Origin of the sequence: Pseudomonas sp. GM25, from assembly GCF_000282255.1 — a bacterium.
GTDB lineage: Bacteria > Pseudomonadota > Gammaproteobacteria > Pseudomonadales > Pseudomonadaceae > Aquipseudomonas > Aquipseudomonas aphyarum.
Map to the genome: position 1 here is coordinate 1 of NZ_AKJQ01000038.1, position 57,671 is coordinate 57,671.

The window sequence follows — 57,671 nt, forward strand, 5'->3', positions numbered from 1 at the left end:
CGTGGGAATGCCTCAAGGGACGCTCCGCGTTCCAGCTCTGGAAGGGACGCGGAGCGTCCCGGGCTGCATTCCCACGCGGAGCGTGGGAACGATCATAGAGGTTTAACGCCCGCCGCCGAGATCGACAAAAGTCCCCGTCGCATACGAAGCCTTATCCGACAACAACCAGACAATCGCCTCCGCCACCTCATCCGGCCGCCCGCCCCGGGCCATCGGGATTGCCGACTCCAGCTTGCTGACCCGATCCGGGTCGCCGCTCAACGCGTGGAAATCGGTATAGATGTAACCCGGACGCACCGCATTCACCCGAATCCCCTCGCCCGCCACTTCCTTGGACAGACCGATAGTGAACGTATCCAGCGCGCCTTTGGACGCTGCGTAATCGACGTACTCATTGGGCGAGCCCAACCGCGCGGCGACCGAAGAGACGTTGACGATGCTCCCGCCCTGCCCGCCGTGTTTGGGCGACATGCGCAGGATCGCGTGCTTGGCGCAGAGGATCGGCGCCAGCACGTTGGTTTTCATGATTTTGAGAATGCGGAATTCGGACATTTCGTCGACCCGGGATTTTTGCCCCACGGTGCCGGCGTTGTTCACCAGGGCGGTGACCCGGCCCAATTCGCTGTCGACCCGGTTGAACAACGCGATCACTTCGTCTTCGATACTGACGTCGGCGCGGACGGCGATGGCCGTTGCGCCGCGTTCACGCACCTGGTCGAGCACGTGGTGAGCGGCCTGTTCGTCCGTCTGGTAATTGATGCAGATCCGGTAGCCTTGCTCGGCAGCCAACAACGCAGTGGCGGCGCCGATTCCACGACCGCCGCCGGTGATCACAATGACTTTATCCATGCTGGCCTTTCCCCCGATGCACACGTAACAGTCGGGGCAAGAATAACCGTCATTGCAGGGTTTTGCATGACCTGCGATTAGCGGCTCAGCTCACCGCCAATGGTTTGCCGCGCACGATGTCCTGCAGGAAGCGATCCGCCGGCATCGGGTGACCGAGCAGATAACCTTGCAGCGAATCGCAGCCCAGTTGCGTCAGGAAATCCTGCTGCGAATCGGTCTCCACACCTTCAGCCACGATGCGCAGGCCCAACGCCTGACCGAGGGCGACGATCGCCGAGACGATGGCCGCGTCATCGCTGTCGTGCTCCAGATCGCGGACGAAACCGCGATCGATCTTCAGCTCGTTGGCCGGCAGACGCTTGAGGTACATCAGGCTCGAATAACCCGTGCCGAAGTCGTCGATGGACAGGTCGACGCCCATGTCGGACAGTTCCTGCAACACCGTCATGCTCGCGTCGGCGTCGCTCATGGCGGTGGTTTCGGTGATTTCCAGGGTCAGGCTGTTGGCCGGCAAATGGTGAGTCGCCAAGGCTTTGGCCACGCTGCGCACCAGTCCTGAGTGGCAGAACTGCAACGCCGACAGGTTCACCGCAATCCGCCAATCGGTGTAACCCAGCACATACCACTCGCGCATCTGCCGGCAGGCCTCGTTGAGCACCCACTCGCCAATCGGAATGATCAGCCCGGTCTTCTCCGCCAGGTCGATAAACTTGTCCGGCATCAGCATGCCTTGGGTCGGATGTTCCCAGCGCAACAGCGCCTCGGCGCCGACCGGACGACCGTCAGCCGCATGGAATTTGGGTTGGTAATGCAGGCTGAACTCACCGTGTTCCAGTGCAGCGCGCAAGTCCTGCAGCAGTTGCAGTTGCTTGCGCGCGTTGCTGTTCATCGAGGCGTCGAAGAAGCTGTAGCCGTTCTTGCCGCCGCCCTTGGCGTGGTACATCGCGGCGTCGGCGTTCATCAGCAGTTCCTGGGCGTTCTGGCCATTACCCGGATACAGGGCGATGCCGACGCTGGCGGAAATCTGCAGTTCATGTTCGGCGACCCGGAACGACTGCGCGATCAAGCCGACCTGACGCGCCGCCAGGCCCAGTGCATCGTTGGGCTCGGTCAGGCGCACCAGCAAGACAAATTCATCGCCGCCGATTCGCGCCAGCGTATCCAGACTGCGCAAATCTTCACGCAGGCGTATCGCCACTTCGCGCAGTAACTGGTCGCCCATGTGGTGACCGAAAGCGTCGTTGACCGGCTTGAAGCCGTCCAGATCGATGAACATCAACGCAAAACAGCCGCCCTGCTCGTTGACCTTTTTCATCGCCTGATTGATCCGGTCGTCCAGCAGCATGCGGTTCGGCAGACCGGTCAGCGTGTCGTGCAAAGCCAGTTGGGTGAGTTCGCGGTTGGCCACGGTCAACGAATGGGCCAGATCAGCCGTGCGGGCTTCGAGGCGGGCGTCGAGAATCGAGGTCAGCAGCGCTATGGCCAGCACCGCCAGCGTGGTGATCAGCACCAGATTGTCGAGGCCGTTGCCGTTCAGGCCGCTGAGTGCCGCACCGCAGAAACTGCCGTCTGGAAACCGCGCCGCCGCCATGCCGGTGTAGTGCATGCCGACAATCGCCACGCCCATGACAATCGCCGCCCCGGCACGGAACAACCGCACGTAAGGCGACTGCTGACGCAGACGAAAGGCGATCCACAACGCTGCCGCCGACGCGCCGACGGCGATCAACAGCGAGGCGCCGAACAGTGTCGGATCGTAGTCGATGCCCGGCTGCATGCGCATCGCGGCCATGCCGGTGTAATGCATGGCGCTGATGCCGGCGCCCATGATCAGCGCGCCAAAGGCCAGTTGCCAGGCCGGCAGTTTCGGCTGGCTGACCAGCCACAGGGCAAAACCGCAGGACAACACAGCGATCAGCAATGAGAGCGCCGTGATTGAGATGTCGTAACCGAGGCTGATCGGCAGCTTGAACGCCAGCATGCCAATGAAGTGCATCGACCAGACGCCGATGCCCATGGCAAACGCCCCGCCGGCCGTCCATAAATGCACGGCGCGGCCCTTGGCAGTGGCAATGCGCCCGGTGAGATCGAGCGCGGTGTAGGAAGCGAGGATCGCCACACACAGCGAAATGAAAACCAGCGTGAAGGAATAGCTACCGATGAGCATGAGAATTCTCGTGACCACCCCGCCGTACTGCGTCCGTTCTCAGCGGGGCCAAATGCGCCGATTGTACTGATTGCACAGAAGAACGCACTGACAAAGTAATCAAATGGCCATCAACCCGATGAAACGCTTGTTTGATCGTCTGACAAGGCTCTAGCCCGGCACTCGGGATTGATCATCTTTGCGGTGTGAGTGCCTGGACTCGAGCATTTATGGAACGCCTCGAGCATTCTCGGAATGCAGATGCCGTGTGCATTTTTAACCCCATGCAATCCCCCGGAGCTGAGACCGTTTATCGGAACACCCCTCCTACCTGTAAGTTCTGACAGTTGTGCGCGGTCGTCACTGGATATCTGATAACTCATCGGCCCATTACTCGCCCAAAGAGGGATCTATCCATGTCTAACTCAACTCCGCCCTCACAATCCATTTTCCTGTATCCAGCACGGATTACACTTGCGACCGCTCCCATTATCGGGGCTGACTACGGTGTACTTCGGGCTATCTACGATTTGATGCCCATGGGCTGCGAGGTAGTGGTTGATGCTTTTTTGGGGCAACAGGGAGGTGAAGTCGTTCAGTTAAACCTGAACGGCCAGACCAATATCGCCCGTGCCACGACTCAGGGAACCAGTGATTCGGTCAAACTTTACATTCCCCATGGCCTGCTGATTCCAGGCATCGTCAATCGAATGACCTACACCGTGATGCGCGGAAGTTCAAATCAGGGAACCTCTGAGCCACCTGTAGAAATCATTTATAACAAGGAGGGACCCGGTGAGCAGGACGTCACACCCGGCGACGGTGCAAATTCTTCTTTGAAGCTGCTGCTGCCGAAAGAGATCACGGACGGTGTCGGTCCGGGATTCACCGAAGCCATCGTGTGTGTGGAATATGCATGGTGCCGTGCGTATGACCGTATTCGGCTCAATTGTAATGGCCATGATGTATTTCACACGGTCACTGAAAATCAGGCCCCGCCCCCACCCGCTCATGGTTCAGCCACTCCCACCCGGATCTGCTTCAAAGTCACCAGCGCCGATTTGAAAGACGATCCTGAGTTCAATTTTTCCTTTACGGTAAAAGATCAACCCGGAAATGGTCCGGATTCTGATGCACCATGGTCGGCCGTCGAGAAAGTAGTTGTAGATCAGGCGGGCACACTGCTGGCAGCGCTTATCCCTCGAGAAATCCTCAATGATACGAGCGATGACAAAACCAACATCAGTTTGAAGAAACTGGGAGCCAACCCGCTATCTCTGATCATTTTGACGCAACACCAACGTTTCGAGGCGGGTGACACAATCAAAGCGAAATACATCACCAGATTACCTGGCCTGCCGGATGAAATAACCGATGCAACTGGCATTGTGGAAGAGGATGAACTGGGGCAGAAAAAGGCCTGCGTACTCAAGATCCCAAACGAGAAAATCATCCCCAAAAGCACTGCACTGATGTCCTACGAGTTGTTCAGAAATAACGTTTCGCAGGGGACTTCCAGAATCGCATCGGCAGTTGTCGAAGCCTTTGTTCCGCTGTCCGTTGACACTTCACTACTTCGGCTGAACGGGTTAAAGGTCGTAAACTCTTACCTGGGGACACCGAATGGTGTTGACGCAATTGATACCACCGCAACACGACTCCCGGTTGGCGGTGTTGAACCGTACACGTTCGAATCAACCTCCAATGCGTTTCAAGCAGCGGCTGATGGCAAGGTGACTGCCGTGTGGAATGGTACAGGCGAGATCGTCATACGTGACAAGGTTGGCAGTGAAGTCAGATACTCCGTGCATGCTGAGAATATCCATGCACTCCGTGTCTTCCATGGCGGATACCCGTGGACTTACCCGAAATATTCGGCTTGGATCAATCAGAATGGACATTTTGGGCTGACCGCCAACTTACGTGCAGTATTGCAACGGTGCTATTCATACCCATGGATCAAATGGGATCAACCTCAGCATCCCGAAGCCTGGACAGGCGCCGCTGCGGGCGAAGTTTACAATGACACGTCGAAAACTTTTTATACCGCGGACATTAACTCAAGCAAGGACTATGGGCTGGGTTTTTATAAAGTGCCTGCGATACCGGATACGGGATCGATGGGTGCGATGGGCATCGAGGAGCAAGATCAGGACATGTCGATTATTCAAGCACCTTTGCCAGAGTAAGCCTCAAGATCAGAGGAGTAACCCAAGCAGCGGTAGACCAATCTTCAATGGTCTACCGCAAAAGGCAGGGTGCCTGCTACATCCTGATAACAGCCCTGAGGGAGGTCAGATCACTGCACGCTATTCGCCGGGGTTTCCAGCTGCCCGTCCCAGCCACCGCCCAGCGCCGCGATCAACTGCACGCTGGCAATCAGGCGGCTCTGCAGGATATTCAGGACAGTGCGTTCATTGCTCAGCGCCGTCGCCTGCACCACCACCACATCCAGATAAGCAATCACCCCGGCCTTGTACTGGTTTTCGGTCAGGCGCAACGAATCCCGCGCCGCGTCGAGGGCTTCCTGACGCACGGCCGCTTCGTCCTCGTACACCTTTAACTGCACCAGATAGTTTTCCACTTCGCGGAAGCCGTCGAGCACGGTCTGGCGGTATTTGGCCACAGTCTGGTCGTACACCGCTTCGGTGCGGTCGACTTCGGCCGAGCGGATGCCGCCGTCGAACAGCGGCAGGGTCATTTTCGGCCCGACCGACCAGAAGCGGTTCGGCAGGCTGATCAGGTTCTGCGAGGTACTGCTGCTGTAGCCGCCGCTCATGCTCAGGCTGAAATCCGGGTAGTACGCGGCCTTGGCCACGCCGATGTTGGCGTTGGCAGCGATCACCGAGCGTTCGGCCGAGGCGATGTCCGGACGGCGCTCGAGCAACTGCGACGGCAGGCTCAGCGGGATCTGCGGCAGCTTGGGAATGTCCTGGGTTTCGGCAATGTTGAATTCGGCGGGAGGCTGGCCGGTCAGTACCGCGATGGCGTTTTCGAACTGCGCCCGTTGCCAGATCAGATCCACCAGATCGCCCTGGGTGGTTTTCAGCTGGGTCTGCGCCTGCGCCACCGCGTCCCGCCCGGAAACCCCGGCGTTGTACTGGTTCATGGTCATTTTCAGCGAGCGCTCGTAAGCCGCCACCGTCGATTCCAGCAAGCGTTTCTGCTGATCGATCACCCGCAATTGCAGGTAGTTCTGCACCAGCTCCGACTGCTGGCTCAGACGCATCGCCGCCAGATCGGCGTAGCTCGCCTGAGCGCTGGCTTCATTGGCTTCGAGGCCACGGCGCAATTTGCCCCAGACATCGGCTTCCCAACTCACGCCCAGTTGCGCGTTGTAAGTGTCACGAATACCGCTGGAGGAACTGCTCAGGCTCGAACTGCTGCTGCCTGTGCCTTGGCTGGAGCGAGTCTTGCCGGCGCTCAGATCGACGCTCGGATAAAACGCTCCGCGCGCGCTGCGCACCAAGGCCTGGGCCTGACGGTACTGTGCTTCGGACTGGGCGACCGTCTGGTTGGAACTGTTGAGTTTCTCGATCAGCTCGTTGAGCTGGCGGTCGCCATACAGCTCCCACCAGGCGCCGCGTGCCAGGGAATCGCTCGGGTTGGCCTGACGCCAGCCTTCGGCTTCCTTGTACTGGGCTATTTCGGCGGTCTGCGGGCGCTGGTAGTCCGGGCCGACGGCACAGGCACTGAGCATCGCCACGCACAGCGACAGGCTCAGCAGACGCGAGCCGCGAACGGTAGCCAGATTGATAAGCGAACGGTCAGTCATAGCGGAGTTTCCAGAGCGGCATCGGTGCGCACGCCACGCCATTTGTTGAAACGATGGCGCAGCTTGTCGAGATAGAGGTAAACCACAGGCGTGGTGTAAAGGGTCAGCACCTGGCTGAAGACCAGCCCGCCGATGATGGTCAGGCCCAGCGGCTGGCGCATTTCCGCGCCTTCGGCCCGGCTCAGCAGCAACGGCAAGGCGCCGAGGATCGCCGCCAGCGTGGTCATCAGGATCGGCCGCAAGCGTTGCAGACAGGCGCTGCGGATCGATTCCAGCGGCGCCATGCCTTGGTGACGCTCCAGTTGCAGCGCCAGGTCGATCATCAGGATCGCGTTCTTCTTCACCACGCCAATCAGCAGGAACAGCCCGAGCAGAGAGATCAGGCTGAACTCGCCGCCCAGCACGTAGATCGACAGCAACGCGCCGACCCCGGCAGACGGCAGCGTCGACAGGATCGTCAGCGGGTGAATGTAGCTTTCATACAGCACGCCCAGCACCAGATACACCGCCAGCAGTGCGCCAAGGATCATGAACGGCTGGCTCTTCTGGGTGGCGGCGAACGCATCGGCGGTGCCGGCCATTTTCACGATCACGTCTTCCGGCAGACCGAGCCTGGCAATCGCCCGCTCGATGGCGGCACTGCCCTGCTCCACCGTCACGCCTTCGGCCATGTCGAAGGAAATGCTCTCGGAGGCGAACTGGCCTTCGTGGCTGACCCGGTCGTCCTCCAGGCTGTTTTCATAATGAGCGAAGGTCGACAGCGGAATCCGCGCACCGTCGGCGGTGATCACCTGAACCTGCTTGAGCGTCACCGGGTCCTGGGCGTATTTCGGATTGACCTCCATCACCACCTGATACTGGTTGAGGCTGTCGTAGATCGTGGAAATCTGCCGCTGGCTGTAGGCGTTGTTGAGCACCGCCGTGACCATTTCCATGTCCACGCCCAGGCGTTTGGCCTGATCGCGGTCGACGATCAGCGTCACCTGCTGCGCACCCGCGCCTTCGCGGGCGTCGATCGCGGTCAACTCGGGCAGGGCCCGCAGCGCGGTGACCACTTTCGGGTACCACTCGCGCAAGGCGCCCAGATCACCACTTTGCAGGATGTAGCTGTACTGCGAAGTGGTCTGCTCGCGACCGCCGCCGAATTGCAGATCCTGGTCGGCCATCAGCATCAACTGCGCACCGGCCACCTTGGGCATTTCCTTGCGCAGGCGCTCGATGACTTTCTGCGCCGACAGATTGCGCTCCTTGATCGGTTTCAGGCGTACCAGCATGAAAGCGTTGTTGGTGCCGTTGGTGCCACCGATGAACCCGGCCACACTCTCGACCGCTTCGTCCTTGAGCACGGCACGGCGGAAGACTTCCATTTTCGGCTGCATCACGCTGAACGACAGACCGTCGTCACCGCGCACGAAACCGATCAACTGGCCGGTGTCCTGCTGCGGCATGAAGGTTTTCGGCACCACCACATAGAGAGCGACGTTCACCCCGACGGTGATGATCAGGCTCAGCAACGTCAGGCGACGGTGGCGCAACACCCAGTCGAGGCTGGTGGCGTACTTGCCGACCATCCAGTCGTTGGTGCGGCGGCTCCAGCGTTGCAGGCGGTTTTCCTCGCCCGGTGTATGAGGTTTGAGCCAGCGGGCGCAGAGCATCGGGGTCAGCGTCAGGGAAACCACCAGCGACACCACGATGGCCGCGGCCAGGGTGATGGAAAACTCGCGGAACAGACTTTCGATGATCCCGCCCATGAACAGGATCGACAGGAACACCGCCACCAGCGAGACGTTCATCGACAGCAAGGTGAACCCGACTTCCTTGGCCCCGAGGTACGCGGCCTTCATCGGTTTGACGCCTTCGTCGATGTGCCGGGAAATGTTCTCCAGCACCACGATGGCGTCGTCCACCACCAGCCCGGTGGCGAGAATCAGCGCCATCAGCGACAGGTTGTTCAGCGAGAAGCCGTAGAGGTACATCACCGCAAAGGTGCCGACCAGCGACACCGGCACCGCCAACGTCGGAATCAGGGACGCGCGGAAATTACCGAGGAACAGGAACACCACCAGAATCACCAGCGCCACGGCGATCAGCAGGGTCATTTCCGCTTCGTGCAGGGTGGCTTTGATCACCGGTGAGCGATCCATCGCCAGGTTCAGTTTGACGCTGGCCGGCAGCACCGCCTGCAACGCCGGCAACTGCGCCTTGATTTCGTTGACCGTCTCAATGATGTTGGCACCGGCCTGGCGGTTGATCACCAGCAACACTGCCGCGTCGTCGTTGAAGAAACCGCTGTTGTAGCGATCTTCCACGCCGTCGCTGACCTTGGCCACGTCCTTCAGGCGCAAGGCTGCGCCGCCGTTGTAGTGGATGATCAGCGATTCGTAGTCCTTGGCTTTCTCCAACTGATCGTTGGCCTGGATCTGCCACAGACGCTGGTCGTCCTCGACCGAACCCTTGGGCCGGCGCACGTTGGCTTCGGCAATGGTCTTGCGCACATCGTCAAGCGCCACGCCGTACTGGTTCAGCGCCTGGGGTTCGAGTTCAATGCGCACCGCTGGCAACGAGCTGCCGCCGATCTGCACTTCGCCGACGCCCTGCACCTGGGACAGGCTCTGGGACAGGATGGTCGATGCCAGGTCATAGAGCTGGCCTTTTTCCAGCACATCCGAGGTCAGCGACAGCACCATGATCGGTGCCTGAGACGGGTTGACCTTCTTGTAGGTCGGCATGCTGCGCATCCCGCTCGGCAGCAGGTTGCGCGAGGCGTTGATCGCCGCTTGCACTTCCCGCGCCGCGCCGTTGATGTCGCGGTCGAGGTCGAACTGCAGAATCACCCGGGTCGAGCCCTGGCTGGAACGGCTGCTCATGGTGTTGACGCCGGCGATAGCGCCGAACGAACGCTCCAGCGGCGTGGCCACGGTGGACGCCATGACTTCCGGGCTGGCGCCGGGCAGGCTGGCCTGCACCACGATCACCGGGAAGTCCATTTGCGGCAGCGGCGACACCGGCAGCAGACCGAAGCTCACACCGCCCAGCAGCATGATCGCCAGGCTCAGGAGCATGGTCGCCACCGGGCGTTTGATGAAAGGACCGGACAGGTTCATGGCTGTTCCACCGGCTCCACGGCCGAAGGAGCACGGCCCCAGCGCCGGCCGAGACGATCGAAGTACAGGTAGATCACCGGCGTGGTGAACAGCGTCAGCACCTGACTCACCAGCAACCCGCCGACCATCACCAGACCCAGCGGCTGACGCAATTCAGCGCCGGAACCGGTAGCCAGCATCAGCGGTACCGCACCGAACAGCGCAGCGAGCGTGGTCATCAGAATCGGCCGGAAACGCAACAGCGCCGCCTGATAAATCGCCTGCTCCGGCGCCATGCCCTGAGTGCGTTCGGCGTCGAGGGCGAAGTCGATCATCATGATCGCGTTTTTCTTGACGATACCGATCAGCAGAATGATGCCGATGATCGCGATCATGCCCAGGTCATTGCCACTGAGCAGCAACGCCAGCAAGGCCCCCACCGCCGCCGACGGCAAGGTCGACAGGATGGTGATCGGGTGAATATAGCTCTCGTAAAGCACGCCGAGCACGATGTACATGGTCACCACCGCTGCCAGAATCAGCAGCAAGGTACTCGACAGCGACGCCTGGAACGCTTCGGCTGCACCCTGGAACTGGGTCTGCACGCCAATCGGCATGCCGATGTCCTTCTGCACCTGCTCGATGATGTCCACCGCATGCCCCAGCGCCACGCCGGGCGCGAGGTTGAACGACATCATCACCGCCGGGAACTGGCCGATGTGGGTGATCGCCAGTTGCGCCTGACGTTCCTCGACGTGGGCCAGACTCGACAACCGCACCTGCCCGCCATCGGTGGTCTTGACGTGAATCTGATCCAGCGCCTGCGGACCGATCTTCTCCCCGGCCTGAGCCTGCAGCACCACGCGGTACTGGCTGGCCTGGGTGTAGATGGTCGAGATTTGCCGCTGGCCGAACGCGTCGTACAGCGCATCGGTGATGTTCGAGACCGACACACCCAGCCGTGAAGCAGCGTCGCGGTCGATCACCAGGAACACCTGCAAGCCTTTGTCCTGCAAGTCGCTGGCGACGTCGGTCAGTTCCGGGCGCTGGGCCAGGGCCTCGACCAGACGGCCGCTCCACAGACTGAGCAATTCGGAATCCGGCGATGACATGCTGAACTGGTACTGGGTGCGGCTGACACGATCTTCGATCGTCAGGTCCTGCACCGGCTGCATGAACAGACGGATGCCAACAAGCTTGTCCAGTTGCGGTTGCAGGCGGGCAATCACTTCGGTCGCCGTCAGATCACGCTGGCCATGAGGCTTGAGGTTGATCAGCAGCCGGCCACTGTTGAGCGTGGCGTTGTCACCGTCGACACCGATGTAGGACGACAGGCTTTCGACCGCCGGATCTTCGAGAATCACCTTGGCCAGTGCCTGCTGACGCTCGCCCATCGCCGCGAAGGAAATCGACTGCGGCGCTTCGGAAATGCCCTGGATCACCCCGGTGTCCTGCACCGGGAAGAAGCCCTTGGGCACCACCATATAAAGGAACACGGTCAGGGCCAGGGTGCCGATGGCCACCAGCAGAGTCAGCGGCTGGTGCTTGAGCACCCACTGCAACTTGCGGCCGTAAGCGGCGATCATCCAGTCGATGAACGCGCCACTGGCGCGGTAGAAGCGGCCCTGCTCATGTGCTTCCGGCTCACGCTTGAGCAGACGCGCGCACATCATCGGCGTCAGGGTCAGCGAGACCACCAGGGAAATCAGGATCGCCACCGCCAGGGTGATGGCGAATTCGCGGAACAACCGCCCCACCACGTCGGCCATGAACAGCAGCGGAATCAGTACCGCGATCAGCGACAGGGTCAGGGAAATCAGGGTGAAACCGATCTGCTTCGCGCCCTTGAGCGCCGCCTGCATCGGGCTGTCGCCCTCCTCGATGAAACGCGCGATGTTTTCCAGCATCACGATCGCATCGTCGACCACGAAACCGGTGGCGATGGTCAATGCCATCAGCGTCAGGTTGTTGACCGAGAAGCCAGCGAGGTACATCACGCCAAACGTACCGATCAGCGACAGCGGCACGGCCACCGACGGAATGATCGTCGCACTGGCACGCCGCAGGAACAGGAACGTCACCATCACCACCAGCGCGATGGCGATCAGCAACTCATGTTGCACGTCGGTAACCGATGCGCGGATGGTCTGGGTGCGGTCGGTCAGCACGACCACGTCGAGACCGGCTGGCAGGTTGTCGGTGATGCTCGGCAGCAGCGCCTTGATCCGGTCGACCACTTCGATCACGTTAGCGCCCGGCTGACGCTGGATGTTCAGCAAAACAGCCTGATTCTGGTTGGCCCACGCCGCCAGACGCTCGTTCTCGGCGCCGTCGACGATCTGCGCGACATCCTTGAGCCGCAGCGGCGCGCCATTGGCGTAGGCCAGGATCAGGTTGGCGTAATCCTTGGGCGACGTCAGCTGGTCGTTGGCGTCGAGCATCGACACTCGGGTCGGGCCGTCAAAGTTACCCTTGGGCTGGTTGACGTTGGACGCGCTGATCAGCGTGCGCACATCCGACAGGTTCAGGCCGTTGGCAGCGAGGGCCTCCGGGTTGACCTTGATCCGCACCGCCTGGCGCTGGCCGCCGGCAATGCTGACCATGCCGACGCCGCTGATCTGGGCGATCTTCTGCGCCATGCGCGTATCGACCAGGTCATTGAGTTTGGGCAGCAACATGGTTTTCGAGGTGATGGCCAGGGTCAGTACCGGGGTGTCCGCCGGGTTGACCTTGTTGTACACCGGCGGCGCCGGCAAGTCGGTCGGCAACAGGTTGGTCGCGGCGTTGATCGCGGCCTGCACCTGCTGCTCGGCGACGTCCATGTTGATGTCGAGGCTGAAACGCAGGGTCAGCACCGACGCGCCGCCGGAACTGGTCGAGGCCATTTGCGTGAGGCCCGGCATCTGCCCGAACTGACGTTCCAGCGGCGCGGTGACGGCGCTGGTCATCACGTCCGGACTGGCGCCCGGATACAGGGTCATGACCCGGATGGTCGGGTAATCGACCTGCGGCAAGGCCGAGACCGGCAGCAGGCGATAAGCGATCAGACCGGCCAGAACGATGGCCAGCATGCTCAGCGTGGTGGCGACCGGACGGAGGATGAACAGACGCGAAATGTTCATGCGCCCTTCTTGGCCTTGTCAGTGACGGTGGCGTCAGGCGCGGTGGCGGCGGACTTGCCTTGCAGGTGTTCGGTCGGGGTGGTCGGCACATCCTTGCTGTCGTTGACCACTTCCACTTCGCTGCCTTCCTTCAGACGGTCAGTGCCTTCCAGCACCACGCGGTCGCCGGCGGCCAGGCCTTCGGTGATCACGGTGTTTTCGCCGTCGCTGGCGCCGATCTTCAACTGGCGGATGGTGACTTTCTTGTCGCCGTCCAGCGCGTAGACGAAGGTGCCGTTGGTGCCGAACTGAATGGCCGCCGATGGAGCCAGCACCACACCTTTCAGGGTGTCAGCCAGCAAATGAACGTTGACGAACTGGTTGGGGAACAGCGACTGATCGCGGTTCTCGTAGCGCGCCTTGAATTTCAGGGTGCCGGTGGTCACGTCGATCTGGTTGTCGAGACTTTGCAGTACACCGGTGGCTTGCAGTTTGGTGTCGCCACGATCCCAGGCCTCGGCCGGCAGTTTGGCGCCGCTGCGGTAGCGGGCGAGCACGGTTTCCAGGCTGTTTTCCGGCAGGGTGAATGCCACGCTGATCGGCTGGGTCTGAGTAATGACCGCGAGGAACGTGGTGTCGTTGGCCGCCACGAGGTTGCCGACGTCGAGCTGACGCAGGCCGACGCGACCGGCAATCGGTGCGCGGATCTTGGTGAATTCGAGATTGAGCTTGGCGTCGTTGACCGCCGCCTGATTGGTTTTCACGGTACCGAGGTACTGGCCGACCAGCGCCTCAGCGGTGTCCAGGGTCTGCTTGGCGATGCTGTCTTCCTTGTAAAGACCGCGATAACGCTCCACATCGACCTGGGCGTTCTTCAGCTGCGCCTGATTCTGCAGCAAGGTGCCTTCAGCCTGGAGCAAGGCGTTCTGGTACGAGCGCGGGTCGATCTCCGCCAGCAGGTCGCCGGCCTTGACCATTTGCCCTTCCTCGAAATAGATCTTTACCAACTCGCCGCCAACCCGGCTGCGCACATTGATGGTGTTGAGCGCCGTCACCGTGCCCAGCGCCTTGTAGTACAGCGGGAAGTCCCCGGTGACTGCCGGCGCCACGCGCACCGGAATCGGCCCGCCCGCCCCGCCGAAGCCCGGACGCATCATCCCCGAACGGCCGGTGTGGCCGGCCTGCGCCTTCTCGCCGCCCTCCTTGTGGGTCGAACCGGCGGGCCAGAATTTCCAGCACAGACCGGCAATGACCAGCAGGACAAGCAGGCTCAACAGCCAGCGACGGGAGTTACGTGAGGAGGATTGCATGGAGTGATTAACCATTGGGCGCGTGGGCTTCTTTTACGGGAGGCTGAACGATAAGCACTGGTGGGGATTTAGCAAAGCAGCTTTACCGGCAATTTACCTTCCACTTACGTTTCAAGGTGTGAGGCAAAACACTGATACACAAATGAAAACGGCCTGGACAGAGCCAGGCCGTTAACAATTGTAAAAGCGCTTATTTCAGAACGGACAATGCCGCTTCGTAGTTAGGCTCTTCCGCAATTTCCTTGACCAGTTCGCTGTGCAGGACGTTGTCGTTTTCGTCCAATACAACCACCGCACGAGCGGTCAGACCTTTCAGCGGGCCGTCAGCGATGGCCACACCGTAGTTCTCGATGAACTCGGCGCCGCGCAGGGTCGACAGGTTTTGTACGTTTTCCAGGCCTTCGGCGCCGCAGAAGCGAGCTTGGGCGAATGGCAGGTCAGCCGAGATGCACAGCACAACAGTGTTGCTGATGTCGTTGGCCTGAGCGTTGAACTTGCGCACGGAGGTGGCGCAGGTCGGAGTGTCGACGCTTGGGAAGATGTTCAGCACTTTGCGCTTGCCGGCGAAGTCTTTCAGGGTGACGTCGGACAGATTGCCGGCTACCAGGGAAAAGGCTGGCGCCTTGGAACCGGCTTGTGGCAGTTGGCCGTTGACTTGAACCGGGTTGCCTTTGAGAGTGACTTGAGCCATGAACGGAGTCCTTCTTAACGTTGTTGGGAAAGCATGCAAGAGGCGGAAGTTAACCACGAAATTGTCCGACGACCTATGCCTGAACCGAAATTGTCATGTGCCACCCCGCAAGATTGGATACAACCTTGAGCGTCAACCCAGCAATTGCAGCATGTTGCGATGCCGGGCCTCGAAGATCCGCCGCATGTAACCGTTCACCAGCAAGCCTTCACTGAACACCCCGCCAATCGCCGAATAAGTCACGCGGTCGGTGTAGAGCGTACCGCCCTCGCCCGCCGCCACCCGGTGTTCATGCCGAAAGCCCCGCAACGGCCCCTTGAGCATTTCATCGACAAAATGCGTGTCGCTGACTTCGCGGATCGTCACCGTCCAGTTCGACGGAATCAGGTTGAACATCCAGTGCCGGAAGCGGAATTGCCGCCCGGCTTCGATTCGCAGGTTGCTCAGATCGATATCCCCCAGCGGCGTGATGCGTTCAGGGAAGATCTTCGGGAAATTGACCCCTTCCAGACAGAAGTCGAGCACCTCGCTCGGGGTGCGGCCGGGGATCAGCGTGGTGAGTTCCAGGGTGGGCATGGCGGACACATTCCGAATGAAGGTGATGCTTGTTAAAACGCGAGTCTGCATCTTTTCTTTAACGACCTGTCGATTCAGACCCCGGCCGTTCGACTAAGCCATGAATCCCTCACCTATCTGCGGAGAAACACCATGCGCTTCATGATCATTGTCAAAGCCAGCCACGACTCCGAAGCCGGCGTGATGCCCAGCGAGCAATTGCTGACCGACATGGGCAACTACAACGAGGAACTGGCCAAGGCTGGCATTCTGGTTTCAGCCGACGGCCTGCACCCCAGCAGCAAAGGCGCCCGTGTGCGCTTCAGCGGTCAAAACCGCAGCGTGATCGACGGCCCGTTCGCCGAGACCAAGGAGCTGATCGCCGGTTACTGGATCTGGGACGTGAAGTCGAAAGAGGAAGCCATCGAGTGGGTCAAGCGCTGCCCGAATCCCATGCCGGGCACTGAATCGGAAATCGAGATTCGCCAGGTATTCAGCCCGGAAGATTTCGGCGCCGAGTTCACCCCGGAACTGCGCGAGCAGGAAGAACGCATCCGCGAACAAGCCAAGAAACACTGAATACCGAAGATTTGCGCAGGACCACTTTCGTGCACAAAGCAACGTGATCCTGCGCACAAAACCAAAGAATTAACCCCTTAGACTGGCTAACCCCCGATTAACTGCTAGCGTCAACAGACATGTCCTACAGGCTTGATAAGAAAGGGATTACGTCGTAACGGCCTAGAGAGTGCCGAGTCGTCCACTGAGCCACCAGGGAACCGGGGAATCATGTCCAAGCACAACAGGATCAACGTCTTGTGGTCGGTGAGCGTGCTGACCTCAGTCTTCAGCGGCCGTTCGAAAACGCTGATCAAAGCCGCCGGTTACGGCGTGATGAGCATGTTCGTCAGTTGCGGCGTCGGTGCTCAGGATTTCACCGCCAGCCCCGAAGAAGCCCGGGCCATTGCCAAGGAAGCCTATCTGTATGGCTTTCCGGTGGTGGAGATGTACAAGACCCTCTACACCCAGGCCATCGACACCAAGAGCCCGAACTACAAGGCGCCGCTGAACAGGATCGGCAACACCGCCAAGGCCTTCACCGCCAAGGACACCGCGTTCGTCACGCCGAACGCCGACACGCCCTATTCATTCGTCTGGATGGACCTGCGGGCCGAACCGCTGATTCTCACCCTGCCACCCATCGAGGAGCACCGTTATTACTCGGTGCAACTGATCGACGCCTACACGCAAAATTTCGCTTACCTGGGCACCCGCAGCACCGGCAACAACGGTGGCCATTTCATGATTGCCGGGCCGGACTGGCAGGGTCAGCAACCACTCAATATCGACCGTTTGCTGCGCAGCGAAAGCAACCTCACCTACGCGCTGTATCGCACACAACTGTTCGACGACAAGGACCTGGCCAAGGTCAAACAGATCCAGAAAGGCTACAAGGTCGAGACCCTGAGCCATTACGTGAAACAGAAAGCCCCGCCGCCGGCACCGAAGGTCAACTGGCCGAAACCGACGCCGACCATGAGCGAAACCCCGGACCTGTTTCGTTACCTGAACTTCATGCTGGCCTTCACCCCGCCGCAGGATGTCGAGAAAGACCTGCTCGGCCGCTTCGCCAAAATCGGCATTGGCGCCGGAAAACCGTTTGACCTGAAGACACTCAGCCCCGAACACCGAAAAGCGCTGGAAGACGGCATTGCTGACGCGAAAGCCGAGTTCGCCGCCTTCAAGAAAGACAAGGTCGAAACCCATGAAGTCAGCAGCGGCGACTTCTTCGGCACCCGCGATCACCTCAAGGGCAATTACCTGTACCGCTACGCCGGGGCCAATATGGGGATCTTCGGCAACTCCGCCGAAGAAGCGGATTACATCGGCTATTTCGTCGACAAGGACGGCCAGCCGGCGGATGCCTCGAAACACGACTACACCCTGCATTTCGCCAAGGGCGCCCTGCCCCCGGCCGACGCGTTCTGGTCGCTGACGATGTACGACGGCCAGAGCAAATTGCTGGTAGCCAACCCGCTCAATCGTTACCTGATCAACTCGCGAATGCTGCCGGACCTCAAGCTCGACGCCGACGGCGGCCTGACTCTCTATGTGCAGCACAAGAATCCGGGCAAGGACAAACAGGCCAACTGGCTGCCGGCACCGAACGGACCGTTCTACGGTGTGTTGCGCCTGTATCTGCCCAAACCGGAAGTGGCCAGCGGCGAGTGGAAAATGCCGCTGCTGACGCCATCCGACTCAAAACCATAAACGGAGTGCTTCATGGTCAAGCCTTGCGTTGTCCGCCCGTTGCTGGCGCTGTGCATGATCGGCAGTCCGCTGGTGTACGCGGCTGAAGGTGGCGTCGGTCGGCCGATCACCGGCCAGCAGGTTTTCTCCAACGCCGGTGTAATTCCGCCGGCGCCGGGCTGGGTGATGTCCGTGACCAGCATCTGGTACGACGGCGAGATCAAGGGCAGTGGCGGCGCGCCGATTTCCGGTGAGGTCAGCGCCGGGATCAAGATGAAAGTCTCCTACACCATGGCCAACCTCACCCACGTCTGGGACACCGGCAAGGGCCAATGGAATTACGCCTCGGCCATTGGCGTGCCCGTCCAGTACACCGACATCGATGCTGCCGTCACCGGCCCGCGCGGGCGCACCCTCGGCACCAGCGATTCCGGCACCCAGTTTGCCGATGCGCTGATCACGCCGATTGCCGCCGGCTACCACTTCGACGAGCTCAACCACATCGCGTTTTCGCTGCCGATCTACGTCCCGACCGGGGCCTATAACGATGATCGTCTGGCCAACGCCGGGCAGAACAACTACACGTTCATGCCCACCGTGGCGTTCTCTCATCTGGACGGCAAGGGCGGCGAATTCACCCTCTCCGGCAACCTGCAGTTCTACACCGAGAACAAGGCCACCGATTACCGCACCGGCGACATCTTCACCCTCGAAGCCTTGTGGACCCACGGTTTCGGCAACGGCTGGAACGCCGGGCTGGTCGCCGGTTACGTCCAGCAGATCAGCGACGACAAGGGCGACACCGCCGACACCCTCAACGGCTTTCGCGGGCGCTCGGTGGGCGCCGGCCCGACTGTCGGCTGGAGCGGCAAGTTCGCCGATGCGCAGGCCAGCGTCAGCGCGCGCTGGGTGCCGGAGTTCGATACCAAGAACCGGCCTGAAGGCAACGGCGTCGCCGTCAACCTGACCCTGGCGTTTTTCTAGACCGCTGCCGGCTACCTTCATAGCCGGTCATTCGAGAAGGGAAGCTACATGACAGCACTTACCGACCTCAACGCCCTGCAAGCCAGCATCGCCGAAGCGGTGCTCGGCCAGGATCAGGTGATCCGGCAGATCCTGCTCGGCCTGCTGGCCAACGGGCACCTGCTGCTGGAAAGCCTGCCGGGGCTGGCCAAGACCCGCACGGTCAAGGCGCTGGCCAAACACCTGGATGCGAAGATGAGCCGCATCCAGTTCACCCCCGACCTGCTGCCCTCGGACATTACCGGTGCCGAGGTACTGCACCAGGTCGAGGGCAAGAACGAGATCCGCTTCCAGCCCGGCCCGCTGTTCGGCAACCTGATTCTGGCCGACGAGATCAACCGTGCGCCGGCCAAGGTGCAGGCGGCGTTGCTCGAAGCCATGGAAGAACGGCAGATCACCGTGGCCGGCAACAGCCATGCGCTGCCGGAGCTGTTCATTGTGGTCGCCACTCAGAACCCGATCGAACAGGAAGGCACCTACCCGCTGCCTGAAGCGCAGATGGACCGGTTTCTGATGAAAGTCCTGCTCGATTACCCCAGTGCCGACAACGAAAGCCAAGTGCTGCGACTGTTGCGCGCCGAGGAGTTTGCCCAGGGCGCCAGCACCGCGCCAACCAAGGGTTTCGAGCTGGCGCAGGACGTGATCTTCGCCGCGCGCAAAGAGGTCAGCGCGGTGCACGTTTCCCCCGCTATCGACCGCTACCTGATCGACCTGATCAACGCCACCCGCCATCCGGCCGACTACGACGAAGACCTCGCCCGCTGGATCGCCATCGGCGCCAGCCCGCGAGGCGGCATTGGCCTGGATCGCTGCGCCCGCGCCGATGCGTGGTTGCAGGGCCAGGATTTCGTTTCGCCGGACAACGTACGCGCCGTGGTGCATCCGGTGTTGCGGCATCGCCTGCAACTGAGCTACGACGCGGTGGCCGACGGCGTCAGTGCCGATCAGGTGCTGGACCGGATCCTCGACAAAGTCGCCATTCCGGCCTGAGGTCTGTTATGGAAACCGCCGACGGGCTGGTCTATGTCTCTCTCGCGCAATTGATGGCGCTGGAATTCAAGGCCCGTGATCTGAGTTTTCTCGCCCGCCAGCCACAGGGCAGCATCCTTGCCGGCAATCACGCCTCGCGCCTGCGTGGGCGGGGTTTGAACTTCGATGAGTTGCGCCGCTATCAGCCGGGTGATGACCTGCGCCACCTCGACTGGCGCGCCTCGCTGCGTACCGGCAAACCGGTGGTGCGCACCTTTACCGAAGAGCGCGACCGCCCGGCGCTGATTGTGGTCGACCAGCGCATGTCGATGTTTTTTGGCTCGCAACGCAGCTTCAAATCTGCCGTCGCTGCCGAACTCGGCGCGCTGGCGGCGTGGATGGTGTTCCATGCCGGCGACCGGGTTGGTGGGCTGGTATTCAACGATCAACGCATCGACAGCATCGCGCCGTTGCGCAGCCGCAAACGGGTCGAAGCGCTGCTGAGTCGCATCGCCCAACAGAATCAGGCGCTGAACGCCGGCAACCCGGACGCCGAGGACGAGGATCAACTGGACAAGGCCTTGCAGCGTTGTCTGGGAGTGGCCGGGCACGACCATCTGATCTGCATCGTCAGTGATTTCGCCGGGGCCGGTGAGCGCACCTTGCAGTTGATGCGGCAACTGGCGGCGCACAACGACGTGATCGCCCTGCAAGTCTACGACCCTATGGCGATGAAGGTGCCGAGCGACGGCCGACTGTTGGTGACCCAGGGCCAGTTGCAGGTAGAGCTGGCGGTCGAGAAACGCAGCGTGCACCAGCCATTGGGAGATTTCCTCGGTGGCCGGCTCAAGGACGTCGCCACCCTGCTGCGCCGCAGTCAGGTGCCGCTGATGATGTTCAGCACCGCCGAAGAAGCGCATCAGCAATTACGCGCCGAGCTCGGTAAATCCACGGGTTCGAGGCGATGAATCCGAACGTTCCGGATATCGGACAGCTCAAGGAGCTGGGCCTGCCGGCGCCGGTGAGCTACGCACCGCAGACCTGGGGCTGGTGGGTGTTGCTGGCGGTACTGGTGCTGGCGGCGGTGCTGATCGGCGTGCGGCGCTATCGGCAATGGCGACGGGATCAATATCGGCGTGAAGCGCTGGTGCGGTTGGCGCAATTGCGCGAGCGCAGCGATGACCTGAATGCGTTGCGCGAATTACCGGAATTGCTCAAACGCGTCGCCCTTTCGATGCCGAGCTGCAATCCGCCTCCTGTGGGAGCGAGCTTGCTCGCGAAGGGGCCATTCCAGTCGACATTTCCTTTGACTATGACGACCTCTTCGCGAGCAAGCTCGCTCCCACAGGGTCCGGCGGCGCTGGAGGGACTGGATTGGCAAGCCTTCTTGCAGCGGCACTGCAAAAAGCCGCTGCCGGCGGATTTGAGCGAACAACTCGCGCAACTCGCCTACGCCCCCGACGACACCTTGCGCGCCCTGCCCACGCCGCAGCGCCTGGCGTTGTTCGATACCTGCCAACACTGGGTGGAGCGTCATCATGTGGCAGCTTGACTACCCGTGGCTGTTGCTCCTGCTGCCGCTGCCCTGGCTGGCCTTCCGTTACCTGCCCGCCTACCTGGAAGCGCGCAGCGCCGTGCGGGTGCCGTTCTTCGGCGCCATGAGCCGCGCCGTCGGTGAAACCCCGGCCAGTGCCGGCACCCGCAGCAATCACTGGCAGCTCTGGCTGAATATGCTGGTGTGGGCCCTGTTGCTGGTCGCCGCTGCCCGCCCGGTGTTCGTCGAAAAACCCATCGAACGCCAGCAACCGGTGCGCGACCTGATGCTCGCCATCGACCTTTCGCAGTCGATGGAAACCGAGGATTTCACCAACGCCGCCGGCCAGAAAATCAATCGCCTGGCCGCCGTCAAAGAGGTCGTGCAAGGCTTCATCGACAAGCGCAAGGACGATCGCCTCGGCCTTATCGTGTTCGGCAGCGGTGCTTATCCGCAGGCGCCGCTGACCCTCGATCACGCCAGTCTGTCCCTGTTGCTGGAGGACACCGGCATCGGCATGGCCGGCCCGAACACTGCGATTGGCGATGCGATCGGTCTGAGCCTGAAGCTGCTGGACAAGGCTCATGAACAGGAAAAAGTCCTGATCTTGCTCACCGACGGCAACGACACCAGCAGCGCTATCACCCCCGACCATGCCGCCGACATGGCTGCCGCCAAAGGCGTGGTGATTCATACCATCGGCATTGGCGACCCCAGCGCCTCCGGTGAAGCCAAGGTCAATCTGCAAAGCCTGCAACAGATCGCCCAGGCCACCGGCGGCCAGTTCTTCCGCGCCGAAGACCGCACCGCGCTGGATCAGGTCTACAGCACTCTCGACCGGCTCACGCCGCATCAAGTGAAAACCCTCAGCCATCAACCCCAGCGCGAATTGTTTTACTGGCCGCTGGGCGCGGCGCTGGTGTTGCTGACCCTGTATCACCTCGGCGCGCTGCTGCGCCCAAGGCTGGCGGTTGCACGTCAGCGGCAGGAGGCCTGAGATGGAGATCAATCTCGGCGACTTCCACTTCTTGCGCCCGTTGTGGTTGCTGCTCGCACTGTTCGCGGCGCTGCTGCCGTTGATCTGGCGACGCAGCCGCGACTTGCAGCGGCGCCTGCGCGGCAACATCGCCGAGCATCTGCTGCCGCACCTGCTGGTCACCCCGCAGGATCACCAGCGTCTGCGCCCGGTTCATTTGCTGTGTGCGTTGCTGGTGCTGGGCGCCGTGTCGGCAGCCGGGCCGACCTGGGAGCAGGACCGGCCGGACTTTCTGGAAAATCGTGCGCCGCTGATCGTGGCCGTCGACCTGTCACCGTCGATGGACGCCAGCGATGTTCCGCCGACCCGCCTCGACGCCGCTAAACACACACTGCACGACCTGATCCAGCGCCGCGCCGGTGCGCGCACCGCGTTGATCGCCTACGCCGGCAGCGCGCATCTGGTGCTGCCGGCAACCGATGACCCGGCGTTGCTCGACAGTTTCATTCAGGCCCTGGGCACCGGGCTGATCGACAAGCCGGGCAAGAATGTCGGCGCCGTGATCGATCAGGCCAAGCGCATGCTGGAGGCCGAGAAAACCCCGGGCAGCCTGCTGTTGATCACTGATGGCGCCGACACCGCGCAGCTCGAAGGTCTGGGCAAGCAGTTGCAGGGCACCGGGTTGCAAGTGCTGGTACTCGCGGTGGGCAATCAGGACGGCGGGCTGATTCAGGATGCGAGCGGCCAGCCGCGCACCGACAGCAACGGTCGTCCGGTATTGGGCAGCTTCGACCCGGCGGCGATCAAGCAATTGGCCTCGGCACTCGATGCGCCGCTGGGCAGCCTGACCCTGACGAACGACGATCTGGACTGGGTCGAACTGCACGCGCAACAGCACTTTCAGAGCGCCAGCGCCGAGCAGCAGGAATTGCACTGGAAGGACGCCGGATACTGGCTGTGCTGGCCGTTGTTGCTGCTGGCGTTGTTCAGCGTGCGCAGGGGCTGGAGCGTGAACTGGATGCCGGCGCTGGCCCTCGCCGTGGGTCTCGGCTGGCCGTCAGCGCCAGCGCAGGCCAATGCCCTGACCGACGCCTTCTTCACCCGCGACCAGCAAGGGCGCTGGGCCTTCGAACACGAGCACTTCCCGCAAGCGGCAGCGCTGTTTGTCGATCCGTACTGGAAAGGCGTCGCGGCCTATCACGCCGCCGACTTCGATCTGGCGCTGGCGACCTTCGCCCGGCTCGACACGCCACAAGCGTATTTCTATCTGGGCAACATCTATGTGCGCCGCTTCAAGTTCGATCAAGCCATCGCGGCCTATCAGCAGGCGTTGAAGCTGCAACCACAGTTCCCCGAAGCCACGGCCAACCTGGCGCTGGCCATCGCCCTGCAAAAAGACACCGAAAGCGCCGAACAGAACGCTCCCGAAACCAAGCCGGACGAGGTCAAATTCGACAAGACACCGGGCAAGGGCCAGAGCAAAGCCGTGACCACCGAACAGGCGACGTCGGATGCGCTGTGGCTGCAGAACCTCACCACCTCACCGGCGAAATTCCTCCGGCAGAAATTCAGCCTGCAGGATCAGGCGGGGGCCCGGCCATGAACCGGACGCTGTTGATTCTGTGCCTGATGAGCGCCCAGGCAATCGCGGCCGAACCGCAACTGCGCGTACAGGCCCACCTGCAACCCGCCGACGGCATCAAGGTCGGCGGTCTGGTGGAGCTGCAACTCGATGTCCTCACCGACACCTGGTTCACCAGCGCCGCCACCCTGCCCGACCTGAAGCTCGACGGTGCGCTGGTGATGCCACCGGACGGTCAGGCCCAGCACCTGAACCAGACCATCGACGGCCAGGCCTTCAGCGGTCTGCGCTACAGCTACCTGATCACGCCCAACGCCGCCCGGACCTTCGACATTCCGGCGCTGACCGTAAGCGCCACACCCGGCCAGGCCACCGCTGAAATCAGCGCCCGCAGCCAGCCACTGCAATTCAGCGCCGTCCTGCCACCCGGCTTCAACCCCGGAGAAACCCCGCTGGTGGCCACCGGGCTGCGCCTCAGCCAGACCGTCACCCGGTCGGCCACGCCGCTGAAGGTCGGCGACAGCCTCACCCGTCAGTTGACCCTGCAAGCCGATGGCGCACTGGCCATGGCCCTGCCCGTGCCTGCGCTGAGCGAAGTCAAAGGCCTGAGCCGCTATGTGAAGACGCCGCAAGTCAGCAGCCTCGATGACGGGCGCGGCGATATTCTCGGCGGTCAGCGCATCGACAGCGTCAGCTATCGCATCGACGCGGCCGGTGCCCACACTCTGCCGGCCATCGACGTGAAATGGTGGGATTCGCGCACGCAACAGATCCGCACCGCACAAGTCCCGGCAGTCAGCTTCGAGGCCAGCGCCAACAGCGCCTACAAACCGGTGTTCTCGATCACCGAGGATCTACGCCAGCTCGGCCAGAACCATCGCCTGCACCTCTCCACCCAGGGATTCATCTGGCTCGCCGTACTCATCGCATTGGGCGTACTCGGTTATCTCGGCCGGCCTACGCTCAGCCGTGCGCGCCGTCAATGGCAGCAGCGCCAGCTCGCGCGGCAACAGGCCCGCCAGCAATCGGCCGACTTTGCGTGGCAACAGGTCGCCGGGCAACTGGCCGGTCAACCGCCGCAACTGACCGCCCTGTACCTGTGGCTGCGGCGTTGCGGTCTGGGCCTGAAACTGACCCACGCCGGGCCGCGCCTGCAAGGACTGTTGCGCAGCCTTTACGGGCGCGATCCGGCCGCTGGGCAGGCGCTGGGTCAACTGCGGCAATCGTTGTCTACGCTTCACAGTCAGGCCGAACAGCAGCAGGCCCGCCCGGCCCCGGCCCTGCGCCCGCTCAACCCCGTTCACGAGAAGGATTTCCCATGACGAACCCGATGCTGCACCGCCAACGTTTCGGTCTGGCCCTGTTGTTCGGCCTCGCATTGCCGCTGCTGGCGCAGGCCAGCGAACCGCTGCCGTCGTGGAACGACAGCCCGGCAAAGAAGCACATCATCGAGTTCGTCGAGGCGGTCACCGATCAGTCCGGCAAGGACTTCGTCAAACCCGCCGAACGCATTGCCGTGTTCGATAACGACGGCACGCTGTGGAGCGAGCAACCGGCGTATTTCGAGCTGCTGTTCGCCTTCGACGAGGTCAAGCGCACCGCCGCGCAGCACCCGGAGTGGAAGACCACACAACCGTTCAAAGCGGTGATCGAGAACGACCACAAGGCGCTGGCCGCCGCCGGCATGGATGGCATCCTGAAGATCTTCGCCGCCACCCACACCGGCATGACCACCGACGCGTTCGATGACTACGCCAAGACCTGGCTGACCCAGGCCCGCCATCCGAAAACCGGCAAGCCGTACACCGAAATGATCTTCCAGCCGATGCTGGAAATGCTCGACTACCTGCGCAGCCAGGACTTCAAGACCTACATTGTTTCCGGCGGCGACACCGGCTTCATGCGCGCCTTCGCCGAGATGGTCTACGGCATCCCGCCGGAACAGGTGATCGGCACCACCTTCGTGACCGCGTTTGAATACAAGGACGGCAAAGCCTCGATCGTGCGCACCGCCAAACTCGCGCACAACGACGACGGCCCCGGTAAACCGGTGAGCATCGATTCGGTGATCGGGCGTCGGCCGATTCTCGCCTTCGGCAATTCCGACGGCGACCTGCAGATGCTCCAGTGGACCGCCGCCGGTCCCGGCAAACGCTTTATGGGTCTGGTGCATCACACCGACGCCAAGCGCGAATGGGCCTACGACCGCCAATCCGATATCGGGCGCCTGGACAAGGCCCTCGACGAAGCGAATTCCCGAGGCTGGACCGTGGTGGACATGGCGAGCGACTGGCGCCGGATCTACCCGTTCGATCCACCCGTACCCGAGCAAGTGAAGTAACAGGAAATACGTTTGTCGTGCACCCCACCCCCGCGCTAAAGGAGCAAGTCAGATGACTCGCATACGCAAGTGGATACCCAGGCTCGCCCTGGTGGCGACTTCAGTCATGGCCCTGTCGGCGACCGCCACAGCGGCCGACAAACCCAACATTCTGGTGATCTTCGGCGACGATATCGGCCAGACCAACATCAGTGCCTACTCGATGGGCGTGGTCGGCTACAAGACGCCGAACATCGACCGGATCGCCAAGGAAGGCATGATGTTCACCGACTACTATGCGGAGAACAGTTGCACCGCAGGGCGATCCACCTTCATCACCGGCCAGACAGCGCTGCGCACCGGCCTGTCCAAGGTCGGGATGCCGGGCGTACCGGTCGGCTTGCAGGCCCGTGACGTCACCATCGCCCAGGCGCTGAAGGCCCATGGTTATGCAACCGGCCAGTTCGGCAAGAACCACCTCGGCGACAAAGACGAATACCTGCCCACCAACCATGGCTTCGACGAATTCTTCGGCAATCTCTATCACCTGAATGCTGAAGAAGAGCCGGAACGCCCTTACTGGCCCAAGGATGATGCCGAGTTCGTCAAGGCCGCTTCTCCCCGTGGCGTGATCCACAGTTTTGCCGACGGCAAGATCGAAGACACCGGCGCCTTGAACAAAAAGCGCATGGAAACCATCGACGATGAAACCACCGCCGCCGCGCAGGCGTTCATCGAGAAACAGGCCAAGGCCGACAAACCTTTCTTCGTCTGGATGAACACCACCCGCATGCACGCCTTCACGCATGTGCGTGAGTCCATGCAGGGCCAGAGCGGCATGCCCGGCAACGAGTATGCAGACGGCATGCTCGAACACGACGGCGACGTGGGCAAGCTGCTCAAGACCCTCGATGACCTGAAGATCACCGACAACACGATCGTGGTCTACACCACCGACAACGGCCCGAACCAGTGGTCCTGGCCGGATGCAGCCACCACGCCGTTCCGCAACGAGAAAAACTCCAACTGGGAAGGCGCCTATCGGGTGCCGGCAATGATTCGTTGGCCAGGCAAGGTCAAGGCCGGTGAAGTGTCGACGCAGATGTTCTCCGGTCTGGACTGGTTCCCGACCTTGCTCGCGGCCGTGGGCGATCTCGACATCAAGGATCGTCTGCTCAAGGGCGCGGACGTCGGCGGGAAGAACTTCAAGGTGCATCTGGACGGTTTCAACCAGCTGGACTACCTGACCGGCAAGACCGACAAGAGCGCGCGTAACGAGTTCTACTACTTCAACGATGACGGTGAACTGGTGAGCATGCGTTACAACGACTGGAAGTTCGTCTTCTGCGAACAGCGTGCACCGGGCGGCTTCAAGGTCTGGAGCGAACCGTTCACGTGCCTGCGCGTACCGAAGATTTTCAATCTGCGCATGGACCCGTACGAACGCGCCGACGTGGTCTCCGACCAATACTTCGACTGGCTGGCGAAGAACGACTACCTGATCTTTCAGGGTATAAGCCGCTCCGCCAAGTTCCTGCAAACCTTCGTCGATTACCCTCCAAGCCAGCGTCCGGCGAGCTTCAGCATCGACCAGGTTCGCGAGGCAGTGGACAAGAAAATTGCCGAGAAAATGAAAGCGGCCAACTAAAAACTGCGTGACCGCCGCTCGCCTTCGTTGGCGAGCGGCACTGTTTTGTAATCCCACGCTCTGCGCGACGAACGCTGATCGCCGATCACCGATCGTTCCCACGCTCTGCGTGGGAATGCAGCCCGGGACGCTCCGCGTCCCTCGCCAAAGCGGACGCAGAGCGTCCAGTGAGGCATTCCCACGCAGACGGTTCGACGCCTCGACGTGGGAACGATCATCGACAATATCTGAACAAGGCAGTCGCAATGTCCTCACGTGTCGCCAGCAAATCCCCGGCCCACCCCGTCCCGCACACCGCCACCGCGGCGTTGCTGATCCCCGCCCTGCTCTTGTGCATCTCCGGCGCCGCGGCGCTGGTTTACCAGGTGCTGTGGATCAAGCAGCTGTCGCTGGTAGTCGGGGTCGAGGTCTATGCGATCACCACCGGGATCAGCGCCTTCTTCGCCGGGCTCGCACTCGGTGGCTGGTGGTTCGGACGCTGGGCGGATCGGCTGAAACAACCGGTGCTGCTTTATGCCGGGCTGGAGGTGCTGGTGGCGGTGCTGGGCGTCGGCGCGACCTTTGCCATGAGCGTGGCGGCCAGCCCGTTTGCCTGGTTGCAGAATCATGTCGGACTGTTCGCCTGGCTGTTGCCGTTCCTTCTGGTGGGCGCTCCAGCAGTGTTGATGGGCGGCACGTTGCCGGTGCTGGTGCGCTCGCTGGCGGCCAGTCCGGGCAAGGCCGGCGGCCAGTTGTACGCCGCGAACACTCTGGGCGCGATCGCCGGCACCCTGCTCGCGGCGTTCCTGATGATCGCCACCCTCGGCGTGTGCGGCAGTGCGCTGGCCGCCGCGATGCTCAACCTGCTGGCCGCCGCCGGAGCGCTGGGCTGGCAGCGTCTGCGTCCAATGCCGGTCGAGACGCCGGTCAAACATCACATCGAAAAGGCACCGGATCGCACGGCCCTGTGGCTGTATTCCATCGCCGGCGGCGTGGCTCTCGGCTACGAAGTGGTGTGGTCGCAGTCGATCGTGCAGTTCATGAGTACTCGCACCTACGCGTTCGCCGTGGTGCTGGCGACGTATCTGGCCGGGCTGTTTCTGGGCAGCGCCCTGCTCGCCCGGCGGGTTGAACGGATTCGTGATCCGTGGGGCGTGTTCGGCCTGCTGATCGCGGGCGCGGGACTGATTGCCCTGCTGGAAATCGCCGTGCTCGGTCGCTGGCTGGTGATCGCCCAGAGCCAGGCGGAAATCTGGCTGCTGACCCAGGGCGCCAGTGAACTGGCCGGCATGAGCGCGCGTTTCGCCGTGGCGGCGCTGGCCATTGTGTTTGTCCCGACTTTGCTGCTGGGCGCGGCATTTCCGCTGGCGCTGCGCTTGAGCGTCGGCCAGGAGCGCATCGGTCGCGATGTCGGCGCGGTGGTGGCGTTCAACACCCTGGGCGGGATTGTCGGGGTGATGCTCTGCGGTTTTGTGCTGATCCCGCTGCTGGGGCTGGTGCGCACGCTGGGCCTGCTGGCGATCATCGCCGCCGGCATCGGCTGGTTCGCCGTGCGCAAGGGCCATGGCGTGAAGAAAGGCCGACGTCAGGCCGTGGTCGCGCTCGGGCTGTTGTCGGTGGCACTGGCGGTGCTGACGCCCGTGAACAAACTCGCCAGCCTGCTACCCGGCGCGCGCAACGGCACACTGGCGTTCTACGAGGAAGGACGCGGCGGCACGGTGGCGGTGGTCAGCCAGGGCACAGGCCGCAACGCCTTTCAGCGTTTGTACATTCAAGGCGTGTCGAACACTGGCGATGCGATGCCGTCGCTGCGCTACATGCGCATTCAGGCATTGCTGCCGCTGTTGATCCACAACGGCGAACCGCGCTCGGCACTGGTGATCGGTTTCGGCACCGGCATCACCGCCGGCGCGCTGCTGCGTTATCCGGGGCTGGAACACCGCGTGGTTGCCGAGTTGTTACCGGCGGTGGTCAAGGCGGCGCCGCTGTTCAAGGGCAACTTCAACGCCGCCAGTGACCCCGGCGTCGATGTGCGCCTGCGCGATGGTCGTCAGGAACTGCTGCGCAGTCCGCAGACCTACGACCTGATCACCCTCGAACCGCCGCCGCCCTCCGCCGCCGGCGTGGTCAATCTGTATTCCCGCGACTTCTACCAACTGGCCGCCAGCCGCCTGGAAAAACAAGGTCTGGTCGCGCAATGGCTGCCACTGCCGACCCAGAACATTGACGACTCGCGCTCGCTGGTGCGCAGCTTCCTCGACGTGTTCCCGTACGCGACGCTGTGGACCAGCGAGTTCCACGAAATGCTGCTGGTGGGTTCTCTGACGCCCATCGAACTGGACGCCGGGAAAATCACCCAGCGCCTGCAACAGGACAGCGTGCGCAGCACCTTGCAGGACGTCGGCATCGGCTCGGCGGCCGCGCTGCTGTCGACCTGGGTCACCGACCGCGCCGGGCTGGAACGCTTTGCCGCCGACGCGCCGGCGGTGACCGACGACCAGCCGCGCATCGAGTACGCGCCGTGGGTTCGCACCAAGGAAATCACCCGCGTGTTGCCGGCGCTGCTGGATCTGTACGTCGCACCGCCGCTGGTGAATGCCGACGCCGGGTTCGACGAGCGCATGCAAGCCCACCGCCAGCGCCTGATGCAGTTCTACCGCGCCAGCCTGCATGCCTACGACGGCGACCGCGATGCCTGGGGACGGGACATTCGCGAAGTGATGCGTGGAGATGGCGGCAATCCGTACTTCCGCTGGTTCGTCGGCGACTGAGCGAGACACGAGGACTTTTCGACGCGAAACAGGTAGGGTGCGCAACATCAGAATGCCACCACTGGATCGCGTCGCAGTTTTTATGGAGTTGTCATCGCAATGAGTTGCTGGACCGTCCTTGGCCTGTCGGCCGACGCCGATGTGCGCACAATCAAACGCCAATATGCCGTCCTGCTCAAACAGATCCGCCCCGACGATGACCCCGAGGGCTTCCAGCGACTGCGCGATGCCTATGAGCAGGCGCTGGCGTACAAGGAATGGCAGCAGTATCACGAGCAGAATCAGGACGAAGAGCAAGAACAAGCGCAGGATCAGCGCATTGAAGAATCCTGGGACCTGAGCGGCCTGACCGTGGTCGAGGTCGATGCCCTGCAACTGGCGACCCGTTCGCTGGACGGGCTCAGCGTTGAAGAGCTGAATCATCGCCATGCCGTCACCCTCGAACAGGGTTGCGCGCATTTCTTCGAAGACACGGTGCTGCATCATTGCATTGAACACCCTGAGACTTCGCAGACGCTGGTGGACTGGGCCATCCCGACCTTCTTCTGGTTCAGCGCCTGGCAACGCCTCGAGCTGGACGAGATATCGATCGACCTGTTGCTGGATCAACAACGCGCGCGCATTGCGCAACCGATGCGTGATGCGCTCGAACGGGAAGACGTCGACGGATTTCTCCAGGCCTATGCCCGCTGCGCGGATTTCAACTGGCTGGCGACTGAGCAACATCAGCAATGGCTCAACCGTGCCCTGAGCCATTTGCTGCTGGATGCGCCGGTCTGGTATCCCGAGATTTTCGAACAGGTGCGCACCGATCAAGGCTGGCACGGCAGCACGGGCAATCCCTGCCCTGACGGCGAATGGCAACGCCTGCTGGCTCGCCAGAATGCGCCGTTTTTTGTGGCCCGCCAACAACAGCTCGCCCTGGAACCGCCCGCCACCCCCGAACACCGCGCCGCCCGCCTGCTGCTGGGCACCGGCTCGTTCAGCGCCCGCCGCGCACTGGCCAGACGCCTGAGCGAAGACGACTGGGCGCAGTGCCGCAAGTTGAGTTCCGAGCTGTACGCCAATCACCCCAAGGTCTGCGCGCAGATGCCCGGCGGCACGGCGTTTTTCTGGCGTGACTGGGAACTGAGCTTCAATGACTGGCCGACGTATGTGGGCGTGGTGCTGGCCTGCCTGATCGGTGCGTTCACCCATTACATTCCGTTGGGCGTGCGCCTCAGTGGACTGATCAATATCGTCATGATTTCGACCGTGGTGTTTGGCGTGATCGTGGCCGGGCTCAATTGGCTGGTGCACAACGTTGCCCATCACGTTTGGCGGCTGGATGACCGGCTCAGCGCAAGCCTTTGCCCCGGATCTCTCAAAGACTCGCCGCCGTTCGGCGTGCTGCGCGACCTGGTGCCCGGCGCGTTGATGGTGGCCGGGCTCGGCTGGTTTTTCGGCCCGATTGCCGGCGGGGTGTACGCCGCGACCCTGGCGATCTTCGGCCTGGTGCGCCGCTGGCAGTCCAAACCCCGGGTGTCCTGGGAAGAGAGCCGAACAGCCGTGAAAGTCGGCGTGACGATCCTCGGAATTCTGGTGCTGGCCCTCGTGCTCGGCGTGTTCAAGGTGGTCGCCAGCCAAGGCACGGTCAATCGCAATCAGGGGCTGCAACCCTGGACCGAACGTCTGTGCAGCCGCTTGCCCGCCACCACCGCCGAATGCAGCGCACCGGCCACCGTTGAACAGTGGTACGGCAAGGAGGCGCGCCCATGAGCACCAGAGTGATGTTTTGCGTCGGTATCTTCTTCGCGCTGTTGGTGATGGCGCTGACGAGTGCGACCCGCCCTTTCCTGCAACTCGATCTCTGGCTGGACGGGCGCGATGCACCGGTCACCGCCCAGGCCAATGCCCTGAGCCCGGTGATCGCCTGCGTCAACCGGATCGACGTGCAATGGCGAGCGGCCTATGACCGCTACAGGAATCCTCAACCGCCCTTGCCTCGCGACCAGCGCTGGTTGAAGAGCCTCAAGGATTTCGACGACAGTGACGCGTTCAATGTGCGAGACATTCAGCGCGATGTCTGCGGTCAGGGCCTCACGGAAAAACTCGATCTTCTGGCTTGGCAGCCTGAACTGGTGCGACAGGCGAACGAATACGTTCGGGCGCTGAGTCACGTCACGACCACCATTGCCCCCACGCGGTTTTACCGAGAGGCGAGTTTCACCTCCGGGTTGCAACAGCCCTCGCCTGGAGAACTCGCCGCGATCGAGCGCGTTTCACAGGAGTACATCGGCGCCTCGACGGCTCTGCGGCAAAGCCTGCTGCCGCTCGACGCCGCGCAACGTCCCGAACAGCTCAAGCTGATCGAGGCGCGTCTGGGCAGGGACATTCACTGGGACTTGCTGGCCTACATGATTCAGGCGCGGGAGACCGTCGACGTGCTCGACGAAGCGATGAAAAACCGCACGCTGACGCCGAAGTTGCTGGCCGACACCACTGCCAAGCTGCAACAGGCGTGGAACCGTCGCGAACCCTGGCTCGCACCGCGCACGGGTGGATTCCAGAACAAGACCGATGCCGCACGGGATCTGTGGCTGCGCATCGGCGAGCCGGGGCAAGACTATCTCGAGGCGTTGAACACGCTGCACACCAACTGGCAGAACCACGCACAGCCTCAGCGTTTGAGCGAGGACTACTACGCCGTGACCCGCAGTTACGACGGTTTGCTCAGCCATTACAACCGACTGGCGCGCGCCAGCTTCTGACGCTGTGCACACGCCGGATCACCCTCAGGGGCGACCCGGCGTGCCGGTCTTACTTGGCCTTGAGCTTGAGGTAGGACTGATGCAGATCCGCCGCCCAGCCATCGATCACGCTTTTCACGTCATCGGCCTTCATCACCTGTGAATCGTTTTCCAGCGGTTTGCCGGTGCCTTTGCGCACCACCTGCGCCGCCACCTTGTTGGTGCCGCCATCGAGGAACACCGCTTCGGTCGCCAGCGTGGTTTCCTGATCGCGAATGCCGCTGGCGGTGCTGACCGCTGCGGCTACCAACGCCACCGGAATCACCTCATACGCGTGCAAGCCTTCGGTCTTGCTGCTCACGGCGGTGATGGCCGCACGTACCACGATCACACCCGGCCCGGGGCCTGAGGCCAGCGGCAGGGATTTGCCCAGCTCACGCTTGAGCGCCTGATCGTAGTAGCTGGTGATGCCGTTGAGGGTCTGCTGCGGAATCTTCACGGTGGGCTGCGGTTTGGGATAGAGCTGGGTCGGTTCGACGTAGACGCTGGTGAATTTGCTGATGTCGATTTTCGGGTCAATCCAGCGCATCACTTCAGCCCCCGACGGGGATTTGGCCTCCCTCAACTGGCTGTAGTCCTTGAGGAAGCCTGAGTACTCGTCGGGTGCGACGGTTTTGCTGGAGCAGCCCACCACGCCCAGCGTGGCAATGCACAGGGTGCTCATCATTACGGCTAGCTTCATGCTGTAACTCCTGTCGGAAGGCCGGATTTATTGCATTGGGGAGTTACAGGTATAGCTAAAACCGCGCGGTTTGCGATCACAAAACACAATATTCACACCCCGCGGCTTCCACTCATTTGACAGATGCAGGTCAGGCGGCAAAGCTGCATCAAGCTTGAACGCGCGCCAGACGGCAAATGCACCTGGACTACGGAAGTCGCAATGCCCAAGCATAAAAATAAAGCTGCACCGCTTCAGCCTGATGCTTCATCGACCTCACTTTCACGTTACCTGTTTCCCGTTTCCATCGGCGTGCTGCTGGCCGCCGTGGCGGGGATCGGCTGGTTTCTGTTCAGCCCCGCGCCGGCGCCGGTCAAACCGATGCCCGTGAGCGCCCCGGTTGTGGCGCCGGCCAAACCTGCACCCACCGTGGCGGCGGCGCCTGCGAGCATGGTCGACGAGCAGCAATGCCAGGGTTGTCACAACGAACAGGTCAAGGATTGGCAAGGCTCCCATCACCAATTGGCGATGCAACCGGCAAACGCTGAAACCATGCTTGGCGACTTCAACAACGTCGTTGTCAAAGCCGAAAACGAGACCACACGATTCTCGCGCAAGGGCGATGATTTCTGGGTCAACACGCCAGGCATCGACGGCAAGAACGCGGACTTCAAAGTCGCCTACACGTTCGGCATCGCCCCGCTGCAGCAATACCTGATCGAAGTCGGCGAAGGCCGATTGCAGGCGCTGGGCGTGGCCTGGGATACCGAGAAGAACCGCTGGTTTCACCTCTACCCCGGCCAGGGCGTGAATTTCAAGAATCCGCTGCACTGGAGCAAGCCGAGCCAGAACGCCAATTTCATGTGCGTCGAGTGCCACACCACCGGGTACAAGCGCAACTTCGATGCGGCCAGCAACACCTTCGCCAGCCAGTGGAACAGCCTCGGCGTCGGCTGCCAGGCCTGTCACGGCCCGGCGTCGAATCACCTGGAATGGACGGCGAAGAAAACCGACCTGATCCACGCCGGATTCGCCGTCGACCTCAAGGACAAGAACGCCACCGTCGAAATCGAAACCTGCGCCCGCTGCCACGCTCGCCGTGCACCGTTGGGCGATGGCTACACCGTCGGCAATCGCTTGATGGACGACTACCTGCCCAGCGTCCTGACCCGCGAGCTGTATGCGCTGGACGGCAAGATCAAGGACGAAGTGTTCGAACACGGCTCCTTCGCCCAAAGCAAAATGTTCGACAAGGGCGTGCGGTGCAGCAATTGCCACAATCCCCACAGCACCGAGCTCAAGGCACCGGGCAACGCGGTGTGCCTGCAATGCCACAACACCGCCGGCAAGACCTCGGTCGAAGGCGTCGACGGCAAAGGGCTGCAAGCGAAGAACTACGACAGCATCGAACACACCCGCCACACCATGGGCCAGCCCGGCTCGCAATGCGTGGATTGCCACATGCCCGGCAAGTTCTACATGGGCAACGACTTCCGGCATGACCACAGCTTCAGCATTCCCAACCCCGAACGCGCGCAAAAGCTCGGCACGCCGGACGCCTGCCTGACCTGCCATCAGGGCAAGGCTGGCGACAAGGTCACCGCGCAATTCAAATTGTGGAATGCCTCGACCACGCCGCAAGCGCCGCGTTACGACGAAACCCTGTGGCTGATTCGCAACGGCCAGCCCGGTGCGGCGCAAGCGTTGTATGAGCAGTTGCAGCGCAGCAATCTGCCGGCGATCCAGCGGGCGACGTTGCTCGCGGAACTGCCGCTTTATCCGAGTGAACAAGCCCTGACGCTGGCGACGACGGATCTGAAGAACCCGGCGCCGCAGGTTCGTGAAAATGCCGTGCGGGCGATCAGCGCGTTCCTGCCGCCGCCGGAGCGTTTATCGCTGTTGACGCCGTTGCTGGGCGATCCGGTGAAAGCGGTGAGAATCGCTGCGGCGCGGGATCTGCTGAGTGTCGCCCGCAATGGTCTGGGTTCGGCGCAGGCCAATTGGGAGGCGGCGATTGTTGAGTACGAGGCGGTGCAGAAAAGCGTGGCCGAACGTGCCGAGGCCAACCTGAATCTGGCGATGCTCTATCAGGCCAGCGGTCGCAGTTCGGAGGTTGAGGGTCTGTTGCGTACGGCCCTGAAGCGCGACCCGGATTTCTACCCGGCGCTGGTGACGCTGGTGCAATGGCTGGAGGCCAATGGTCGCGGCCCTGAGGCGCAGCAACTGCTGGATGAAAACCTCAAGGCACATCCGGATGCCGCGCTGTTGCAGCACACCCGAGGATTGTCTTTGATCCGCGCTGGCAAACCGGCCGAAGCCATGTCGCCCCTGCGCAAGGCCGCGCAACTGGAACCGCAGAACGCGCAGTACGGTTACGTGCTGGCGGTGGCGTTGCACGAAAGTGGCAAGGTCGATGAGGCGTGCGCGCAGCTGGAGGCGCTGCTCAAGCGGCAACCGGCGAACCGCAATGCGCGGTTGTCGCTGATTCAGTGGTACCTCGACAGCGGGCAGGAGCCGAAGGCGCAGGTGGTGTTGCAGGGGTGGAAGAAGCTGAATATGGGGGATCCGGCGTTGAAATGAAAACAGGCGGGAGCAGCGCTCTGCTGCTCCCGCCTGATTGCGTCACCAGCTCGAAGTCTCTCCGCTGCGCAACGCCATCTCCCGCCGGCTGTTCGCCCGCATCGCCTTGATCAGCGACACCGTGCCCACCAGCAGAATCGCCGCACCGAACAGAAAATCAATGTTGTACAGCTGGAAATCCTGCACCGGCCCCACCAGCACCGTGCGCACCACGCCGATCCCCACCAGCGTGGCAAGGAAGTCGATCCCCGGCTCATCGCGGTAGAACACCAGCAGCAACGGCAGGCACAGCACCAGCAGCATCAACAGCACCACGACCTTGAACGAGCCTTTGCGCTCGACGCTGAACGCGCATTCGTGGGGGCCGTAGGCTTTGTAATCCTCGTCGCGGATCATCGAGTTTTTCTCGTTGATGTAGTCGGCGCGGTTGTACTTCTGGATCGGCGTGAAGGTGTTGGACATCTCCATCAGCGTGGTGATGTTCTTGAAGCGCAGGTCGATGCGCTCGCTGCCCTTGAGGTAATACAGCACCGGTTTGTAGCCGTAGCGATAGGTGTCGAAGGGAAACTCGGTGACCCGGCCCTGAACGCTGATCGGGCGCGATTCGAATTCGGCGAAGGCGCTCTTGTCGGTCGAGGCGAGGTTGCGGCTCAGGGGCAGGACTTTCACCTGTTCGAGGAAGATCGGCGTGACGCCAAACGACCACTGCAACGGCTCCAGGCGCAGACGCAGTTCGTTGCGGCCCAAGTCATAGCGGTTGAAAGTGCGTTCGGAGACCACCACCGCGCCGCTGAGCATGAACTCGCCGCGCAGGTTGTTGGTGATGCGCAGGGTCAGTTGATCCTTGCCCAGCAGCGCCGCTTCAGTGTTCGGCGGCGTGCCGCACCACGCGGTGCTTTCGCCGACGCCACCGAGCTGACCGCCACGGTTTTCGTTGAACACATAGATGTAACCGGCCCACAGCGTCACCATCAACAGCAACGCGGTGATGCCCAGAATTTTTTTGCCCGGACTCACTGATCAGACTCCCTTCTTCGTTCCGTCGTCCAGCCGAAAACCCGCTGGCGACGGGGACTCTACCAAAAGGCCACCATCGACCCAAGGAAAAATCCCCGATTCATCAGGGTTCTAAGGGTTTCCCCTGCATCACCTGCGCCGGAACAACGGTCGCGGCTCGATCACCGAGCGCCCGTACAGCACGCTCATTCCTGCCAGGCCCTTGAGCGCATCCTCGGCGGACTTGTCCTCGCGCACCGCGAAGCTGTCGAAACCGCACTGACGCATGTGGCTGAGCTGGTCGCGCAGTACATCGCCGATGGCGCGCAACTCGCCTTTCCAGCCGAAACGGCTGCGCAGCAGATAGGCCTGGCTGTAGGCGCGGCCGTCGCGAAAGCTCGGGAAGTCGAGGGCGATCAGTGGCAACGAGGTCAGCCATGGCAGCAGGCTTTCGACGCCGTCGTCCGGGCCGAGCCAGACCGCATGGGTCGAGGGCGATTCGAGCCAGTGGGCCAGCGGCAGAATCAGCATTTCAGTGCTGTCAGCCGTTTCAGGCGAGCGAATCAACGTCCACGGATCCTCCAGCACGATCCGCGCCCCGCTCTCCTCCATTCTCAGCAGATTGTTCATGCCGGCACCTCCAGCGCTTTCGGATAAACCCGTTCCTTGAACGGCTCCAGCCCAATGCGCGCCACGGTATCGACGAACAATTCTTCAGCCTCGCGATAACGGACGAAGGTGCCGATGATCCGCTCGATCACCTGCGGCACTTCGGCCGCGCTGAACGACGGGCCGATGACTTTGCCCAGCGCGCTGTTCTTGCCCTGGGCGCCGCCGAGGGTGATCTGGTACCACTCGCTGCCGTTCTTATCGACGCCGAGAATCCCGATGTTGCCGATGTGGTGATGGCCGCAGGCGTTCATGCAGCCGGAGATGTTCAGGCTGATGTCGCCCAGATCATGCAGGTAATCGAGGTTGTCGAACCGCGCCTGAATCGCCTGGGCAATCGGGATCGACTTGGCATTGGCCAGCGCACAGAAGTCGCCGCCGGGGCAGGCAATGATGTCGGTCAGCAGGCCGACGTTGGCAGCGCCCAGCCCCTGCTCTTTCGCCAGTTGCCACAGCGCGTGCAGCTCGGACTTGGGCACATCCGGCAGGACGATGTTCTGCTCGTGGGCGATACGAATCTCGCCGAAGCCGAAGCGCTCGGACCACTCGGCCACCGCCAGCATCTGCGCATCGGTGACATCCCCCGGCGGCGAGGCCAATCCCGGTTTGGTCGACAGCACCACGCTGGTGTAGCCCGGCACTTTGTGCGGCTGAACGTTGCGCGCGACCCAGCGGGCGAACGCCGGGTTGTCGGCCAGGTGCGTGCCGAAATCCAGATCGGTACCCGCCAGTGTGCGATAGCTCGGCGGTACAAAAGCACTGGCGACGCGCTGGTATTCATCTTCGGTCAACTGCGCCGGGCCGTCCTTGAGGTGTTGCCATTCCTCTTCGACCTCTTTGGCGAACGCTTCGATACCCAGCGCCTTGACCAGAATCTTGATCCGCGCCTTGTACTTGTTGTCGCGCCGACCGTGGCGGTTGTAGACCCGCAGCACCGCCTCGACGTAAGACAGCAAATGTTGCCACGGCAAGCCGTCGCGGATCTGCAGACCGAGAATCGGTGTGCGCCCCAGACCGCCACCGACGATCACTCGCAGCAGCATCTGGCCGTCACGGCCGGGATAAAGGTACAGGCCGATGTCGTGCATCATGATCGCCGCGCGATCCTGCTTCGCCGAGCAGATGGCGATTTTGAACTTGCGCGGCAGGAACAGGAATTCCGGGTTGATCGTCGACCATTGCCGCAGGATTTCCGCCAGCGGGCGCGGGTCGATCAACTCATCTGCCGCGACCCCGGCGAAGGCTTCGGTGGTGATGTTGCGCACGCAGTTGCCCGAGGTCTGGATCGCATGCATGTTGACCTGCGCCAGACGTTCGAGGATGTCCGGCACTTCGTGCAACTCGATCCAGTTGAACTGCATGTTCTGCCGGGTGGTGAAGTGGCCATAGCCACGGTCGTAGTCACTGGCGATGCTCGCCAGGGTGCGCATCTGCTCGGCGCTCAAGGTGCCGTAGGGAATCGCCACCCGCAGCATGTAAGCGTGTTTTTGCATGTACAGGCCGTTTTGCAGGCGCAGCGGCAGGAACTCTTCTTCGCTCAACTCCCCGGCCATGAAGCGCTCGACCTGATCGCGAAACTGCGCAACGCGCTCGAACACCAGCGCCCGGTCGTAATCATCGTACTGATACATCGGCCTACTACCTCGTCAGGAACTTGCACGGATTCCTGTGGGAACGGGCGAACCCGAGATAGCGCCAGTTCGCGTCTGGCGCTATCTCGGGTTCGCCCGTTCCCACAGTATTTTCCCTGACTATGGACGAACGGCGCAGTGCACAACAGATTCACCTGAACGCATAAAAACCGTATCAGGGCGCGGCAGATGGCCGCAGGCAGCGCTTGTATCTGATCCGCATAAATGAACAATTCCTGAGCCTGTTTTGTTTCCGGTGGGGTTTCTACAGTGCAGCTCGTGCCAGACCGGGTGGCCTGGCAAGACTTTGCAACCGTGGATGAACTGACCATGAGCACAGCAACAATCGGACAGGCTTATAACTACAAGGTCGTCCGCCAATTCGTCATCGCGACTGTTTTCTGGGGTGTCGTGGGTATGGCGATGGGGGTATGGATCGCCTCACAACTGGTATGGCCGGACATGAATCTGGACCTGCCGTGGACCACCTTCGGCCGCTTGCGACCGTTGCACACCAGCCTGGTGATTTTCGGTTTCGCCGGCAGCGCGCAATTCGCCGCCAGTTACTACGCCGTACAGCGCACCTGCCAGGTGCGGCTGTACTCGGACAAGCTCGCCGCGTTCACCTTCTGGGGCTGGCAATCGGTGATCGTGATCATGCTGGTCACCCTGCCGATGGGCTACACCACCACCAAGGAATACGCCGAGATCGAATTCTCCGGCGCGGTGTGGATGGCGGTGGTCTGGGTCGCGTATGCCGTGGTGTTCTTCACCACCGTGGTGCAGCGCAAGACTAAGCATATCTACGTCGGCAACTGGTTCTTCGGCGCGTTCATTCTGGTGATCGCCATGCTGCACGTGGTCAATCACCTGTCGATCCCGGTGGACTGGTTCAAGTCCTATCCAGTGTATTCCGGCGCCACCGACGCCATGGTGCAGTGGTGGTACGGGCACAACGCGGTGGGTTTCTTCCTGACCACAGGGTTCCTCGGGATGATGTATTACTTCGTGCCCAAGCAGGTGAATCGGCCGGTGTATTCGTACCGCTTGTCGATCGTGCATTTCTGGGCGCTGATCACCTTGTACATCTGGGCCGGCCCGCACCACCTGCACTACACCGCACTGCCGGACTGGGCGCAGTCGCTGGGCATGGCAATGTCGCTGATCCTGCTGGCCCCGAGTTGGGGCGGGATGATCAACGGGATGATGACTTTGTCCGGCGCCTGGCATCAGTTGCGCACCGACCCGATCCTGCGCTTCCTCGTGCTGTCGCTGGCGTTCTACGGCATGTCGACCTTCGAAGGCCCGATGATGGCGATCAAGACCGTCAACGCCCTCTCCCACTACACCGACTGGACCATCGGCCACGTACACGCCGGGGCGCTGGGCTGGGTGGCGATGATCACCTTCGGCGCGACCTATCACATGGTGCCCAAGGTCTTTGGCCGCGAACGGATGCACAGCACGCCGCTGATCAACCTGCACTTCTGGCTGGCGACCATTGGCACGGTGTTGTACATCGCTTCGATGTGGGTCAACGGGATTACCCAGGGCCTGATGTGGCGGGCGATCAACGAGGACGGCACGTTGACCTACTCGTTTGTCGAAGCGTTGCAGGCCAGTCATCCGGGGTTTGTCGTGCGATTTGCCGGTGGGGTGTTCTTCCTCAGCGGCATGTTGCTGATGGCCTATAACGTGTGGCGCACGGTGCGGGTGGCGGATGTTGCGATTGCCCATCGTGAAGCGCAGATCGCCTGATCAAGGGAGCCGGTCATGTTCGATATCTTTTTGAATGTGTTGGGTGTGGTGTTTCTGTGGCTGGCGGTTGAGTACTGCTTGCGCCATGAGACAGCCGAGAGCCTGGATGAGGCTAGTCTGACGCCGTTTGCGGATGATCCGGAGGTGGCGCGGCGGGTTGAGATGGCCACCGGTAAGACCGTGAAAGCGGTGGCGCCGGAGGTGGCGAAGCCGGGCTGGATCAACCTCGAAATGTGAGCCACCCCTTACTGATCGTTCCCACGCTCTGCGTGGGAATGCCTCAAGGGACGCTCCGCGTTCCAGCTCCGGAAGGGACGCGGAGCGTCCCGGGCTGCATTCCCACGCAGAGCGTGGGAACGATCAAGTGTGTCAACCTCGGTCGCGAGGGATGAGGCTCTGCAGTTGCTGCGCGAGAAAATTCGCATCGAAGGCAAACGTATCCGGATCCTTCAACCCATTAGTCTTACGCCACTGCCAATCACCATTGGGCAACCCCACCAACGAAACACTCCCATACCGCGCCGCCGTCAACCCCACCACCGCCAGCGAAATCTGCCCGCCACTGCCCATCACATCCGGCACAAACTCCACCGGTTTGCCGGCAATCACGATGCTCAGTTTTTCAGTCTTGAAGGTTGAAGTCTCAACCGGAGTGCTCGGCCCGAACGCCACATAAGCCTCCCGACTCACTTCCAGCAAACCCGGCGCCTGCACCGGCTCCAGCCATTGCTGAATCTGCCCGAACAACTCGGTAATCCGTGTGGCCCAGGTCACCGATTGCGTCTCGAACAGTTGCTTCTTGTGCGCTTCGCTGTCGGCATAGTGGCGAAGCATTTCGCCCAGTTGCTGTACGTCGTCCATTGCGGTGTTCCTTCAAGGAGCGGTGCTGCGGACTTCGAGCATGGCAGATGCCGATGACGACCGTGCAAGTCATTTGCCTGCACGGTCGCCCCATCGACCATTGACGGACAGAAGGTCAGCGTTTGCGAAGACGCGCCATGCTCAGGGTGTCGACCCATTGCCCGTCACGCACGGCGTAGTCGCGGAACAGGCCTTCGGTTTCAAAGCCGAACTTGCGATAGAGCCCGATGGCCGCCTCGTTGTCGGCGTACACCGAAAGCTCGACCCGGTGCAGGTTCATCCAGTTGTCGGCGATCTCCAACGCCGCTGCCAACAGCTTCGAACCGACACCCTTACCCTGCCACGCCACTGCTACGGCCATGCCGACACTGCCGGCGTGACTGCGGCGAATTCGCGAGAACTGTTCCAGCCCCAGATTGCCGATCACCACCCCCTGATGCAGCGCCACCAGTTGCACCACCCGCTCGTTGTCCGGCGCCAGGCGTTTGCGCCAGACCTCGGTGGTCTGAAACGGCATTTGCAACACCTGCCGGGTCACGGCCGGGTCGTTATAGAGCGCGGTGATGCCCTCGACGTGGGATTCGTTGTAGCGTTCGAGGTGAATGGCGGGGTTGTGCTCAGGCATGAAAGATCCCTCCTGGATCAATGCGTGGCCGGTCACTGTAAACCGCTTCTTCACGGATTCGCCATGACTGTTTAAAGCCGTTGACCGAAACGTCCGGCAAGCCACAACGCCTTGCGCCATTGCCTACGCATCCGCCAGAATCCGCCGGCTTGTGCGCCTTGAGGGTCGGCTCTATCGTTTCCGGGTCGCTGATGAATCAGCGATCGGATTTGACCGTCCGACTCAATCAAGGCGCGCCAGTGCCCAAGACCGGATTCAGAAGTCTTTCTGAACCCAGATGTCGCGGTGGCTGTGCGTGGGATACCTTCGGGTATGCCGGGTTCCTTGATTCCCGGTCGGTCAACCCGCGTACAGCTGCCACCTTTCGATTGACCGCGAACGGTTGCAGCTCCGTCTATCAAGGAGCTTCACCATGATCAAACCAACACCCAACCCACCCGAAACCGACACCACCTCGCCTTACGAATCCGTGGATTCAAAGACCTTCCACGAAGCCGCCGAACGCGCCCTCGATCACTACTTCAATCCCCTCCTCCCCAGAAAACCGCTGCTCAAACCCAACACCCGTTACCTCATCGCCCCCGGCATCGACAGCGAGGAACTGCTGGCCGACGCCTGCGAAACCCTGACCTCGGCCAAAACCATGGCCACCGACTTCGCCGGGCTGGTGGACGGCTCGCATCGGCATGTACTGCTGGGGATTGCGCAACTGATCATGCTGGGGGAACTGGCGGTGAATCGGGCGCTGGATAATCTGGAGGTGGCGGCTGAGCCTTGCGTCTGAGTGATGAAACCGAAACGGCCCCCTGTGGGCCGTTTTTTTATCTGCGGGAGGTGTATGGACGACTCCGATTGATGACCGTCCGTCTTAAAACCAGTCTCACCTGTCAGATCTGACAGTAGCCGAAACGGATCGCGCAGGGTTTTCATGGCACATCAATCACCAAGGAGTTGCGTGCCATGAACATTTCCGCATCCAGCGGCGGCCCCATCGTCGACCTGGCACTGACACCGCCCTTTATTCCAGTACAGACCTACCCGATCATTCACCCGGTCGCACAGGTCGGGCTCTCCCGGCTCAACTATTACGCGGGATCTAAGGGGCTGCTGGTGCTGTTTGGGCCTTATCAGGATCAGGTACCCGACGAAACCGGACGGATTTACCTTAATGGCTTGCCTGTGCCGACCCCGGCCCAGACCACCGTGGATACGACCTCATCGCTTAGGTTTTTCGTGCCGCCGGGGTTGCTGTCAGACGGAGTAAACAAGCTGAAAGTCAGCCTCCAGCGCCAGTCGGGCAATGAGGATTCGTCAGAGCTGTCCGTGTTGCATTACCTCGTTGACCCTGCCGGTAATGATACGGATCCGAATCCTGGCAATTCGTTGCTGAGCATTGATGTCACCCCGAAGAGTATCGGCCCGGCCGAAGCAGCAGCGGGCGTGATCGTGACAATGGATTATCCGGGCAAGCAACTGTATGACCTGTTGACGATCAACTATGGCGGTAAAACCCGCACCCATCAGATCTTGCCAACTGCGCAGGATCCCAACCCCGAAACCAAACCAGTGGTCTTGACCCTTAACACTGCCGATTTCGCCCATGACCCCAACAATCCGCAGTTCATATTCAAGTACAACGTCATCAGTCAGATAGACGACTTTTCCGGCACGTCATCGAACGGAGTATTCAACCCGCAGGAATTCTGGTCGAAGGACTGCGTGGTTAATGTGCATCTGGATTGGGTAGAACTGCTGGAAGCCATCCTTCGGGAGCTCCTCCCAGACAACAATGACGATTCGTCCATCGTTGATCTGGGCAAGATGAACGGCGGGCCGTTGTGGGCGCTGATTCACTTGGTCGATTCGATTTGGCAGGCGGGGGATGAGTGCGATCTGACTTTCGAGGCTTTGGTAAACGGGGTCGTGACGGCTACCCATCAAGTGAAGGTGCCAGTCAGTCAGGTACCGGGACAATTGTCAGTGGATATTCCCAATGCCAAGGTGATTCCCGGCAGTACGGTGCAGGTGACACACAAGCAGATCAGGGGAGGAAAGATCGTTGGTGTTTCCAAAATTGCCCAAGCTCAGGTTGTGGGGACTGGTTTACCAGAATTGATATTGGATACCAGTCCGCTGCAACTGAGTGGAACACGATATTACGTGCACCCGTTACCGAATCCACCCGGTTATGAGTTCCCATCCGACCCTATGCCAGGCTCTTTCGCGGACCGAGTGGCAACGGGTGGAGTCAGTGGAATAACGTACGAGTCGAACAACATCAACGTTGCATCTGTCAGTGCTCGCGGAAGGGTGTACGCCAGGGCAAACGGGGAAGCTGTAATTACGGCCAAAGACTCTTCGAACCAGAGCAAAAGCTATCGAGTGACGACTTCGGGCATCGCAAAGCAAATCGTCGCCCACTTTAACCAGATCAGCTGGAGAGCCGCTGTTCAGTTAGCGTCCGCGGATGGCGGACGTTTGTTCACACTGTCGGAGCTTGAGTCGGAATATCGAAAGTTCACTCCGAGCATATACCAGTCACCTGGTAATCATCACAGTTCGTGGACAACAACGCCTGCAGATCCAGGAACATTTTGGTATTTTTACCTTACAGGATCCAAAGTCCCACATGCAGACCTTCCTAACTTTCTTGGCTACTTCTACTATTTGAAATCATGAAGAAGCAACAACATAGATAAACCAAGGAAGTTATAACAATAAAAAGAAAAACGGGACTGAAAAATGCAAGAAAAATGGGACGGATTTATTTAATTCAATAAGTCCGCCCTTTTTACACGATTATTCAAACCACTCCTGCCGCTCACTGAACGTACGCTGAATCAACTCCACCAAGGTCTGCACCTCCCCGACCTCCTGCGATTCACTGTTCACCGCCAACCACGCCTGCAACCGCATCGCCTCGTCAAACAACCCCGGCAACGCCACCAACCCGCGATCAAACCGGCTCATGTACATCGGCAGCAAACCAATGCACGCGCTGCAACGAATCATCTCCAGCATCAGCTCATAGGACTGCATCTGCACCACCCCGGCCAACCGCTGTTCGACCAGTTCATTCCACGGCCGGAAGCTGTCGATCTGCCGATCATGCTGCCATTGCACCAACATGAAATCCGCGAGGTCATCGGGGCTTTCCGGGCGTGCAGTGACGCGGGAGTAGCGTTTGGCGATGTGCGGCTGGTATTCCAGTTGCGCCAGGCGTTGCGGTTCGCTGGTGGCGAAGGTCGGGCCGGGATGCGGGGTGTCACCGTGGGCGAGCCACAGCACGATGTCGGCGCTGACGGCGCGCAGGGCCAGTTCGCTGTCGAGGGCGATGATCTCCAGCCGCACGCTGGCGTTGCGGCGCAGCAGTGCGATGAGGTCGCGGCCGAGGATGTCGTGCAGGATCGATTCGGCGACGGCCAGCCTTATCAGCGGTTGCTCGATCACCGGAAGTTTGCGTTCGTGAGCCAGGGCGATCAGTTGCGCCTGCAATTGCTGGCCTTCGCGGGTCAGGCTGAGGGCGCTGCCCTGAAAGCTGAACAGCGCGCATTGCAGTTGTTGTTCGAGTTGCGCCAGTTGTTTGCGCAGCAGGGTCGAGCGCACGTTGAGGCTGCGGGCGGCCTGCATGAAGCAGCCGCAACGGGCGCTGACCAGAAAGTATTGGGCGACGTCGCCGTCGAGGGTCGCGGCTTGCGCAAGCCAGGGTTCGTCCTTGTCCCGGGGCCAGCGGAAATCGGCGCTGCTCTGTCGTGCTGCGGGTTCGGTGAATGACATCGATGACTCCCTGTCGATCTTTGTAGTTTGCCTTTGCATAAATCCATTGTGGGAGCGAGCTTGCTCGCGAAGGCATCGGCACACGCAACATCTCATTGCCAGATACACCGCTTTCGCGAGCAAGCTCGCTCCCACAAAGTTCAGAGGTGGATCTGAATTACAGTTTTTCCTCCAGCACCTTGTTGAGCTCGGCCCCGTCGATGCTCAGCGTCGCGGTGTTGAGCATGCCGTCCAGGTACGCTTGGGCGATCTGCTCCTGACGCTGTGCCCGCAAGGCTTGGGTCAGTTGATCGCGCAACTCGTCGAGGGTCGCGGTGCGGGCTGGTTGTTGTTCGGTGAGTTTGATCACGTGGAAGCCGGCGCTGCTTTGAACGGGATCGGAGACCGCGCCAACCTTGAGTCGCGCCACCGCACCACGCACTTCCGGTACCAGTTGCTGCAACGGCTGCAACCCCGTGTCACCGCCACGTTCAGCGGTCAGGCGATCCTGTGAAAACTCCTTGGCCAGCGCTGCAAACTCCGCAGGGGTCGACTGGGCTTTCTTGCTCAGATCCGCCGCCTGCTTGCGCACGGCTTCAAGATTCTGCGGCTCATTCACCCCAAGAAAAATCTGGCTGACCCGATACAACGCCGGCGTCTGCCAGTTGGCCTTGCCCGCGTCGTACGCCTGCTGCAACTCGGCAGCGCTCGGGTAATCCGCCGGCACCTGACTCACCGACTGCAAATAGTCGCGGAACACGATCTGTTCGGTGGCGGCACGGGTCTGCCGAACCACGTCAGGACGCTGCGCCCAGCCCTGGGCATCGGCCTGTTCCAGCACAGCTTTTTCAGCCAGACGTGAACGAATCCAGCGCTCCAGCGCCTCACGATTACCGCGCAGTTGCTCGCGGGTTTGCGGTGGAACAGCCGCCAGCAACGCCTGCAATTCCTCCGGCGAAACCTGTTGATTGCCTAATCTGGCGACTGCCGGTCCATTATTCGCCGCAATCACCGGCGCCGGTTGCTGGGCGGCGACCGGGTCATTGCCCGGCCGCACCACCAGCGCCACGGCCACCACCAACAGCGCCACCGCAGCGGCGCTGATTACCATGGCAGGTTTTGTCACAGCGCGACTTCCTCTTGCTCAACCTTTGGAGCCTGGGCGGCAGCAGCGTTCTGGGTGAAGTCACGCAGATAAACGATGAATTCCTGAAGCAGGCGATCCCACAGCTCCAGGTTGCCGCGCAGGTAATCGCTGCTCACGCCAGCGGCCACCACCACGTCCATTTCCATCACCAGAAACTCGCCCTGCAACGACAACCGGGCAAACCGGCGGGTCGCGTTCCACTGCTCGGCCACACCGGCCGGCAACTCACCCTGCACGCGCAATGCGCAGCTGAAGGTGAAGTCGACGTAGCTACCCTGCTCCGCCACCGCCGGGTTGCCGAAACGCACGGCATAACCGATGCCCTGGCTGGCGCTGAGCAACTGGACGATGCCGTTCTGTTCGGTCTGGTTGACGCGGTAACCGGCGGCTTGCAGTACGTCGGTCAGGGATTGCGGGGATACGTGGGAGATCAATTGAGTCATTACTTCTTCCTTGTCCATGAGTCTTTTAATCAGTGCGCGATCGCGGCTTGCGGCGCATCGAATTGAGTCTTGTACAGTTCGTCGCCAAAGCCCTGAGCCAGTTCATCGAACTTGACCCGGGCGCTGCCGGCGAAGGGCTGGCGGATTTTCATCACCTCGGCCACATCGATGTTTTCGTAGGCGGTGAGAATCTGCTTGGCCACGCCGTACATCTGCTGATTCTTGACCGAACATTGCTGCACTTGTGTGTCACGTTCAGTCAATTGCGCTTGAAGCTTAGACCGTTCTGCCTCTTTGGCACGGGCCATGACCAACAGCTCGTCATAGGCTTTCTTGAACTTGCCGGTCTGCTCGTTGCTGGCCGCGACTTGCGCCTGGGCCTGGCTGTGCAGGCTTTGCTGCTGCCCGGCAAGTTGCTCGGCGAGGCCTTTGGCCTTGGCCAGCTCCGCAGTCAACTGCTTGATTTGCGCCTGCGCAGCCTTGGTTTCGTTCTGCGCCGCCAGTTGCGCGGCGCTGGCCTGGGCCTGCTGGCTTTGCAGGGCTTGCAGCTGCTGGGTGGTGCTGCGCAACTGGGTGCGCAGGCGTTCCTCCATGCCTTCGGCACTCGCCCCGGTGGCGATCAACATCCCGAGCCCAAGCCATAAAAAGCGGATTTTCATAACCCTCTCCCGGCGCTTAGAAGCGCGTGTTGATCTCAAGCTGCATGACGTCGATGTCGAACGGCGCGCCATACACCGCCTCCGAACTCAACCAGCGGCCGGTGGCGTAGACGTTCTTCGCCAGACCGTAATTGCCGCCCAGGAAGTAGCCCTTGGCGTTGGTGCCGCCGAGGTGGAACGACGAGTCGTTGAAGCCGTCCGGCAAGGCGTCCGGCTGGATGTACTTGTAGCCGGCGAACAGGTTCCAGTCGCCCTGCTTCTTCAGCTCCAGCGCATTGCCGAGGGTGAACTGAACCATCCACGCATTGGCGCCGCTTTCGATGTTGCCGTTGCTGTCGAGGTTGTTGACCAGTTGCCCGGCCGAACGCTTGCGCATGTCGCCTTCGTCGTAGCCGAGGTTGTGGATGTAGTTGCCCTGGCTGCGCAGCTTGAAGTCTTCCGGCAGGTCGGCGTCCCACACCACGTTGAGGTCCAGCAGGTTGAACTCGGAAGCGAGACCAACGAATTGCGGCTGCGGCGTGGTGGTCGGGTTGAGCGGGTTCGGCGTGATGTCACGCAGCAGGAACACGCTGTTGCCCTTCTGCATGAACGCCGCGCGGGTGCCGTCGCTGTCGCAGCCCGGTGCGCCGGCCCACGGTTCGCAAGGGCTGGAGCGCTGGCCTTCGATGTCGTCGAAGCGGTAGTAGGCCAACGCACCTTTCAAGCGGTTGTTGCTGTTGATCGCCCATTTGGCGCCGATCTGCGCGCCGTACAGCCATTTGTTGTCGCTTTCTTCCTTGTCGAAGCCGTTGCTGGTGGTGGTGTCGTTGGTGTAGTCCACCGGGAACGCGCCGACGGTGCCGAACACGCCCCAGTCGCGGCTGAGCTTGTGGTCGAAAATCGCCGCCACACCGTCGAAGTTCAGGTCATTGGAATACAGCATGTCGGTGGACATGAACGGGTTGGCGAAGCGGCCACCGGTCAGGGTCAGTTCATCCGACGGCTTCCAGGTCAGGTAACCCTGATCGAGCCAGATGTCTTTTTTCGAGAAGCCGCCGCCGAGGTTCTGGGTGGTCGACACCGGATTGTTGTCCGAGCCGGTGCCGATGCGGATGCCGGCGGTCCATTCCGGCGAAATCACCGCTTTCATGCCCAGCCGGGCGCGCAGGCGGAACAGGTTTTCGCGGTCTTCGCGGGTGTTGAGCAACGGCGGCAACGCGGTGCTGCTGTTGGGGTTCACGTCGTACGGGCCATTGTTGTTGAGCTTGGCGAAGTCGACGATTTCGTTGCTGTTGCTGCCCGAGTAGTAGCGCGATTCGTCACGCAGGCGAATGTCGCCGTCGAAGCTGATGCGCGACGCCCAGTCCGGGAAGGTGTTGGGCGCAGCCCAGTTTTCCTGCTTGGCGGTGGCCATGACTTCAGCCTTGACCTGATCGCGGATCTGGTCGCGCACCGCAGCCGGCACGTATTGCACCCGCACATCGCCCGGTGCGGCGACCGGCCCGGCTGCCACGGCAGTGGACGCCGCAGCCTGCTTGGCCTGGGCCGCTTCGTTCTGGGCCTGGGCGATCAGTGCGTCGGCCTTGTCCTGTTTCAGAATGCCCTGCTCGACCAGCAAGCGGATCAGATTGATCGTGGCGTTCTCCGAGGGCGCAGGCGCTGCCGCGGCCTGACCGACCAGGGTCGCGATGACCATGCCGACCGCCAGGGACAATCGATTCACGTTGGAAATCATCTGCACACAACTCCTTTTCATACAGCTTTATGAATTCGGTTAACCCGGACGCCGCCCTTGCAGGGACATGCGCACAGGCAAGGTGATGGAGGCCGGTGGCCGCTCGCTCAGATGCGGCGCGTTACGCAATGCGGCCAACACCTGACTGTCGATCTCGGGGTTGCCGCTGGACTTGATCAGCTCGACCCGGGTGATCTCGCCGACGCTGCTCAGCCACACATCGGCGTGCAGCGAAAACGCGAGGTTGCGCAGGTCGGGGTTCTCGCGCAGCAGCTTCTGGAAGGTGAACGCGAGGAACTGGCTGTAGGTGCCGTTGCCCAGTCGCCCACCGCCGGAACCGGCCATGCCGCCGCCCTTGCCCGCGCCGATGTTGAAGGCGTCACTGCCGCTCTGGGCGTCGCCGTCCATTTGCATCGGGTTGGCCAGATCGTCCGCCGGCGATGGCGGTGCTTCTTCCTCGGGCTTGACCTCTTGCGGCTCGGGCGTTGGCTCGGGCTCGACGATTTTTTCCTCGACCGGGGTTTCCGGCTCCGGCGGTTTTTCCGGCGGCGGAGGTGGCGGTGGCGGCAACGGAATGATCGTCGGCACCTTCGGCGCTTCCCGGCGGATGCCGCTCATGTCGTTGGCCCACTGCCACAACAGGAATGCCGCGACGGCGCCCAGCAGCAGCCCGGCGCCCCACTTGACGTAGCGCAGTGGCGACTTCTTCACCGGCAAAGGCTCGATTGGCAGTTGTGCAGTCATCACTCAGCCCTGCGTCGGTTTGCCGGTAACGAGACCGACCTGGGACAGTTCGAGCCGGCGCAGCAGATCCAGCACTTCGATGACCTTCTGGTACTGCACCGTGGCGTCGCCGCGCACGATCACCGGGAAGTCCGGGTTCTGCGCCTTCTCGATGCGCAGGCGTTCTTCCAGCTCCGGCAACGTCACCGGGTAGGCGTCGAGGAACACCTGGCCGCCGTCGTTGACCGAAATCGCCTTGGTCTTGGCCTCGGACAGCGACACGGCGGCGCTGGCCTTGGGCAGGTTGATCTGGATCCCGGAGACCTGCGCGGTGGCGGTGAGGATGAACATCACCAGCACCACCATCAGCACGTCCACCAGTGGCGTGATGTTGATGCTGTCCACTGCGGCATCTTCGTCATCGTCGTGGGAGGCATTTACAGACGCCATGTCAGTGCTCCTCAGGCCGGTACGGAGTGGTTGGCGTGATGGCCGCGCTGGTGCGCCGCTTCACTGGACTGGCCTTCGCCGTGCATCTCCGCCAGACGGGTGATGAACTCGTCGACGAACACGCGCATGTCGGCGCTGACTTCCTTGTTGCGGGTGATCAGGCGGTTGTAGCCAAACAGCGCCGGGATCGCGACGAACAGGCCCATGGCCGTGGCCAGCAAGGCTGCGGCCATACCCGGCGCGATGGCGTTGATGTTGACGTCGCCGGCCATGGCCGTGCCGAGGAACACCACCATGATCCCCAGCACGGTGCCGAGCAGACCGATGTACGGGCCGCCGGCGATGGCGTTGGACAGGGTCGAAAGTTTCGAACTCAGTTGCTGGTTTTCCCGGGTGCGCACACCGTCCATCGAGCAACGGATGGCTTCGATGGTTGCGGCGGAAACCGACGAGGTATCGGCGCCCTGCTCGCGGCGGGTGCGGATTTCTTTCACGGCGACCAGGTACAGGCGCCACAGCGACGAGTGCTGTAGACGCTGGGCGAGTTGGGTGTCGTCGGCGAACATTTCCAGACGCGTGCCGACCTTGGCGAATTGCACGCGGAAATCTTCGTTGGCGGCGGTGACGCGGCTGAGGGTGCGGTTCTTGCGCAGCATGATGATCCACGACTGGAACATCATCAGCACCAGCACCGCGATGATCACCCAGGCGTCCACCGGCACGGCGTTGAGCAGGAAACCGAGGCTGCCGAAACCGAAGCCGGACTGTTCTTCATCGACGCCATAGGCGACCAGTTTCGACTCGGCGCCCTGGGAAGTGGCGTCGGCCAGCAACAGCGGCGCCGGACGGGCGACTTTCGACAGGCGCAGTTCGTCGATGGCGCCTACGAACGGCTGGAAAGGACCTTCGTGCAGGTCGGCGCCGATGGCCATGACCGAATTGAACGCCGGCATCGACTGAGCCAGTGCCGCGCCTTCGCGACCGTTGATGTACAGCGTCACTTTCGCGCCTTCAGCGGTCAGAGCGACGTGCTGCCATTGACCTGGATTCAGCGGTTGCGTGGCTACGGCGCGCTGGCCATCGATTTCCACAAATGGCACGCCTTGATTCACCCCGACCAGCAGGCTGTTGGTCCCCTCGCGGCGGGCCAGGATCAGTTGCTCGCCATTGGCCTGGTCCAGTCGCAGCCAGGCGCTGAAGGTGAACGCGCTGCCGGCGTTGTGCTGCAACGACGGACTGGCCGGCAACAGCAGCGGCTGACCGCTGAACTGCAAAGCCCGCCCTACTACGCCGTCAATCGCGGCGCCGGTCGCGCTCTGTGCGGTGTTGCCGTAGGCGGTGGTGTCTTTAGCCGGAGTGCCGGTGGCGCCGTCGAAGTGATAGAGCGCGGTGTAATTCGGATCGAACGTCAGCTGGCCGTTGCCGGTCGCCGGCGCCTTCTGGTTGCCGTAGTACATCCAGATGTCCTGACGCTGACCGCCCTCGACATTCGGTACGTCGACCCAGATCAGCGCCATGCCCATCAACGCGTCGAAGCTTTCGATCTGGTGGTTGAGCACGGTCTTGTCATCGGCGGCGACGAAGCGCAGGTCCGAGCCGTCCTCTTTCACGCCGTCGAAGGTGAAGTTGCCGGTGTGCAGGCGCACCAGCAGCGCGGTGCGACCGAGGGCCTGATTGATCGCGGCGCCTTGCGGCGTGGTGTCGACGGCGATCTGTTTGCGGTAATGCCAGTCGTCCTGCCACCAGGCCTGAGCCGTGGCCGGGAGCACGAAGCCCAGGCAGATCAACAACGAAAGGAAAAGGCGCTGCATGGAGGTGCTCCTTGTTAGAAAGTGGCCTGAAGGTTGAAGTGCAGGCGCGATTCCTGTTTCGAGGTGTTCGGCCCTTCGAGCAGCGGATAGCCCCAGTCGAGGCTGCCGGACAGCCATTTGCTCAGGCCGGCGCGGGTGCCGAGGCCGACACTGGCCAGGGCGTAATTGGCGTCCTGGTCCGGCAGCTCGTCGCGCAGATACAGTTGCGCGCCTTCGGCGAAGGCGTAGAAGCGCCAGTCCTGCATCCAGCCGCCGACGTACTTGGCCAGCGACGGTGTGCGCAGTTCTTCGCTGAGCAGGAAGCCGTCATCGGCGGTGCGTTCGGCCGCCAGATAACCGCGCACCGAAGTGGCGCCGCCGGCGGAGAATTGTTCGTTGGAAACCAGCGGCCCCGACGCCAGCTGGAACGCGGCTTTGCTTGCGCTCTGCCAATCGCTGTCGAAGGTCAAGGTGAAGTTGGTATCGCCCTTGAGCACGGCGAAACTCGGGTTGGCGCGGTAGCGTTTGTAGTCGAAGTCTTCGTCGGAGCTACCGTAACCGAAGATGCTGCGAGTGGCCGCGACCAGGCTCAGGCCGAGGCCAAGCTGGCTCTTTTCGCTGTAGCGATAGCCGTTGTAGGCGAAGGTGAACGGCGCGTATTTGAGCGGCACCTTGTCGCTTTCGCCGGACAGGGTCAGGCGTTCGTCGAAGTCCTTGAAGTCGATGCCGGCCGACAGCGAGTTCGACCAGTTGCCGCTGGACGGGATCGTGTAGATCGCCGCTACGCCATAGGAATGGCCCTTGCCGAGCACGTTGCTGCCGCCGATGGTGGCGACGTTGCTGTCGGACTGGTAACCGGAGAACTGCACGCTCCAGCGCTCGGTCAGCGGTGCGGTATAGGAGCCGGACCAGACCTTGGCGTTATCGGTCTCCTGCGGTGCGGTGAAGAACGTCAGGTTGACGCTGTGCCCCAACTGCCAAAGGTTGTTGTAACCAAGACTGGTGACGGTACGCAGTTTTTCGGTGTCGGCACTGTAGTCGTTGTTCAGCCCCACGCTGGCGGTCCACGGGTTCTGGTCTTCGACCTGCAAGTCCACGTCCATGGTGCCGGGGCGCTGACCTTCGCGCACCAGCGGCATCACCTGCCGGCCCGGGGTTTTGTTCAGTTGCGCCAGTTCGCCCTGGACCTTGGCGAAGTCCGGCACCTCGCCTTCCTTCAGCGCCGGGACGTTGTCGCGGATATCCAGCGGCGAATAGTGTTTGGCGCCGACCACCCGCACCCGGCCGACCTTGGTTTCGCTGACTTGCAGGTAGACGATGCCGTCGGCCACAGCCTGCTCCGGCAACTCGACGAACACCGATTGGTAGCCGCGTTCCTGATAGGCCTTCTGCAAGGCATCCCGCGCGCCTTCGATGTCGCTCAAGGCTTTTTGCGGGCCGAGGAACGGATACACCGCTTCTTCGATGGCCCGTGCATCGAGCACGGTGTTGCCGCGCACGAAGTATTCGTTGACGTCCACCAGACGCTGCGCCGCTGCGTTCCCGGCTTCATCGGCGAACGCCGGCTGCGCGCCGGCCGTCACCAGCAGCCAGCCCCACAGCGCCAGCCGTGACGTGAAAATCTGCTCCACACTACCCCCTGAATTTCGCGATGACCTGTTGGCGCTCATGCGCCTTGCGTGTGCGTCAGTTACTGGCGTTCTTGATTGCTGAAGTGCAGGCCCCGTTGTGCTTGCCCAGCCAGGTGTGCAGCAGCGCGAAGTTCAGCGAGAACTCGGGCATTTGCAGCAGCGCGCCGCAGAACACTTCACCGATGATTTTCTGGATGAGCTGCACCGCACGCGGCTCGTTGAGCAGCGTGGCGATGTCGCGACTGAGGACGTTGAAGCTCCAGACTTTCTGGTTCAGGCCCAGGCCAACGAACCAGCGGAACAGCAGGTTGTAATTGAGCTGTTCATAGAGCTGCTGCTCGCTGGGCACCGAATACAGCAGTTGCAGGAGCAGAATGTGCATGACCGTCTGCGGGGCGATCAGCATGCCGGGTTGGGCATTGAGGTCGTGCAGGAGGTCGCGGTGGGCGTCGAGCAGGTCGTCGATCTGCGGGCGCAACAGCACCAGCGAATGACCCGGCGGAATGTAGCTGGAGACCTCTTTCAAGGCGCCCTGCCAGTCATCCTGCGACACGATCCAGACCCACGGCGCGCCGTAGCGATACACCGAAACCGGCTTCTTGCGCGCGGCTTCGACGATCTTCGACAGGCGTTGATCGAGTTCCTGCATGCCCACTTTCGAGTAGCGTTCCATAGTCCCCATTGCCTCACTCCCGGCGTCCCGCCTCGGCTTGTGAAAAGCGCCCAAAGGGCCCCTCAAGCGCGTTACATAGGCATGACCGGACTGGCGATGTGCTACCGAACTTTTGTCATAAAAGCTTAATTACAGAATTGGAGTGAGATCGATCGGGCACCACAAAAACCTGTGGGAGCGAGCTTGCTCGCGAAAGCGGTGTGTCAGCCGAGTAAAGGGTGACTGACAGGACGCCTTCGCGAGCGAGCTCGCTCCCACAGGGAATGGGGTTTGTTTTTGGTCAGGAGTAGACCGGCCAGGTATCGACGATCTTGCCGCCACGCACCGCCAGCAAGTCGCCGAATTGCAGGAGGACGGCTTCAGTCTGGGTTGGTCTCAGGAACACCTGATCCTCCACAGTCAGCCCCACGGCATTCGAACCGTTGACCATCTCCTGGTTCGAACTGCGCCCGTAAACGCCATTGCTCTGCAATCCTGGCGGCGATTCGAACTCGGCCATCCAGTTACCGCCGTAGATGAAAAAAGTCTGGCGCTGGTTGGTGTCCCACCACGAAAACAGTTTCGACTTGTCATCCAGCGCCGGAATGCTCACCGCACCCGTGCTTTTCAACACCGGCGTGGCGATGTACGCGGCCGGTTCATGTTCGACCAGCGACGGCAAGTCGTAATGGGTCGGCTTGAGCATCGCCGTCCCCACCGACACTTCACTGCTCAATTTTTCGTTTTCATGCATGCGGTAACTCGGGCTGCCGGCGGTGTTCAGGCACAAGCCGTCATGCCACAGCGCCGGATACTGCTGCCGGGTGAAGTCGACGCAGCGCTGATAAATCACCATCACCTTGGCAAACAGTTCCTCGGGCGAACCGAGAATCCCCGGCACGCCCATGCCCACGAACGGGTCGTAGCCCATGAACCCGGCGAACTCCAGGTGCTGCGGGTTGGCGGCGATCAGCGTGAGCATCTGCCCGAGCACGTTCAGATCGCTGACGCCGCCGCGGTGCAGGCCGACGTCCAGCTCGATGTTGATCCGCATCCGCGTGCCCAAGCCCTGGGCCAGCGCGAGGTATTGCTGCAAGCGTTCGGGGTTGTCGATCAGCCATTGCAGTTGTTTCGCCGGGTCGAACGGGCCTCTGTGGGTCTGGTAGAAAATCTCGGCGGAACGCACCGGCAACGGCTTGCCGAGCAGAATGTCCGACTGCGGAAACGTCACCGCATCGTGATTGAGAAACGGCTGATGAAACGACATCAGCCGCTGCGTCCCTGCCCGTTGGCCGATGTAGCTGAGCAGTCCCGGCGACGGCAGCGACTTTTCCACCAGCCGCAACTGCTTGCCTGCGCGTTTGACCGAGCGCATCACCACATCGATGTTGTGATCCAGCCGATCCAGATCGATCAGCAGCACCGGGCGCATCGGGCCTTTAGTCTTGAGTTCATTGTTCAGCGCCCGGAAATATTCGCTGTAAGGCCCGCCGCGATCTCCAGGCCTCAACCATACGCCAACACCCACCAGCAAAGCGCCAACACCCAAAGTCCCGAGCACGAAATTACGTCGA

General features: G+C 61.6%; 45 protein-coding genes. 20 read left to right on the top strand and 25 right to left on the bottom strand.

Annotated features, from left to right (window positions below; all coding sequences use genetic code 11):
* Nucleotides 1-102 precede the first annotated feature (102 nt).
* Together PMI24_RS14240 and PMI24_RS14245 are read right to left on the bottom strand one after the other, a co-directional pair.
* Entirely contained in the window at nucleotides 103-849 is a 747-nt protein-coding gene (locus PMI24_RS14240; protein WP_007955033.1) for an SDR family oxidoreductase, read from the bottom strand.
* Nucleotides 850-934: 85 nt separating this feature from the next.
* On the bottom strand, nucleotides 935-3,016 hold the full coding sequence (locus PMI24_RS14245) for a putative bifunctional diguanylate cyclase/phosphodiesterase (RefSeq protein ID WP_007955040.1): 2,082 nt from the start codon (nucleotides 3,014-3,016) through the stop codon (nucleotides 935-937).
* Nucleotides 3,017-3,411: 395 nt separating this feature from the next.
* Between PMI24_RS14245 and PMI24_RS28570 the strand changes: the two genes are divergently transcribed.
* A complete protein-coding gene (locus tag PMI24_RS28570; protein WP_007955042.1) occupies nucleotides 3,412-5,184 on the top strand; it encodes a hypothetical protein in 1,773 nt (590 codons plus the stop codon).
* 110 nt (nucleotides 5,185-5,294) lie between these two features.
* Here PMI24_RS28570 and PMI24_RS14260 read toward each other — a convergent pair whose 3' ends face one another.
* The 6 genes from PMI24_RS14260 to PMI24_RS14285 form a co-directional block, all read right to left on the bottom strand.
* Nucleotides 5,295-6,770, bottom strand: a complete 1,476-nt coding sequence (locus PMI24_RS14260; protein WP_007955050.1) for an efflux transporter outer membrane subunit — start codon at nucleotides 6,768-6,770, stop codon at nucleotides 5,295-5,297.
* On the bottom strand, nucleotides 6,767-9,874 hold the full coding sequence (locus PMI24_RS14265; protein WP_007955052.1) for an efflux RND transporter permease subunit: 3,108 nt from the start codon (nucleotides 9,872-9,874) through the stop codon (nucleotides 6,767-6,769). Before PMI24_RS14265 ends, PMI24_RS14260 begins: the two co-directional genes overlap by 4 nt.
* Nucleotides 9,871-12,975, bottom strand: coding sequence for an MdtB/MuxB family multidrug efflux RND transporter permease subunit (locus PMI24_RS14270; protein ID WP_007955054.1), 3,105 nt, complete (start codon nucleotides 12,973-12,975; stop codon nucleotides 9,871-9,873). The genes PMI24_RS14265 and PMI24_RS14270 overlap by 4 nt, the downstream gene beginning before the upstream one ends.
* Nucleotides 12,972-14,279 (bottom strand): MdtA/MuxA family multidrug efflux RND transporter periplasmic adaptor subunit, encoded by a 1,308-nt coding sequence (locus PMI24_RS14275; protein ID WP_007955055.1) that lies wholly within the window; start codon nucleotides 14,277-14,279, stop codon nucleotides 12,972-12,974. Before PMI24_RS14275 ends, PMI24_RS14270 begins: the two co-directional genes overlap by 4 nt.
* 175 nt (nucleotides 14,280-14,454) lie before the next feature.
* Nucleotides 14,455-14,955, bottom strand: a complete 501-nt coding sequence (gene tpx, locus PMI24_RS14280; protein ID WP_007955056.1) for a thiol peroxidase — start codon at nucleotides 14,953-14,955, stop codon at nucleotides 14,455-14,457.
* Nucleotides 14,956-15,087: 132 nt separating this feature from the next.
* The gene (locus tag PMI24_RS14285; RefSeq protein ID WP_007955057.1) at nucleotides 15,088-15,531 is read right to left on the bottom strand and encodes an SRPBCC family protein; all 444 of its coding nucleotides are present in this window, start codon (nucleotides 15,529-15,531) and stop codon (nucleotides 15,088-15,090) included.
* 132 nt (nucleotides 15,532-15,663) lie between these two features.
* Between PMI24_RS14285 and PMI24_RS14290 the strand changes: the two genes are divergently transcribed.
* The 14 genes from PMI24_RS14290 to PMI24_RS14355 all read left to right on the top strand — a co-directional run bounded on the left by PMI24_RS14290 (nucleotide 15,664) and on the right by PMI24_RS14355 (nucleotide 33,312).
* A complete protein-coding gene (locus PMI24_RS14290; protein ID WP_007955058.1) occupies nucleotides 15,664-16,089 on the top strand; it encodes a YciI family protein in 426 nt (141 codons plus the stop codon).
* A 315-nt stretch (nucleotides 16,090-16,404) separates the two neighbouring features.
* Nucleotides 16,405-17,781: a DUF1254 domain-containing protein gene (locus PMI24_RS14295; RefSeq protein WP_086788483.1), complete on the top strand. Its 1,377-nt coding sequence runs from the start codon at nucleotides 16,405-16,407 to the stop codon at nucleotides 17,779-17,781.
* A gap of 12 nt (nucleotides 17,782-17,793) precedes the next feature.
* A complete protein-coding gene (locus tag PMI24_RS14300) occupies nucleotides 17,794-18,744 on the top strand; it encodes a SphA family protein (protein WP_007955060.1) in 951 nt (316 codons plus the stop codon).
* 48 nt (nucleotides 18,745-18,792) lie between these two features.
* A complete protein-coding gene (locus PMI24_RS14305; RefSeq protein ID WP_007955061.1) occupies nucleotides 18,793-19,773 on the top strand; it encodes an AAA family ATPase in 981 nt (326 codons plus the stop codon).
* 8 nt (nucleotides 19,774-19,781) lie between these two features.
* Nucleotides 19,782-20,720: a DUF58 domain-containing protein gene (locus PMI24_RS14310; protein WP_007955062.1), complete on the top strand. Its 939-nt coding sequence runs from the start codon at nucleotides 19,782-19,784 to the stop codon at nucleotides 20,718-20,720.
* Nucleotides 20,717-21,304 carry a DUF4381 domain-containing protein gene (locus PMI24_RS14315; RefSeq protein ID WP_007955063.1) on the top strand — a complete coding sequence of 196 codons (588 nt, stop codon included), beginning with the start codon at nucleotides 20,717-20,719 and terminating at the stop codon, nucleotides 21,302-21,304. Before PMI24_RS14310 ends, PMI24_RS14315 begins: the two co-directional genes overlap by 4 nt.
* Nucleotides 21,291-22,283: a vWA domain-containing protein gene (locus PMI24_RS14320; protein WP_007955064.1), complete on the top strand. Its 993-nt coding sequence runs from the start codon at nucleotides 21,291-21,293 to the stop codon at nucleotides 22,281-22,283. Before PMI24_RS14315 ends, PMI24_RS14320 begins: the two co-directional genes overlap by 14 nt.
* 1 nt (nucleotide 22,284) lies before the next feature.
* Nucleotides 22,285-23,865 carry a VWA domain-containing protein gene (locus PMI24_RS14325; protein ID WP_007955065.1) on the top strand — a complete coding sequence of 527 codons (1,581 nt, stop codon included), beginning with the start codon at nucleotides 22,285-22,287 and terminating at the stop codon, nucleotides 23,863-23,865.
* Nucleotides 23,862-25,166, top strand: coding sequence for a BatD family protein (locus PMI24_RS14330; RefSeq protein ID WP_007955066.1), 1,305 nt, complete (start codon nucleotides 23,862-23,864; stop codon nucleotides 25,164-25,166). Before PMI24_RS14325 ends, PMI24_RS14330 begins: the two co-directional genes overlap by 4 nt.
* Nucleotides 25,163-26,185 (top strand): HAD family hydrolase, encoded by a 1,023-nt coding sequence (locus PMI24_RS14335; RefSeq protein WP_007955068.1) that lies wholly within the window; start codon nucleotides 25,163-25,165, stop codon nucleotides 26,183-26,185. The genes PMI24_RS14330 and PMI24_RS14335 overlap by 4 nt, the downstream gene beginning before the upstream one ends.
* Nucleotides 26,186-26,237: 52 nt before the next feature.
* Nucleotides 26,238-27,812 (top strand): arylsulfatase, encoded by a 1,575-nt coding sequence (locus tag PMI24_RS14340; protein ID WP_007955070.1) that lies wholly within the window; start codon nucleotides 26,238-26,240, stop codon nucleotides 27,810-27,812.
* A gap of 245 nt (nucleotides 27,813-28,057) precedes the next feature.
* Nucleotides 28,058-30,562 carry a fused MFS/spermidine synthase gene (locus PMI24_RS14345; RefSeq protein ID WP_007955073.1) on the top strand — a complete coding sequence of 835 codons (2,505 nt, stop codon included), beginning with the start codon at nucleotides 28,058-28,060 and terminating at the stop codon, nucleotides 30,560-30,562.
* 99 nt (nucleotides 30,563-30,661) lie between these two features.
* On the top strand, nucleotides 30,662-32,320 hold the full coding sequence (locus tag PMI24_RS14350) for a J domain-containing protein (protein WP_007955076.1): 1,659 nt from the start codon (nucleotides 30,662-30,664) through the stop codon (nucleotides 32,318-32,320).
* A complete protein-coding gene (locus PMI24_RS14355) occupies nucleotides 32,317-33,312 on the top strand; it encodes a DUF3829 domain-containing protein (RefSeq protein WP_007955079.1) in 996 nt (331 codons plus the stop codon). Before PMI24_RS14350 ends, PMI24_RS14355 begins: the two co-directional genes overlap by 4 nt.
* 49 nt (nucleotides 33,313-33,361) lie before the next feature.
* On the opposite strand, the gene PMI24_RS14360 is transcribed toward PMI24_RS14355, so the two are convergent.
* On the bottom strand, nucleotides 33,362-34,033 hold the full coding sequence (locus PMI24_RS14360) for a DUF3313 domain-containing protein (RefSeq protein WP_007955081.1): 672 nt from the start codon (nucleotides 34,031-34,033) through the stop codon (nucleotides 33,362-33,364).
* 201 nt (nucleotides 34,034-34,234) lie between these two features.
* On the opposite strand from PMI24_RS14360, the gene PMI24_RS14365 reads away from it, so the two are divergent.
* On the top strand, nucleotides 34,235-36,592 hold the full coding sequence (locus tag PMI24_RS14365) for a tetratricopeptide repeat protein (RefSeq protein WP_007955083.1): 2,358 nt from the start codon (nucleotides 34,235-34,237) through the stop codon (nucleotides 36,590-36,592).
* Between the two features lie 42 nt (nucleotides 36,593-36,634).
* Here PMI24_RS14365 and PMI24_RS14370 read toward each other — a convergent pair whose 3' ends face one another.
* The 3 genes from PMI24_RS14370 to PMI24_RS14380 form a co-directional block, all read right to left on the bottom strand.
* The gene (locus PMI24_RS14370) at nucleotides 36,635-37,609 is read right to left on the bottom strand and encodes a hypothetical protein (RefSeq protein ID WP_007955085.1); all 975 of its coding nucleotides are present in this window, start codon (nucleotides 37,607-37,609) and stop codon (nucleotides 36,635-36,637) included.
* Nucleotides 37,610-37,738: 129 nt separating this feature from the next.
* A complete protein-coding gene (locus PMI24_RS14375; RefSeq protein ID WP_007955087.1) occupies nucleotides 37,739-38,218 on the bottom strand; it encodes a DUF934 domain-containing protein in 480 nt (159 codons plus the stop codon).
* Nucleotides 38,215-39,888: a nitrite/sulfite reductase gene (locus tag PMI24_RS14380; protein WP_007955091.1), complete on the bottom strand. Its 1,674-nt coding sequence runs from the start codon at nucleotides 39,886-39,888 to the stop codon at nucleotides 38,215-38,217. Before PMI24_RS14380 ends, PMI24_RS14375 begins: the two co-directional genes overlap by 4 nt.
* Before the next feature lie 330 nt (nucleotides 39,889-40,218).
* On the opposite strand from PMI24_RS14380, the gene ccoN reads away from it, so the two are divergent.
* Nucleotides 40,219-41,646, top strand: a complete 1,428-nt coding sequence (gene ccoN, locus PMI24_RS14385; protein WP_007955093.1) for a cytochrome-c oxidase, cbb3-type subunit I — start codon at nucleotides 40,219-40,221, stop codon at nucleotides 41,644-41,646.
* A 15-nt stretch (nucleotides 41,647-41,661) separates the two neighbouring features.
* A complete protein-coding gene (locus PMI24_RS14390) occupies nucleotides 41,662-41,883 on the top strand; it encodes a hypothetical protein (protein ID WP_007955095.1) in 222 nt (73 codons plus the stop codon).
* 132 nt (nucleotides 41,884-42,015) lie between these two features.
* On the opposite strand, the gene PMI24_RS14395 is transcribed toward PMI24_RS14390, so the two are convergent.
* Both PMI24_RS14395 and PMI24_RS14400 read right to left on the bottom strand, forming a co-directional pair.
* Nucleotides 42,016-42,507 (bottom strand): hypothetical protein, encoded by a 492-nt coding sequence (locus PMI24_RS14395; RefSeq protein ID WP_007955097.1) that lies wholly within the window; start codon nucleotides 42,505-42,507, stop codon nucleotides 42,016-42,018.
* Nucleotides 42,508-42,622: 115 nt separating this feature from the next.
* On the bottom strand, nucleotides 42,623-43,132 hold the full coding sequence (locus PMI24_RS14400; protein WP_007955099.1) for a GNAT family N-acetyltransferase: 510 nt from the start codon (nucleotides 43,130-43,132) through the stop codon (nucleotides 42,623-42,625).
* 412 nt (nucleotides 43,133-43,544) lie between these two features.
* Here PMI24_RS14400 and PMI24_RS14405 point away from each other — a divergent pair, with 412 nt between their 5' ends.
* Together PMI24_RS14405 and PMI24_RS14410 are read left to right on the top strand one after the other, a co-directional pair.
* A complete protein-coding gene (locus PMI24_RS14405) occupies nucleotides 43,545-43,916 on the top strand; it encodes a DUF6124 family protein (protein ID WP_007955101.1) in 372 nt (123 codons plus the stop codon).
* A 176-nt stretch (nucleotides 43,917-44,092) separates the two neighbouring features.
* Nucleotides 44,093-45,811: a hypothetical protein gene (locus PMI24_RS14410; RefSeq protein ID WP_007955102.1), complete on the top strand. Its 1,719-nt coding sequence runs from the start codon at nucleotides 44,093-44,095 to the stop codon at nucleotides 45,809-45,811.
* A 120-nt stretch (nucleotides 45,812-45,931) separates the two neighbouring features.
* Here the strand turns inward: PMI24_RS14410 and PMI24_RS14415 are convergent, their stop codons facing one another.
* From PMI24_RS14415 to PMI24_RS14465, 11 genes are all read right to left on the bottom strand, one after another.
* Entirely contained in the window at nucleotides 45,932-46,909 is a 978-nt protein-coding gene (locus PMI24_RS14415; protein WP_007955103.1) for a LysR family transcriptional regulator, read from the bottom strand.
* A gap of 157 nt (nucleotides 46,910-47,066) precedes the next feature.
* Nucleotides 47,067-47,999 carry a peptidylprolyl isomerase gene (locus PMI24_RS14420; RefSeq protein WP_443200797.1) on the bottom strand — a complete coding sequence of 311 codons (933 nt, stop codon included), beginning with the start codon at nucleotides 47,997-47,999 and terminating at the stop codon, nucleotides 47,067-47,069.
* Nucleotides 48,000-48,010: 11 nt separating this feature from the next.
* Nucleotides 48,011-48,478, bottom strand: coding sequence for a YbjN domain-containing protein (locus tag PMI24_RS14425; protein ID WP_007955105.1), 468 nt, complete (start codon nucleotides 48,476-48,478; stop codon nucleotides 48,011-48,013).
* 29 nt (nucleotides 48,479-48,507) lie between these two features.
* The gene (locus PMI24_RS14430; protein WP_007955106.1) at nucleotides 48,508-49,137 is read right to left on the bottom strand and encodes a hypothetical protein; all 630 of its coding nucleotides are present in this window, start codon (nucleotides 49,135-49,137) and stop codon (nucleotides 48,508-48,510) included.
* 16 nt (nucleotides 49,138-49,153) lie between these two features.
* Entirely contained in the window at nucleotides 49,154-50,851 is a 1,698-nt protein-coding gene (locus PMI24_RS14435) for a putative porin (RefSeq protein WP_007955107.1), read from the bottom strand.
* Nucleotides 50,852-50,890: 39 nt separating this feature from the next.
* Nucleotides 50,891-51,595 carry an energy transducer TonB family protein gene (locus PMI24_RS14440; RefSeq protein ID WP_007955108.1) on the bottom strand — a complete coding sequence of 235 codons (705 nt, stop codon included), beginning with the start codon at nucleotides 51,593-51,595 and terminating at the stop codon, nucleotides 50,891-50,893.
* A 3-nt stretch (nucleotides 51,596-51,598) separates the two neighbouring features.
* A complete protein-coding gene (locus PMI24_RS14445; protein ID WP_007955109.1) occupies nucleotides 51,599-52,024 on the bottom strand; it encodes an ExbD/TolR family protein in 426 nt (141 codons plus the stop codon).
* Nucleotides 52,025-52,035: 11 nt separating this feature from the next.
* Nucleotides 52,036-53,835 (bottom strand): DUF2341 domain-containing protein, encoded by a 1,800-nt coding sequence (locus PMI24_RS14450; RefSeq protein ID WP_007955111.1) that lies wholly within the window; start codon nucleotides 53,833-53,835, stop codon nucleotides 52,036-52,038.
* Between the two features lie 14 nt (nucleotides 53,836-53,849).
* Nucleotides 53,850-55,445, bottom strand: a complete 1,596-nt coding sequence (locus PMI24_RS14455) for a ShlB/FhaC/HecB family hemolysin secretion/activation protein (protein WP_007955113.1) — start codon at nucleotides 55,443-55,445, stop codon at nucleotides 53,850-53,852.
* A gap of 55 nt (nucleotides 55,446-55,500) precedes the next feature.
* The gene (locus tag PMI24_RS14460; protein ID WP_007955114.1) at nucleotides 55,501-56,127 is read right to left on the bottom strand and encodes a transposase; all 627 of its coding nucleotides are present in this window, start codon (nucleotides 56,125-56,127) and stop codon (nucleotides 55,501-55,503) included.
* A gap of 271 nt (nucleotides 56,128-56,398) precedes the next feature.
* A complete protein-coding gene (locus PMI24_RS14465; protein ID WP_162130480.1) occupies nucleotides 56,399-57,607 on the bottom strand; it encodes a DSD1 family PLP-dependent enzyme in 1,209 nt (402 codons plus the stop codon).
* Between the last annotated feature and the right edge of the window lie 64 nt (nucleotides 57,608-57,671).

Coding starts and splice junctions, on each gene's coding strand:
- PMI24_RS14410 (WP_007955102.1), top strand. CDS start 44,093: ATGAACATTTCCGCATCCAGCGGCGGCCCCATCGTCGACCTGGCACTG.
- PMI24_RS14310 (WP_007955062.1), top strand. CDS start 19,782: ATGGAAACCGCCGACGGGCTGGTCTATGTCTCTCTCGCGCAATTGATG.
- PMI24_RS14425 (WP_007955105.1), bottom strand. CDS start 48,478: ATGACTCAATTGATCTCCCACGTATCCCCGCAATCCCTGACCGACGTA.
- PMI24_RS14265 (WP_007955052.1), bottom strand. CDS start 9,874: ATGAACCTGTCCGGTCCTTTCATCAAACGCCCGGTGGCGACCATGCTC.
- PMI24_RS14450 (WP_007955111.1), bottom strand. CDS start 53,835: ATGCAGCGCCTTTTCCTTTCGTTGTTGATCTGCCTGGGCTTCGTGCTC.
- PMI24_RS14320 (WP_007955064.1), top strand. CDS start 21,291: ATGTGGCAGCTTGACTACCCGTGGCTGTTGCTCCTGCTGCCGCTGCCC.
- PMI24_RS14350 (WP_007955076.1), top strand. CDS start 30,662: ATGAGTTGCTGGACCGTCCTTGGCCTGTCGGCCGACGCCGATGTGCGC.
- PMI24_RS14345 (WP_007955073.1), top strand. CDS start 28,058: ATGTCCTCACGTGTCGCCAGCAAATCCCCGGCCCACCCCGTCCCGCAC.
- PMI24_RS14315 (WP_007955063.1), top strand. CDS start 20,717: ATGAATCCGAACGTTCCGGATATCGGACAGCTCAAGGAGCTGGGCCTG.
- PMI24_RS14330 (WP_007955066.1), top strand. CDS start 23,862: ATGAACCGGACGCTGTTGATTCTGTGCCTGATGAGCGCCCAGGCAATC.
- PMI24_RS14240 (WP_007955033.1), bottom strand. CDS start 849: ATGGATAAAGTCATTGTGATCACCGGCGGCGGTCGTGGAATCGGCGCC.
- PMI24_RS14395 (WP_007955097.1), bottom strand. CDS start 42,507: ATGGACGACGTACAGCAACTGGGCGAAATGCTTCGCCACTATGCCGAC.
- PMI24_RS14405 (WP_007955101.1), top strand. CDS start 43,545: ATGATCAAACCAACACCCAACCCACCCGAAACCGACACCACCTCGCCT.
- PMI24_RS14400 (WP_007955099.1), bottom strand. CDS start 43,132: ATGCCTGAGCACAACCCCGCCATTCACCTCGAACGCTACAACGAATCC.
- PMI24_RS14380 (WP_007955091.1), bottom strand. CDS start 39,888: ATGTATCAGTACGATGATTACGACCGGGCGCTGGTGTTCGAGCGCGTT.
- PMI24_RS14460 (WP_007955114.1), bottom strand. CDS start 56,127: ATGGGGACTATGGAACGCTACTCGAAAGTGGGCATGCAGGAACTCGAT.
- PMI24_RS14340 (WP_007955070.1), top strand. CDS start 26,238: ATGACTCGCATACGCAAGTGGATACCCAGGCTCGCCCTGGTGGCGACT.
- PMI24_RS14445 (WP_007955109.1), bottom strand. CDS start 52,024: ATGGCGTCTGTAAATGCCTCCCACGACGATGACGAAGATGCCGCAGTG.
- PMI24_RS14285 (WP_007955057.1), bottom strand. CDS start 15,531: ATGCCCACCCTGGAACTCACCACGCTGATCCCCGGCCGCACCCCGAGC.
- PMI24_RS14260 (WP_007955050.1), bottom strand. CDS start 6,770: ATGACTGACCGTTCGCTTATCAATCTGGCTACCGTTCGCGGCTCGCGT.
- PMI24_RS14440 (WP_007955108.1), bottom strand. CDS start 51,595: ATGACTGCACAACTGCCAATCGAGCCTTTGCCGGTGAAGAAGTCGCCA.
- PMI24_RS14305 (WP_007955061.1), top strand. CDS start 18,793: ATGACAGCACTTACCGACCTCAACGCCCTGCAAGCCAGCATCGCCGAA.
- PMI24_RS14355 (WP_007955079.1), top strand. CDS start 32,317: ATGAGCACCAGAGTGATGTTTTGCGTCGGTATCTTCTTCGCGCTGTTG.
- PMI24_RS14290 (WP_007955058.1), top strand. CDS start 15,664: ATGCGCTTCATGATCATTGTCAAAGCCAGCCACGACTCCGAAGCCGGC.
- PMI24_RS14245 (WP_007955040.1), bottom strand. CDS start 3,016: ATGCTCATCGGTAGCTATTCCTTCACGCTGGTTTTCATTTCGCTGTGT.
- PMI24_RS14365 (WP_007955083.1), top strand. CDS start 34,235: ATGCCCAAGCATAAAAATAAAGCTGCACCGCTTCAGCCTGATGCTTCA.
- PMI24_RS28570 (WP_007955042.1), top strand. CDS start 3,412: ATGTCTAACTCAACTCCGCCCTCACAATCCATTTTCCTGTATCCAGCA.
- PMI24_RS14295 (WP_086788483.1), top strand. CDS start 16,405: ATGAGCATGTTCGTCAGTTGCGGCGTCGGTGCTCAGGATTTCACCGCC.
- PMI24_RS14420 (WP_443200797.1), bottom strand. CDS start 47,999: ATGGTAATCAGCGCCGCTGCGGTGGCGCTGTTGGTGGTGGCCGTGGCG.
- PMI24_RS14360 (WP_007955081.1), bottom strand. CDS start 34,033: ATGAAGCTAGCCGTAATGATGAGCACCCTGTGCATTGCCACGCTGGGC.
- PMI24_RS14430 (WP_007955106.1), bottom strand. CDS start 49,137: ATGAAAATCCGCTTTTTATGGCTTGGGCTCGGGATGTTGATCGCCACC.
- ccoN (WP_007955093.1), top strand. CDS start 40,219: ATGAGCACAGCAACAATCGGACAGGCTTATAACTACAAGGTCGTCCGC.
- PMI24_RS14325 (WP_007955065.1), top strand. CDS start 22,285: ATGGAGATCAATCTCGGCGACTTCCACTTCTTGCGCCCGTTGTGGTTG.
- PMI24_RS14275 (WP_007955055.1), bottom strand. CDS start 14,279: ATGGTTAATCACTCCATGCAATCCTCCTCACGTAACTCCCGTCGCTGG.
- PMI24_RS14390 (WP_007955095.1), top strand. CDS start 41,662: ATGTTCGATATCTTTTTGAATGTGTTGGGTGTGGTGTTTCTGTGGCTG.
- PMI24_RS14415 (WP_007955103.1), bottom strand. CDS start 46,909: ATGTCATTCACCGAACCCGCAGCACGACAGAGCAGCGCCGATTTCCGC.
- PMI24_RS14300 (WP_007955060.1), top strand. CDS start 17,794: ATGGTCAAGCCTTGCGTTGTCCGCCCGTTGCTGGCGCTGTGCATGATC.
- tpx (WP_007955056.1), bottom strand. CDS start 14,955: ATGGCTCAAGTCACTCTCAAAGGCAACCCGGTTCAAGTCAACGGCCAA.
- PMI24_RS14335 (WP_007955068.1), top strand. CDS start 25,163: ATGACGAACCCGATGCTGCACCGCCAACGTTTCGGTCTGGCCCTGTTG.
- PMI24_RS14375 (WP_007955087.1), bottom strand. CDS start 38,218: ATGAACAATCTGCTGAGAATGGAGGAGAGCGGGGCGCGGATCGTGCTG.
- PMI24_RS14270 (WP_007955054.1), bottom strand. CDS start 12,975: ATGAACATTTCGCGTCTGTTCATCCTCCGTCCGGTCGCCACCACGCTG.
- PMI24_RS14435 (WP_007955107.1), bottom strand. CDS start 50,851: ATGATTTCCAACGTGAATCGATTGTCCCTGGCGGTCGGCATGGTCATC.